We start from the raw sequence: 57,671 nt of genomic DNA on the forward strand, positions 1-57,671 counted from the left end.
CTTTCGCTGTTCAGTTTTCAAAGGGCATTTTTTGTCGAACGTTTCATATCTTATCACGTTCGTCATTTGCGAGTCAAGAACTTTTTTATCGAAAGTTGTTATCTTTTCTCGTTTTTTGTCGTCGTTCTTGGCGACAAGGAATAATCTATCACATATAAAAAATGAAATCAATAGTAAATTTCAAAGTTTTTTTCTTCCTGTGCAATCAATGCCCGCAATAGAGCCTTGCTAATCGCTGCATTCTCCAAACAAAAAAGAGCTGTTTCCGCTACATACAGCGGCTAACAGCTCCTTTGCACCTAATGGCTCAAAGCGAACTCTTCGCGTAAAATTCCCATCATAATCGTATCGTAATACTGCCCATTCACGTACTCGTTCTGGCGAAGCCGTCCTTCAACAACAAACCCGCATTTCTCATAAGCGCGAATCGCCCGGGTATTGCCGCTCCACGTATCGAGTTGCACACGATTCAGATTCAACCGCAAAAACAGAAAGCGAAGCAAAGTCTTCAACGTATCTGTCCCGTACCCTTTGCTCCAATACTCTTTTGCCAAAATCGCGATGCCAATCGTCGCTGTCCGCGTGACCGGATTGACATTGCGATAGTCACAATTGCCAATGTGAACACCTTCAAGCGTGTAAATCGAAAAAGCGAACCGATTCCATTTATCATCCAAACGAGACGTTCTCACGCTTTCCTCATACAAAGCCCGCAGCGTATCAAGCGAGACATTGCTGTACACCGCCATAGACGTTCCGGCGGCCAATGTTGCTGCCTCTTCGTCATTGCGCCACAGATACATTCTCTCCATATCCTCCGCCGCTACCGGGCGCAGTTCCACTACATTTCCTTTGATCAAATCGTTCCCTGCCTTTCAATCGGTGATTGTTTTCGTTACCAAGTCGTTCATGCTTGACGCTTGTTGTCTTCATAAGACATCACACCTTTCGAAAGTCAGATATTGGAATCATAACAAAAAACCACCCTACCGTACATAGAGTGGCTTCCAAACAAACTCAGGTGAGCGCCTGGAACGCTTAACGCCTGCCCCGCAACTCAGCAAGCACATCATCCAAAGGCAGCTTCTGTTCCCGCAACAAGACAAGCAAGTGAAAAAGCAGGTCGGAAGCTTCGTAGCGCAATTCCTCGTGGCTGCGATTTTTGGCCGCAATAATGACCTCCGCTGCCTCTTCCCCTACCTTTTTCAAGATTTTGTCGACGCCTTTTTCAAACAAGTAAGTCGTATACGAACCTTCCGGCCGCTCCGCTTCACGCTTCGCGATCAATTCCTCCAATTCGCCCAGAATCGCAAACCGCTCGCCTGCTTCTCCCTTTTCAAGCTCCTTTTCCCCTGCCAAAAGCTCTCCGAAAAAACAGCTGTAGGCCCCGGTATGACAAGCCGGACCATTCGGCACTACTTGCACGACGAGCGCGTCGCTGTCGCAATCCACCTGCATGGAAACAATCCGCTGGGTATTTCCCGACGTCGCTCCCTTATGCCACAGCTCTTGCCTGGATCGGCTCCAAAACCACGTTTCTTTCGTCTCCACCGACCGCAAAAACGACTCCTCATTCATATAGGCAAGCGTCAAAACAGCCTTGCTCTGTGCATCTTGAACAATGACAGGAATCAATCCGTTTTCGTCAAACCGCAACTTCTGCGCTGCAAGTGCAAGTTCTACTGTCATGGCCGCACGACAACTCCTTTTGTCTGGAGATACTCTTTCACCGATTGAATCGATGTCTCATCATAGTGGAAAATCGAAGCTGCCAAAGCAGCATCAGCCTTCCCCGCTGTCAGCACATCGTAAAAATGTTCCTTCGTTCCCGCTCCCCCAGAGGCAATCACCGGAATGTTTACCGCTTCCGACACTTGCTTGGTCAATTCAATCCCAAAGCCTTTCTTCTCGCCATCATCATCCATGCTGGTCAAAAGAATTTCGCCAGCTCCCAACTCTTCTGCTTCCTGCGCCCAGCTGATGACATCTTTTCCCGCAGAATTGCGCCCGCCGTGCGTATACACGTCCCAACGCCCTTCTCCCACCGCTCTGGCGTCGATCGCAACCACGATGCACTGGGAGCCGAACACACTCGCCCCTTCGCGAACCAGCTCCGGTCGAAGCACCGCAGCCGTATTCAACGAGATTTTATCCGCACCCGCCCGCAAAATCCGCTTCATGTCCTCCACGCTGTTGATCCCGCCGCCAACGGTAAAAGGAATCGTAATATTCGCTGCCGTCCGCTCGATGACGTCCACCATTGTCTTGCGCCCTTCGTGGGAAGCGGAAATATCGAGAAAAACAAGCTCGTCCGCCCGCTCCCCGCTGTATTTTTTTGCCAGTTCGACCGGATCTCCGGCGTCGCGCAGCCCTACAAACTGAACCCCTTTTACGACACGACCGTCTTTTACGTCGAGACAAGGGATGATTCGTTTAGCCAACATTGCTTTCACGTCCCTCCATCCGACCAAGCGCTTCTTCCAATGTAAAAGCGTCCGTGTAGAGCGCTTTTCCGACAATCGCCCCGGAAACACCGTCGGCTGCGTGCTGGGCCAACACCAGAAGATCGTCAAGCTGGCTTACTCCTCCCGATGCGATCACCGACTTGCCTGTCGCTTGCGCAAGTGCAGCAATTTCCGCGACATTCGGCCCTGTCATCGTACCGTCACGGGCGATATCTGTATAAATGAACGTTTCCGCGCCATACGTGACGAGCCGCTTGGCCAGCTCAGTCGCTGACACGTCAGTCGTCTCCAGCCACCCCCGCGTCGCCACCATGCCGTTGCGGCAGTCCAGCCCGATGGCGATTTGGTCGCCATAAACTTGCAAAATCCGCTTGGTAAAAGGCTCGTCTTCAATCGCCGCCGTACCGACGATCACCCTCGCCACACCTGCTTCAAGGTAGTCCTTGATCTGCTCTTCCGTGCGGATGCCGCCGCCGACTTGCACAGGTACGGAAATCGTGCGGGCAATTTCCTTGATGATCGCAACGTTGACCGGCTTCCCTTCCTTGGCGCCGTCCAGATCAACGAGATGTACCCAGGATGCTCCCTGTTCCACCCAACGCTTTGCCATGGCAAGCGGAGAATCGGCGTACACCGTTTCCTTTGCATAATCTCCTTGAAACAACCGCACGCATTTTCCACCGCGAATATCAATAGCTGGATAAATGATAAAACTCACGCCAAAACCCCCTCGCATTGAACGGCAAAATTGCGCAGCAGCCGCATTCCGGTCTCGCCGCTTTTTTCCGGGTGGAACTGCATCCCGTACACTTCGCCCTGCGCCACAATCGCTGTCACATCCTGATAGTAGTCGCTCGTCGAAAGCAGCGCCTCTGGTTTGCACTTCACATGATAAGAGTGGACAAAGTAGACATAATCGCCTTCTGCAACTCCCGCCAAAAGCGGATGCTCGCGGTGCAGACGCAACTGATTCCAGCCCATGTGCGGCACCTTGTAATCCCCTTGGAAGCGGACTGCTTCTCCGCCAATCAAGCCAAGCCCGGTATTTTCCCCATGCTCCTCGCTTTTGTCGAACAAGAGCTGCATCCCCAGACAGATGCCCAAAATCGGCCTGTTTGTAGCCGCGTACGAACGGATGGCTTGATCCAGCCCCAGCTCTCTGATGTTCGCAATAGCGTCGCCAAAAGCCCCTACTCCGGGCAAAATCAACCCGCTATACTCCTGCAACCGCTCAGGGGCGGACACAAATTCGTACGAATAACCGAGCCGCTCCAGAGCCTTGCTCAAGCTGTACAAGTTGCCCATGCCATAGTCGATGATGCCAATCATGCTACAAAACCCCTTTGGTAGACGGGACCCCTTTGACACGCGGATCAATCGTCGTCGCTTCGTCCAGAGCGCGGCCGAGCGCTTTGAAAATGGCTTCGATCATATGGTGCGTATTGTGGCCGTAATGCAAAATCACGTGCAAGTTGATCCGCGCTTCAAGCGCCAGCTTCCATAAAAACTCGTGCACAAGCTCAGTCGGAAATTGCCCAACCATGTTCGTCGGATAGGCAGCCCGATACTCCAGATGCGGCCGATTGCTAATGTCGATCACCACTTGGGCCAGCGCGTCATCCATCGGAACAAAAGCGTTGCCGTACCGTTTGATTCCTTTTTTGTCCCCCAACGCCTCGCGGATACAATGTCCGAGACAAATGCCGATATCCTCCACCGTGTGGTGATAGTCGATCTCGATATCCCCTTTTGCTTTTACCGCCAGATCGAAATGCCCGTGACGCGTGAACAAGTCAAGCATGTGATCCAAAAAGGGTACGCCTGAAGCCTGACTGCTTTCCCCGGAACCATCCACCCCAAAGGAAAGGGCGATTTGCGTCTCATTTGTGTTGCGCTCTATTTCTGCTGTACGCAGCGTACGTTCACTCATCGTTTGCCACACTCCTGCTCTTCGCGTTCAAAGTCGCGCAGCCTTTCCGCTATGGCGCGCCCATGTCCTGCCAACCCTTCCTGTTCAGCCAGGGTAACGATCTTTTGTCCGTTTTTTCGCAAATCATGCTTGCTGTAGGAAATGACACTGGACTTTTTAATAAAGTCATCCACTGACAGAGGAGAGGAAAAACGCGCAGTGCCATTGGTCGGAATGACGTGATTCGTTCCGGCAAAATAATCCCCGACAGGCTCCGAGCTGTACGGGCCGAGAAAAATAGCCCCGGCATTTTGTACCTTCCCAAGCTGTGCGAATGGCTCGGCAATCATGATCTCCAAATGTTCGGGAGCGATCTGGTTGATGACCGCAAACCCTTCGTCCAAATCCTTGACAAGCAAAATGGCTCCGTAGTCGCGAATGGCTGCCGCGGCGATCGCATGGCGGGGCAAATCCGCCAACTGCCGTTCTACCTCAACAGCTACCTGCTCGGCCAACTCCTGCGACGCAGTGACCAGGATGGCAGCAGACATCGGATCGTGCTCAGCCTGCGACAGCAAATCCGCAGCTACATAACGCGGATTGGCCGTTTCGTCAGCCAATACGGCAATCTCGCTCGGTCCTGCCACCATGTCGATACTGACCAGCCCAAACACTTCCCGCTTTGCCAGAGCGACAAAAATATTTCCCGGTCCGACGATCTTGTCTACCGCCCTGATTTGCTCCGTTCCATAGGTGAGTGCCGCAATGGCTTGCGCTCCGCCCACTTTGTATATCTCCGTTACCCCCGCAATTTGCGCTGCGACGAGAATCGCCGGGTTTACTTTGCCGTCCGCTCCGGGAGGCGTTGTAATCACTACTTCTGGAACGCCCGCAATTTTTGCCGGAATCGCATTCATCAACACACTAGAAGGATAGGCTGCCGTGCCCCCTGGCACATACAGTCCCGCCCGCTGCAAAGGACGAACCAGCTGCCCCAGCATCGTGCCGCTTTCTTTTGTCACAAACCACGACTGGCGCACCTGACGACTATGATAATCGCGGATGTTCTCTGCCGCTTCCTCCAGTGCAGCTTTGACCTGTGCAGATACTTGCCCGTTCGCCTCGGCAAATTCCGCCTCCGTCACCCGAAACTGCTCCAGTCGCACGCGGTCAAACCTCTCTGTATACTCCCGCAATGCTTCATCTTTGCGCTCCCGAACATCCGTCAAAATGGCTCTGACAGCTTCTTGCTGTTCTCTCGTACCCGACTCCACTGACCGCTTCCCGTCAAACTCGCTGGCTGCCATAATCCGCATGGTCGCTCTCCTCTCCCCGTCTCTATTTTCTGCCTGGAATGACCTCAAGAAATTTTCCGGCGATGTCATCGACCGCTTCGCTTTTCATCCGATAGCTCGCTCGATTGGCAATCAGCCGAGTCGTAATCTCGCAAATATGCTCCAGCTCCACCAAGCCATTTTCCTTGAGCGTCCGCCCCGTAGAGACAATATCCACGATGCGGTCAGCCAGTCCGATCATCGGAGCCAGCTCAACCGAGCCATTCAGCTTGATAACTTCGACCTGCTGCCCTTGCTCGCGAAAATAACGGGAAGCAATCTTCGGGTATTTCGTCGCTACTCGCGGCGAGTCGGTCGGCTTCCAATCGGGCAATCCTGCCACCATCATGCGGCAGTAGCCAATCTGCAAATCCAGCAGCTCGTACACATCCCGTTCTTCTTCGAGCAAAACATCCTTGCCGACTACACCCACATCAGCAACTCCGTACTCCACATATGTCGGGACATCGGCAGGCTTTGCCAGGATGAACTCAAGACTGGCATTTTCCACCGGAATGACCAGCTTGCGCGAGTCCTGCAACTCAGCCGTTACTTCCAGGCCAGCTTGCTGCAAAAAGTGCACAGCCTCTTCAAAAATCCGCCCCTTGGGCATGGCAATCGTCAGCTTTTGCTCATTTGCGAAAAACGCCATCTGCTAATCCTCCTGTTCCGTCATGCAAATCACCCTGCTGTATCCTTGACCATTTTCTGCCGCGATCTCTGCCCTGCCGCCAACGAGTCTCGTGATAACCACGACTCCCTCCGCCCTCAGCTGCTGTGCCTTTGCCAGCGCTTCCTGACGCCGTTTTTCCGTATACAGCAGCAAAATTCGTTCGGTAGTTTCCCCTTTTACAGAGGGAGTAACGGTCAAAAGCCGATCCATTTTAATCGCAAACCCGGTGGCAGGAGCGGAACGTCCGAATTGCGCCAAAAGCTGATCATAACGGCCGCCACCCAACAGCGGAGAGCCGAGATCGGCTGCGTATCCTTCAAACACGACACCCGTGTAGTAATTCAGATTGATAATCAAATTGAAGTCCAACAGCAAATCTTCGGTGACGCCGTAAGCTTCCAGTGAGTCCCACAGCGAAGCAATCGTTTCTACCGCCAGCCCCGCTTTTCCATCCCCTGCTAAGGCTCTCGCCTCGGCAATCTTGCCTTTTCCGCCGCGCAAACGAAGCAAGGCATCCAGCCGTTTCTTCGCTTCGAAATCGATCCCGATCGTCTCCAGCAATTGGCGAAAACCAACAAAATCGCGTTCGTACAAAAACTGGCGGAATTGCTGGCGCGTGTCCTCATCGGCAATCACATCCTCCAAAAGCCCGTCAACAAAATCAACGTGTCCGATGGCAATGCGGAACGTCTCTACCCCTGCCGCACGCAGACAAAATACAGCAAGCGCGATGGCCTCGGCATCCGCATCAACTGAGCCATCCCCGATCAGCTCAATTCCCGTTTGAAAAAACTCCGCATTCCGGCCAGCTTCCTTTTCCTGCGCCCGAAATACATTGGCCTGGTAAAACAGCCGGATCGGCAGCGGCACATCCTTATATAAAGAAGAAACAACGCGAGCGATTGGCGTAGTCATATCCGGCCGAAGCACAACGGTATGCCCCTGTTTATCCAAAAGCCGGAACATTCGGTCCGTCAATGTTGCGCTCGCCGTCCCGACCGTATCGTAATACTCCAGAGAAGGCGTGGAGATTTCCTCGTATCCCCAACGCTCGATACAATGTCGCAACGACCGCTCCAAATGCCGTTGTTTCGCCAGTGATTCCGGTAATATGTCCCGCATCCCCAGCGGTTTTTCAAATCCCAACGGCTTCGCCATCGTCATTCCCTCCACCCATTCGCTTTACTCTGCTAATATGGTAACAAACTAAAGTGTTATGAAGAAGATTACCACGAAGCTCCGTTTAAGGTCAACAGAGATAAGAATAGTCGAAAAATTCTTTACCATGATCTTGCGCTACATAAAATATAGAAAAGAAGCCCGCCAATCAACGGACTCCCTTTTCTACCTAATTCTTCTACTCGCTGACGAACAGCCCTACTCCCTAATGGTCCGCAAGCCCTCCGGCGCGGATCACTTGCATCGGATTGCCGCCGACAAAAGCCCCCGGCGCTACGTCTTTATGTACCACGGTTCCTGCTGCTACGATCGCTCCGTCCCCAATCGTCACGCCTGGCAAGATAGTCGTATTGGCTCCAATCAACACTCTGTCGCCGATGATTACTTCGCCCAAGCGGTATTCCTCGACCAGATACTCATGAGCGAGGATGGTCGTATTGTAGCCAATCACACTGTTCTTGCCGATTTTGATCAACTCCGGAAACATCGTATCCATCATGACCATCAACGCCACGGCAGTCTCATGCCCGACCTCCATGCGCAAAAAAGTACGGTACATCCAGTTTTTCCAGGCCGGAAAAGGCGTATAGCGGGCAAGCTGGATGACAATGAAGTTTTTCATGACTTTCCAAAAGCTGACCGTGCGATACATTTGCCAGAGAGGGTTCGCTCCCTGGACCGGATAACGTGTTGTCTTTCTCATGCGCTGCTCCTCGTCCTACAAGTCCGAATCGGCATCTTCCAAAATCGCGTTGGACTGCTTGCGCGAGAAGTGCATCGCCGCATTGTAGCCCATCCGCTTCAAGCGGAAGTTCATCGCCGCCACTTCGATAATGACAGCCAGATTTCGTCCTGGGCGCACTGGAACGGTAATGATCGGAATTTCCGTGTCCATGATCTTCAACGTTTCTTCGTCCAGCCCCAGACGTTCGTACATTTTGTGTGGCTCCCACAGCTCCAGTTGAACCACCATTTCAATATTTTTCACATTGCGGACCGCACCTGCTCCGAACATGGTCATCACGTTGATGATCCCCACCCCGCGAATTTCAAGCAGATGCTGAATCAGTTCGGGGGCGCTGCCGCTAAGCTGACCACCTTGCGTCTGGCGAATCTCGACAGCGTCGTCTGCAACCAGGCGATGCCCGCGCTTGACCAGCTCCAGAGCCGCTTCGCTTTTCCCGATTCCGCTCGATCCCATAATCAGAACCCCGACGCCGTAAATGTCTGTGAGCACCCCGTGAATCGTGGTAGTAGGCGCGAGGCGATTCTCCAGAAAGTTGGTCATTTTGCCGACAAGCGTAGTCGTAGCCAGAGGGGATTGAAGTACAGGCACGCCCCAGTTGTTCGACGCCTCGATCATTTCCTCAGGTACAGGCTGGTTGCGGGTGACGCAAAAACATGGCGTCTGCCCTTGCATCAAAAAGTTCATCCGCTCCAGTCGTTCATCTCGGTTCAACGTTTGGAAAAAGTTGATTTCCGTCAAGCCAAACAGCTGAATCCGCTCTTCCGCGTAATAGGAGTAGTAGCCAGCCAACTGCAATCCGGGACGGCTCAAATCCGTCACTGTAATCTCGCGTCCCAGCCCTTCCTCGCCACTCAAAATCGTCATATTGAAATGATCCACAATGTGGCTTACATTTGTCCTTCGCATCAAAGCTTCCCCCTTGTCTGGGATAACCGTCCCCGGTAGTTCTTCTATTGTATCGAAACCGTCTTGCCTCCGACAACCTTTGCCAGGCAAGTCCTCGTGTCTATCGGATCAATTTGTCGTATCATTTACATTTTTCTTGTTATTTCATAAGATAGAAAATGAGGTTGGTATCAGGCAAAATCCGAGTTACAGTTCATATATAGACTGTTTTTCCGAATGTCGGACAAAAAGAGGAGGCAACAACTTGGACTTTTTACTCCGTTTCTTACTCGTAGACCTACCCGAAGCCTTCTTGCTACTGACGATTAGTTTAGCTTTTTTCAACCTGTCGGTGTTTGAGAAGAAAAAACAAGCTATTCTCTTTAGCCTGTTGTTTGCCGTGACTGGTGAACTGCTCACTGTGTTGGAGGTATTGTATCAGCCGAAAGTGATGCTGATGTTTGTATGTACAGTTGTTCTCCTTGTTCTTTTCTACCACTTCAATCTTCTCAAAGCGGTTTTTATGGGAACAGTTGCAATCGGTATTATGCTTCTAACCGAGTCAATTATCATTGCCATTTTTAACAGTCAGCAATTATTTTTAGAGGAGATCATGTCCTCTACCACTCTGGCTGTCGTAGCACGTATTTTGTACCTCGGCGTCTTTCTGGCCGTTTGCATACTGTTACGAGCAAATAAGTTCGATATTCGCCAGATGTTCCAGTACAACAATTTGAATCGGTTAAATCGATATCTGTTCCTGCTGATCTTATTGGGCAGTATTGAATTTTTCCTTATCTTGTTCATGAACACATCGTTTTTTCTACGAGGAAACAATTCATCCATATTCGCTCTTTATACTCCACAGTTTCAATTGTTTTTTCAACTGGCCATTTTGGGGCTATTTATTGCCATTGTAATTTTGTTCCGTATTTATTTAAACCTGACTATCAATCGGGTAGAAGAAGAAACAGGCACACCTTATTTGAGCAGCATTCAAGATTTATATACGGCTGTTCGCTCTATCAAGCATGACTCCTTGAACCATTACACTGCCATCAACGGCCTTTTGAAAAAAGAATTGCATAGTCATGCGAAAGAATACGTGGAACAACTGCTGAAGGAAACCGTTTTGATCGAAAAATCTGCGGATTCAAGCTCGCAAATATTGGAGCAAATCAAAAATCCTGCAATCGCCTCTTTGTTGCAATCCAAAATGGTAGTCTGCCTGGCTGAGCGGATCTCGCTCACGATGGAAATAAAAGAAATCAGCCAGTTCTCACAATATAAGACATATGATCTGATCAAAATGTTAGGCAACTTACTCGACAACGCCATTCGCGCAACCTCCTTTGAACTGGAGGAAAATCGTTACATACGCTTGGAATGGGGCCAAACAGACAGCGAGCATTACCTCTATATCGAAAACAGTGGCCCAACAATTCCCGAGAACAAGCTGAATGGAATCTTCCAAATGGGCTATACCACCAAAAAGAATGGAGAAGGCGGACTTGGACTCGCGATTGTCAAAAACGTAATAGAACGACACAATGGCAAAATTCAGGTTAAATCTGCTGATGGCATCACCAGTTTTCGCATTTCGTTTGTAAATCGATAGCAGGGAGGCCCCCAATATGACCTGGACAGGGAAAATGTCAGGGAAAATTGCCCAACGCATCAAGACAGACGATACGCCGTATACTGTGGGACAACTCGCACACGGAATCGAACTTTTCTTGCTTAATGCTCTTAATCTTTTCATCATTCTGCTCGTATCTGCTGCATTAGGATTACTTGTGGAAGTTGTTCCTCTTCTATGCAGTCTCTTTATACTCCGAACGTTGACGGGCGGCGTTCATTTGAAAAACCCGTGGTCATGCCTGGGAGCAACACTCCTACTCCTGTTAGTCGGTGGCGCCATTATCAAATATGTTCCCATGCCTTCTCCCCCTGCCTTGTCACTCCTGACACTTATTACTGCAGGGGCAGGCGCTCTGATCAATTACTTATACGGTCCAGCAAAACATACGTACATGCCTGACAATCCTGCAATTCAAAAAAGACACCGGAAGATCGCAATATTACTAATCACAGTCGGTTGCATTCTTTCACTATTGTTGGTAGAATATTCCTATAAGCACTCTATGACTTACATCCTAGCAGTTTTCTATCAATCTTTATTTCTTACGCCTGCTTCGTTTCGGCTCGTATCTGTTCTGGAAAAAACTTTTTCGAGAGGATGATACTCATGAAGAAAGTGCTTTCGACTGTTTGCAAGTTCTTTGGCGGTCTGTCTAATTTGAATTCCTCAGGCGCTTTAAAAGCTGCCATATTCCATGAACCTCTTCCGCCACACATGAGAGAAGAAGAAAAATCAAAAGTTCAAGCATGATCCCCTATCACTAACAAACCCGCGCACTCCTCAACGAGCACGCGGGTTTTTTGATGCTTGCTACCTTTTCTCTTTTTTCATGCCGACGACCATTTCAATCAGCCAGCCGAAAATACTCATCAGCGCAGCGGCTACCATCACGATGCCGATGTTGTCTGGCCACGGTCCTACCTCGAAACCGTCGATGAAGTAGGCTGTCAAAGCAAACGTCAGGGCGTTGATGACGAACCAGAACAGCCCCATCGTCAAGATCGTCAGCGGCAAGGTGAAAAACGTCAAAACGGGGCGGATCAACGTGTTCACGACACCCAAAATCAGAATGGCCCACAAGGCCACGGTGAAATTGGCAACATAGATAGACGTAAACCATTTGCTGATCAGAAGCAAGGCCGCGCCGTTCAGCAGCATTTTGATTATCCAACGGATCATTCTCATTCCTCCTTTGGCTGGCGTCACCAGTGTCTACAAGAGCCCTTTTCCTTCCAAGTCCCAGCGCTCAAAAAATCGAACCATGAACTCGTGACGCTCCTCGGCAATTTGCCGGGCTGTTTGCGTATACAGCCTGTCTTTGATGCGTCTCAGCTTCCATTCGTATTCTTTTGCCGGAGTATGCTGCTCCTCGTCGTCGGATTGGATAGGACCTCCAATAACACCAGTATAAGCAAAAACTCTGGCGACTCCAATAGCGCCTATTGAATCGAGTTTATCTGCATCAAACAAAATTTTCTCCTCCAACGATGCCGGAGGACGGTCTTTGCGAAAGCGATGAGCCAATATAGCCGACTGCACTCGCTTGATCTCTGCTTGCTCCATTCCTCGCTCTTGCAGCCATGTTCCTGCTGCCCTCGCGCTGATCTCGGCATGGCATTCGCCGGTTGCGCGCTCTTGTGCCCTTCCGACATCGTGCAGCAACGCTGCCAGCCGCAATACCTGCATGTCCGCCCCTTCCTCGCAGCCAATCCGCTCGCACATCGCCATGACGCGCAGATTATGCTGCCAGTCATGAGCCGGGTCCTGCCCGTCAAAACAGCGCTCGGCCTCCTGAACCAAATCGGCCGGAAGCGCAGCTATCGCTTGCTTTGCGTAATCCATAGCTTCTCCTCCTCCGTCTCGCCCTTGCATTACCGCACGACCATGTGCCAGTTGCCAGTCACTCGTTTTCTTTGTTAAACAGCAAAAGACGCCCCCCTGAACAATCAGAGAGGCAGTCTTTGGTTTACTTCGACACCAGCTGTTCCAGCTTGGCAATCGTTCTCGCTTTGTCTCTTTCCAAAATCGGCTTGAGGTATGTTCCGGTATACGAGCCTTCCAGCTTCGCCACTTCTTCCGGAGTACCCGAGCCGACGATCTGACCGCCGCGCGTACCGCCCTCTGGCCCCAGATCGACGATGTAGTCAACTGTCTTGATGACGTCCAGGTTGTGCTCGATGACCAGTACCGTATCGCCATTTTCCACCAGACGCTGCAACACCTTCAACAGACGATCAATATCGTCTGTGTGCAACCCTGTCGTCGGTTCGTCCAAGATGTACAGCGTACGCCCTGTGCTGCGGCGATACAGCTCGGATGCGAGCTTGACACGCTGCGCTTCGCCGCCGGAGAGAGTCGTCGCAGGCTGTCCAAGCTTCATGTAGCCAAGACCTACATCCACGATCGTTTGCAGCTTGCGCTCGATCTTCGGCAGGTTGCGGAAAAACTCAACCGCATCCTCAATCGTCATCTCCAAGACGTCTGCGATGCTCTTGCCTTTGTATTTCACATCGAGAGTCTCCCGGTTGTAGCGCTTGCCATGGCACACTTCGCAAGGCACGTACACGTCCGGCAAAAAGTGCATCTCGATTTTGATAATCCCGTCACCGCTGCACGCCTCGCAACGGCCGCCTTTGACGTTGAAGCTGAAACGGCCCTTTTTGTAACCGCGCACCTTGGCTTCGTTCGTCGAGGCAAACAAATCGCGAATGTCATCAAAAACACCCGTATACGTCGCCGGATTGGAGCGCGGCGTCCGGCCAATCGGCGATTGATCGATGTCGATCACTTTGTCCAAATGCTCCAGCCCGACGATTCGGCGGTGTTCGCCCGGTTTTACTTTGGCGCCGTTCAGATCGCGCGACAGCACCTTTTGCAAAATCTCATTGATGAGCGTACTTTTCCCGGAGCCTGATACCCCTGTCACAGCAACGAACAGCCCCAGCGGAAATTTGGCCGTAACGTTTTTCAGGTTGTTTTCCTTCGCGCCTTCGATCTTCACCCATTTGTCAGATGGCTTTCTGCGCTCCAGCGGAACAGGAATGAACTTTCTGCCGCTCAAATAAGCGCCTGTCAGCGAGTTCTCATCTTTCATCACTTCTTCCGGTGTGCCGGCAGACACTACTTGACCGCCGTGGATGCCTGCTCCCGGACCGATATCGATAATATAATCGCAAGCCATCATCGTATCTTCGTCGTGCTCGACGACGATCAGCGTATTCCCCAACTTGGTCATATGCTCCAACGTTTTGATCAGGCGGGCGTTGTCCCGCTGATGCAGACCAATGCTCGGCTCATCGAGAATGTAGAGGACGCCCATCAAGCTGGAGCCGATCTGGGTAGCAAGCCTGATCCGCTGCGCCTCTCCCCCGGACAAAGTCCCTGCCGCCCGGCTCAAGGTGAGATAATCCAGTCCGACATCAATCAAAAAGTTAAGCCGTGCCTTGATTTCTTTGACGATCAGATTGGCGATCTTCGCTTCCCGCTCCGTCAGCTCCAGTCCGTCAACGAACTGATGGGCATCGAGAATAGACAAAGTCGTCAGCTCCGAAATGCTGCGCTCGCCGATCTTCACAGCGAGGCTCTCCTGGCGCAAACGATGCCCTTTGCAGACAGGACAAGGCTTTTGGCTCATGAAGCCTTCGATTTGCTCGCGAATGTAGTCGGAGCTGGTCTCCAGATGACGCCTTTGCAGGTTGGGCACGACGCCCTCGAATGGCACGACTGCTTCCCGCACTTGCCCGAACTCATTTTCATAACGGAACTGGATTTTCTCTCCTTCGCTGCCGTACATCAAAATCTGCACCTGCTCAGGAGTCAGCTCCTCGTACGGGATATCCATGCGAATATGGAAGTGGCGGCAAGCCGATTCCAACAACTGCTGGTAATACGTCGACGACTTCGGCTCCCATGCGCCGATCGCCCCTTCGTGCAACGTCTTGGTGGCATCTGGAACAACCATATCCGGGTCTACTTCCAGCTTTACTCCCAACCCGTCGCACTCCGAGCACGCACCGAACGGGCTGTTAAAGGAGAAAATCCGCGGCTCCAGCTCGCCAATGGAAAATCCGCAAATCGGGCAAGCGTGCTTCTCGCTGAACAACAGCTCCTCTTGTTCCATCACGTCGACGATGACCTTGCCATCTGCCAGACGCAAGGCCGTTTCCAGGGAATCCGCCAGGCGGGACTGCACATCCGGCTTCACGACAACGCGGTCCACCACAACCTCAATGTTGTGCTTCTTGTTTTTCTCCAGCTTGATGTCCTCGGACAAATCGGTAATCTCGCCATTTACGCGCACGCGAACAAAGCCTTGCTTGCGGATATCTTCCAACAGCTTGACGTGCTCGCCTTTGCGCCCCTGAACCATCGGAGCGAGAATTTGCATTTTGGTGCGCTCCGGATACTCCATCAGGCGATCGACCATCTGTTCAATCGTCTGGGATTGAATCTCGATGCCGTGTTCGGGACAAATCGCCCGGCCGACACGCGCATACAACAAGCGCAAGTAGTCGTAAATCTCCGTGACCGTACCAACCGTAGAGCGCGGGTTGCGGCTCGTTGTCTTCTGATCGATGGAGATCGCAGGAGACAGCCCTTCGATCGAATCGACATCCGGCTTGTCCATCTGCCCGAGAAACTGGCGGGCATAAGCAGACAGGGACTCGACATAACGGCGTTGTCCCTCTGCATAAATCGTGTCAAAAGCAAGCGAGGACTTCCCCGAACCGGACAAACCCGTCAAAACGACGAATTTGTCCCGCGGGATCACTACATCAATATTTTTCAGATTGTGGGCACGAGCGCCCTTGACGACAATATGTTCCAATGGCATGAAAATACCTCTCCTTAGAGTTCCGCCTTCAGTTCCAAAATCAAATCACGCAGTTCGGCCGCACGTTCGAACATCAAGTTGCGCGCCGCTTCCTTCATTTCTTCTTCCATACGCTCGATAACAGCCAGTCGATCCTTCTTCGGCATCTTCTTGAAGTCCGCATGTGGCAAATAGTCCGCTTTTTCCTCTGCCACCTTGGTCGCCTCGATCACTTCGCGCACGGCCTTTTTCACCGTCTGCGGCGTAATTCCGTGCTTCTCGTTGTAAGCGATCTGAATAGCTCGCCTGCGTTCTGTCTCGCGAATCGCGGAGTTCATCGAATCTGTCATTTTGTCGGCGTACATGATGACGCGCCCCTCAGCGTTACGGGCTGCCCGGCCGATCGTCTGAATCAGCGAACGCTCGTTGCGCAGGAAGCCTTCTTTATCGGCATCCAAAATCGCCACAAGCGATACTTCCGGCAAGTCCAAGCCTTCCCGCAGCAGGTTGATCCCGATCAGCACGTCAAATTCGCCCAAACGCAAGGAACGCAAAATTTGCATCCGTTCGATCGTCTTGATGTCGGAGTGCAGATAGCGTACCTTGATCCCGATTTCCTTGAGGTAGTCCGTCAAGTCCTCGGACATTTTTTTCGTCAGAGTCGTGACCAGTACGCGCTCGTTTTTGGCAATCGTCGCCTGGATTTCCCCGATGAGATCGTCAATCTGTCCTTTGATCGGGCGAACCGAGATCGTCGGATCGATCAGCCCTGTTGGACGGATGACTTGCTGCACCACTTCCGGGCAATGCTCCAGCTCGTACGGGCCGGGCGTTGCAGAAATGTAGATAGCCTGGTTGACCTTTTCCTCAAACTCCTGGAATTGCAGCGGTCGGTTGTCCTTCGCAGACGGCAGGCGGAATCCGTGCTCAACCAGGACGTTTTTGCGCGCCTGGTCGCCGTTGTACATCCCCCGCACTTGCGGCAAAGTCATGTGCGACTCGTCGATCAGCAAAAGGTAGTCCTCTGGAAAGTAGTCCATCAAAGTGTACGGAGCGTGCCCTGCTGGCAGCCCTGTCAAATGTCGCGAGTAGTTTTCAATCCCGGAGCAAAAGCCCATCTCCAGCATCATTTCGACATCGTAGCGCGTGCGCTGTTCCAGTCGCTGCGCTTCCAGCAGCTTTCCCGCCGCTTTAAGCTCGGCCAATCGCTCTTCCAGCTCCACTTCGATGCTTTGAACGGCCAGCTTCATTTTTTCTTCGCGGGTGACATAGTGAGAAGCAGGGAAAATGGCTACGTGGTCGCGCTGTCCCAAAATCTCTCCGGTCAACACATCGATAGAGGTAATCCGCTCAATTTCGTCCCCGAAAAACTCCACACGAATAGCCTGTTCGCTCTGCGACGCGGGAAAAATCTCCACGACGTCTCCACGAACCCGGAAGGTCCCGCGTGTGAAGTTGATATCATTGCGCGTGTACTGAATGTCGACCAGGCGATGCAAAATCTCGTCTCGGCCTTTTTCCATCCCCACTCGCAGCGACAGCAACAGTTCCTTGTACTCTTCAGGCGAACCCAAACCGTAAATACAAGAGACAGAAGCGACAATGATGACGTCCCTCCGCTCAAACAACGCACTGGTCGCCGAGTGACGCAGCTTGTCGATCTCGTCGTTGATGCTGGAGTCTTTTTCAATAAATGTATCCGATTGGGGAATGTATGCTTCTGGCTGATAGTAGTCGTAGTAGCTGACGAAGTATTCCACCGCGTTATTCGGGAAAAACTCCTTGAACTCTGCGCAAAGCTGGGCAGCCAGTGTCTTGTTGTGCGCCATCACCAGCGTCGGCTTGTTCACCTGGGCAATTACTTGGGCAGCCGTAAACGTCTTTCCCGTACCTGTTGCACCGAGCAGTGTCTGGTGCCGCTTGCCTGCCTGGATGCCTGCCACCAGTTCGGCGATAGCGGTCGGCTGGTCACCGGACGGTTGATACTCCGATACCAATTCAAAACGCTCCATTCCCTCGTTCATCTCCTCGTTGCAAGACTGTTCTATTTCCATTATAACACAATTTAAGCTCTGATAAGCCAGAAATTCGAACAAATGTTTGTCTTCATCCTTCGACAGATTATACCGATAATAAGTAGTAGTGCACAAGTATGTACGGTTAGACTCGCCACCTTCAGGGAGGATCGACATGTCAGATATCGGAACCACCGTTAAAAATAATCCTTATATACAGCCACACATGAGCTACCAGGGCAAAAAAGAGTTCTCGGCAGAGCTGGATAACAATGCGTTCATGAAGCTTTTGCTGGAACAGTTGAAGCACCAGGACCCTACATCCCCGATGGATAACTCGCAGTTCATTCAGCAAACGAGCATGATGACCATGGTGGAGCAAATGAAAAAGATGTCCACTTTGATGGAACAATCCAACAACAGCATGCTGACGCTGGAAAAATACGAAGCGCTGACGGGTCGCACCGCAACCTACTCCCTCACGACCAAAGACGAAGTGACGGGAGAAACTGCGACTCAAACAAAAGAAGGCGTGCTGGAAGCCGTCTACATGGACAAGGGCAAAATATACTTCCGCATTACCGGAGAGACTAACCCGATTCCGCTTGCAGACATCAAAGGACTGGAGTCGCAAGGCATGACGGGGAATGCGCTGGACAGCAGCCTCAAGTTCATGAATATGATCGGCAAAGACGTTTCGTACAAAACGACCAAAGAAATAGACAAAGACGGAAACCCGGCTACTACGGACGACATCACGAAAGTCGACGAAATCGCCAACGCCGTCATCACCGGATTCACAACAAAAGACGGAATCACTCAGTTCTCGCTGAACAACGGTCAGACGGTCAAGCTCGATCAGGTCGTCGGCATGAGCGTGAAGCCGGAAAACAATGCCATGAGCAACTCGTTGCAATATGCGCAAATGATCGGTTTCAACGTCACTTACACAGAAAGCCAAACCAACACGGACGGTTCAAGCTCAAACAACAGCCTGAATGGCGTCATCAAGGCTGTCAGCATGAAAAACGGCATCGTAGAGTTCGTCTTGGCTGATGACAAAAAAATTGCGCTGAATCAAATCACCGGATTTGAAGCGAGCGCCTAGTCTAGTTACACACAAAAGCCGCCTCTTCTGTAACGCAGAAAGAAGGCGGCTTCTTATTTTTGCTTATTCTTTGATAATGGTCTGCCCCGTCAAAGCATCAACATACACCGTCGTGTCAATCTTGGCATTTGCTCCGCAGAAGCAGTGCGAGCGAGTTTGCCGGAAAGACAGGTCGTAGCCCAGTTTAAAGGTAATCGCATTCGTCTGCGCATCCCGCTGGTGAATGTAGTTCAGTTCAAGCGGCAATACGCCGAGCAACCGATCCATGGCAGCCTGCTCCTTGATCGCCTTGGAGCTTGCAGGGTACACCACGTTTTCCGGACGGTTTATGCTGACTTCTTCGATTTTGCCCGTCCATGAATTTACTTTGACCGTATACATGCCAGCTTCTTCACTCTGTCCGATTCGGTAGACCGGGACATTTCCCAGCAGTGGATCAAGAGCCAGCGAGGTGTACTTCTCGTCGCCGATATCCGTCACTCGCAGCTGGTTGCTGCCGGAAAGAACAAGCCGCTTCAACAGCATTTCCACTGTTTTGCGATCGCGGTTTTTGTCGGTTTTGGCAGCAGCCCCTGGTTCATTCGCCTGTCTGTAAATAAACTGCTGCATCTGTCCCGTCTTGGCATCTGTTACGAGCATGATGTGCTGCCCCTCAGCCTTACTGACGCCCTCTGGGAACTGGCCGATTTGGTATTTCTTGTCCTGGTCAGTTGCGTCCTTTTGGAAGTGGCCCCAGATAAAATAGCGCACAGCCTCACCGTTGTCGTGTTTCTCCTCCAAAATGGTCATCGGCAATCTTGCCGTTTCCAGTTTGAACAGGATGCGCAGCAAGTTGCGTGCCTCTTTCTCTGTTTGGGCCGTCCATTTTTCTCCTGTACCGGTTACATTTAAAATTTGCGGCAATTTGTCAGGTGCGGCCAACTTTTTACCGCTCGTGGCATCCACTGCGCTTCCTGTATGTTCATTCGCAATGATGCCGCCTTTAACGATATAGGCAAGCTTCGCTTCCGTCCGGTTTGGCTGGTCCTGCTCCGGCAACAAATAGACCAGCTCCAGCGGTCGGCTCGCCTTCCATTGCGTCAGAGCTTGTGCAGGAGACAAGACGCGTTGCGCGGAAGGAAGCGTCGCAGGATTTATTTTTTCGTACAAGCGTCCATCAAATGTTTCAAACGCGATGATCCGTCCCGCTGCGTCAAAGCTGACAAAGTTGTCGTAGGCGTCGTCCAACGCTACATTGTTTACTTTGCGGACGAGTCTGACCGTGAGTTTGCCGCCTGCTTTCGTCACTTCTCTGGCCTGATACGTGCTGCCTGATGCAGCCAAGCCCGCGACAAACGCCTGCGCCCGAGCCTGCGCCTGCTGCTCGGTAGGAAAAGCCGGCTTCGTAGCCGCTTTGGGAGCAAGTTCGAGTTTGAGCAAATTACCTGTGGCCGAATCAAAAATGGCTCCGTCGACTGCCTTGTTTGCCTCAGCAGCGGAAAGCGCAAAAGAAACCTTTGCTCCACTGACTCCGGGACCATCCACATCCCCAACGTACACAACGTGCCGTGCAGACAGTTCAGGCAAAAGACGAACCAGTGTTTGAACCCCTTTTGTTACAGGAACAGGGACAGCAACAACTTCCTGGGCACGCGCTACTGCTCCTGACGCAGCCGCCTTGTCAGGGCTAGTGCTGGCTCCCGCAAGTGGCACCACGATCAGACTTGTCGCGGCTAATGCTCCAGTCAAGACACACAGGACCGTTTTTTTGATTTCGGACAAATGCCTCACTCCCCTTTTTTCCTCGTACATTAAGACGTTCCAGTTCCGCATAAGTTTCTGAATAGACAAACACATCAAGAAAAAATTTTTTATCGAATCCGTCCCTTTTATGAAAAAAAGGCGTGCAACATCTGTCGCACACCTTCTCTTCCCCTTTGCTCAAGCGCCTACATTCAGTTTTTCAAGCTTTTGCTTGATCAGCTCAACTACGCTGGAGCGTTTCAAATCGACAAATACGCGAGTGGTTGCATCCGGCACTACGATAATGCCCAACTGATGATGGTTGCCAGCGTAGACTGCACACTGCACGAACTTCAGCTCTCCATCGCGCGTGAGCACTTCCATTTTGCAAAAAGCCGAGTTGGCTTGCAAGGCCGGATACAAATCCGTCTTATCCCGCACTGGAATGCCGTTCACTTTGACGATGATCTCCCCTGGAGCAATCCCGATTTCTTCCGCCCGCGTGCCCGGAATGACTCCCATCACCTTGATGCCGCGCGAGGATTGGATGAAATACGGTGACCGCTGCCGCTCTTTTAGCTGACTCCAGAAAAACAACGCTTCGTGTCCGAATAACGCGAACAAAGCGGCGAGCAGAACAAGCGGCATGAACAACACCGACAAGGCACAAAGCGCCAAAAGCCCGATAGCGTACCAGATGAGGCTTTTGGAAATTTGCTTTGCCTTGCTGCGTGGTGTCATCGTTTGGGTCATATCGGAAAAACCGGTGACCGTAGGCAACAGCAACAAGCCAAAGGAAGCAAGCTCACCCGAAAAAAACGGCCAGCCCGGATACAAAGTGCCGCTGATCGTTCCCGGCTCGACCTGAACAAACAGGGCAAGCGGAGTCAGCCAGAAAGAATGCAACAAATACGCACCGACAATGCGCCCGCGCTGCCCTTCGACAAACAGCGGCGAAGCATCTCTGCCTCCGTTCCAGCGGACGAGCATCGCTTCAATCAAATGCATGATCGCCACCAAGGCAAGCAGCGGCACTGGCTTGGCTTGCAGCAACATTGTCCAGACAGGACCGATGACCTCGACGTCTTTCAGCCCCGGAGCTACTTGGGCAATTGTGTGCAAAATCGCGAGCAAGCCTGCGGCATACGCGAAGCAAAGAAAACGTAAACGAATCAGCGCCAACAGCAGAGCCAATCCCCATAAAATCCATAAATCTTGCGCCTGTACAACTACTCCCAGTCCTGCGGCGAGAAGAGAGATGCAAAGCCCCCCTACTACGCCCATGCCTGCCGCCCGGATTGTCGAAAGGAGCGGTGTTTGCATGCGTGCGGCAAACAGCTGCCTTTCCAGGTTCATTTGCCTGCGATAGTGCAAGTAAATGAAGCCGAGAAACAGGTAAAAGACGGGGTTGAGAAAAAACGCGGCAAAGCCATATGCAATGGAAAGCATATCTGCCTGAATCGCCAAATGCCTCACCTCAAATAGAAAAAAGAAAACCACGACATGTGATTTGCCGTGGTTATCATTTCTACGGAAACAAGGGGATTCCCTGCTTCCATATTCTTGTTATTTTCATTACTTGCCGCTGACAACGTCCAGAGCCTTTTGCAATTGCAGGTCATTCTCCGGTTTGCGCATGGTCTCGCGCAAGCTGTCTTCCAGTTGACTGCGCGTGGCAGCGTCCACTTTCCCGGTTACAGGAAGCTTCTTCGCGGTTTGGAACTGCTTGATTGCCTGCTCCGTCTTCTCATCGAAGTAGCCGTCATCACGACCTGGCGACAAATTCAGTCCGGTCAGGATCAGTTGCAGATTCTTCACGTCGTTGCCCGCCATATCCTTGGCAAGCTCCTTGTCCGCTGGCAGTTGCGTCGCATTGAAATACTCAGGCTGCGCGACTTTGAAGTCCGGTTCGATCCCTTTTTTGTGAATCCATTCGCCGCTTGGCGTAACCCATTTGGCGATAGTCAGCTTCAACTGGCTCTTGTCTGTCATTTCCATCGTGCTTTGGACAGTTCCTTTGCCGAAGCTCTTTTCACCGACCAGCTTGTAGTGTCCGCTGTCGCGCATCGCGCCCGCCAAAATCTCCGAGGCGCTTGCGCTGCCCCCGTTGATCAGGACGGTGATTGGATACGGTTTGGCCGCATCTGTCATAGAACGATACTCTTCTTTTTGCTGTCCGCCAGTACCGTACTCAATGGCGACGATGACTCCTTTTTTCGGCACGAGCACTTCGCCGATTTCCTTGACTGCGAGCAAGTAACCGCCCGGATTGCCGCGCACGTCGATGACGAGTCCGCCAATCCCCTTTTTCTCCAGGGAAGCCAATTGATCTTTGAAGTGTTTCGCTGTCTCCGTCGAGAATTGAGTAATGGCGATCACGCCAACCTTCACGCCGTTTTTCTCAAGGATTTGACTGTTCACTGTCTCGATCGGAATATCGTCACGGATGCACACGATGTTCAGCGGTTCCGCTACGCCTGCCCGAACGACTTTCAGTACAGCCTTCGTACCTTTTGGCCCGCGAATTTTCGTCACGGCCTGGTGCAAATCGAGACCTTCCAGCGATTCTCCGTTGACGCTCAAAATCTGGTCGTTTGGTCTGAGACCTGCCCGTTCAGCCGGGGAGCCTTTGAATGGCGAGACGACGGTAACCCGTCCATTTTGCATCGTTACCTCTGTCCCGATTCCCTGGAAGGTCGAATGCAGTGTAGAGGTAAACTCTTCTGCCGATTTCGGATCCATGTAATCGCTGTAAGGGTCTTCCAAAGCCCCAACCATGCCGCCGATTGCGCCTTCTACCAACTGATCGTTGGTAACGGTTTGAATGTAATCTTTTTTAATCGCTGTAAAAGCTTCGTACAGCTTTTTGAACTCCTGCGGATATTCCGAGCTTCCCGAAAACACTGTGCTGGTAGAAGCCGTCAAGGCGCCACTCTGTGTTGCGTTCGCGCTGGCTGAAGTCTTCATCAGCGCTATGGTCAAAAAGCTGCTGGCTACCATCGAAATGAGCACAAGCGCTAATACAGTACGTCCTTTCCATCTCACTACTCACGTCACCATCCTTTGTGCTACCGGCAAAAAGATATGCTGCTAGTGTATGCATTCCCCGTTAGCAATATTTGTCTGGCTGCCCGCTGCATGACTATTTCAGGTACGGCATTGGGTTGACAGCAACGTCATTTTTGTAGACGGTAAAATGAACGTGATTTCCGGTAGATCGGCCTGTGGAGCCGACTTCTGCGATCTTCTGGCCTCTCGATACAGACTGTCCCGTAGACACTTTGATTCCGCCCTCGCGAATGTGTCCGTAGAGAGTGACCAGATCAGCGCTGTGCCTGATCATGACCGTATTGCCAAAACCATTGTAATACCCGGCATAAATTACGACACCGTCAGCCGCAGCCATGATCGTCGTTCCTTTATGAGCTGCCATGTCTACACCATTATGCCCAGCTGAACGTCCTGTAAACGGGTCGGTTCGCACCCCGAAGCCCGAGCTGAAGCGAAATTGTCCGTCTGCAACCGGCAAGGCCAGCTTGCCGCCCTTGTAGCCTGTGCTCGACGCGCTCATCGCCCGCACCCGCTCCGCGTACTTGGCGGATTCTTGCTTCGTGAACTCGATCAACTGCTGTCCATACTGCTCCAGGTCTTCTTCCAGAGCAGCTTCTTTCTTCTTCAGTTCAGCCTTGACCACGAGACTGTGCTTGTACTGCTTGTCCAGTTCGGCTTTGAGTGCTTCCGCCTCGTCAAGCATCCCTGCATAAACAGTCAGCTGGTGCTCGATCTCTTTCTTTTTTGTCTCGACTGTTTCTTTGTCGCGAATATTGTCTTCTAGAATACGCGTATCCTGCTCAAGAATCAACTGCAAACCCTCCATGCGGGTCAGGAAGTCGCCGAAATCGGACGATCCGAGAAGAACGTCCAGATAGGAGACATTTCCGCGCTCGTACATGGATTTTACCCGGGTTTTCAACAAGGTTTCCCGTTTTGCCACCCGATCTTTTGCTTCATCCAGTTCATCTTGCGCATTGGCAGCCTTTTCCTTCGTTTCATTCATTTGCTGCTCCAGCTTGTCCAACTTGCTTTGTGTTTCATTGCGGCGCAAGTCGATCGTCATGAGCTGTGTTTGCAAATCTTGCTGCTCCTTTTGCACGGCACCGATTTGCTGCTCAGCTTGCTTCATTTGCTGTTGCTGCTGCTTTTTCTTCTTTTGTATTTCCTTCAACTCTCGATTGATCTTGTCCAAAGATGCTTTGCTGGCTGCCCAGCTCACGTTAGTCGGGATCGCTGAACCGGCCAAAAGGCCAGTGATCAAGAGTGTTGCTAGGATCATCCTCTTTCTCATGATACTCCTCCCACGTTTTCCAATGTTAAACTCGCAGGAAGCGGCGAACTGACACCAGGCTTCCCCAGATTCCGATAAACGCGCCAATCGCCAGCAAAGCGAGGGCTACCTGATACACCAATGGGAACAATGGCAATAGATTGAACAGTTGGGAAGCTTCAAAACTGGAATGAATGGCATCCAGCAGGTAGTAGTAGCCAACTGCCAACAAAATGATCGGGATTAATGCCCCGGTTACACCCATGAGCAATCCTTCTACAAAGAACGGCCAGCGAATAAACCAGTTCGTGGCGCCAACAAGCTTCATGATCTCGATTTCTCTGCGCCTTGCTACAATGGTCAGCTTGATCGTGTTGGCGATCAGGAACATGGCGGTGAAGCCCAGACCGATAATGAAGGCGATCCCTACGTTTCTTACCGTGTCAGTGGCAGCAAACAGCTTTTCGACTGTTCCTTCCCCGTAGTTCAAGCTTCTGACCGATTTCATTTGCTTGATTTGATTGGCGACAGCAGGCGTGTCCTGCGGCAGCTTCGTCTTGACGACAAACGAGTCGGGAAGCGGGTTCCCTTTTTCCAAGCCGTCAAAAAGGTACGCCTTGTCCCCCATACTCTCCTTGAACTGCTTCAAGCCTTCGTCCTTGGAAATAAACTCGACAGACTCCACTGTCGGCATGTTGCGCACGCTTTGTTCAAATTTTTGCAAGTCTTCCTTGGAGGTAAGATCCGCCATGAAGACCCTGATTTCCACTTGTTTTTCGACTGATTTCGCAAAATAGTTGACGTTCATCGCCAAAATCAGGAAGACGCCAAGAATGAACAGAGTAAACGTAACGGCACTGACTGACGCGAACGACATCCAGCCGTTCCGGTTGAGGTTTTTGACCCCTTCACGGACGTGGCGTCCCAGCGTTCTAATCTTCATAACCGTAATCCCCTCTCTGCTCATCACGGGCAATTTGTCCTGCTTCGATGGCAATGACCCGTTTTCTCATGGTGTTCACAATCTCCCGGTTGTGCGTAGCCATGACGACTGTTGTGCCGCGCTGATTGATTTCCTCAAACAGCTTCATGATCTCCCACGACGTCTCGGGATCGAGGTTCCCTGTCGGCTCGTCGGCAATGATGATGCCTGGGCTGTTCACCAGCGCCCGTGCCAGTGCCACCCGCTGCTGTTCGCCACCGGACAGCTCGCTTGGCAACATTTTCGCCTTGTGCTTCAATTTGACCAGACCCAGCACATCCATGACACGCGGCTTGATCTGTTTTGGATTGCTTTCAATTACTTCCATCGCAAATGCGACATTTTCGAATACAGTGAGTGTCGGCAACAGTTTGAAATCCTGGAAGACAACCCCGATGCTGCGGCGAACGAGCGGAATTTGCCGCTCCTTGATCCGGCTTACGTTGAAGCCGCCCAGAAAAATTTGGCCTTTGGTCGGTTTCTCTTCGCGGTACATGAGCTTGATGAACGTGGACTTCCCTGCTCCACTCGGCCCAACCACATACACAAATTCGCCTTTTTCAATCCGAATGTTGATACCCTTTAGTGCATTCGTGCCGTTCGGGTACGTTTTCCAAACATCAAACATCTCGATCAAGCAAATCACATCCTACATAGTCAGATCCTTCTATATTCTCTTGATCCTGATTTTTATTTCTCTGCCGAAATGCTGCTGATTCAGGCAAAATCGACAAAACCCCTCTTCCCTCTGGCAACCTCTGTTGTTCGATGTTGAAAAACAGCGAGATTACCCATCTTATTTATTATACCACCCTGTTTCGCGGATGGTATCCACTAAATCTCTTATTTCTTGTCGAAAGCGTCGCGTTTTCTCTTCCATCCGACACGATTTGTTACCGAAAAGTTTACGAAACGCCACCAAGCCAAACTTTTTTGGCGAAGCCTCAGCACATCGCTGGCTGGCATGCATCCGGGCAGTTCGTTAAAATGTAGCTATGCAAGACGATGAAGGAGCTGACATGATGGAAAACTTCGTTTACTATAACCCGACTCAACTCATTTTCGGCCGAGGCCAACTGGCCCAGCTGGAAGATAAAGCGAAGCAGCTTGGCAGCACGGTTCTGCTCGTGTACGGCGGTGGCAGCATCAAGCGCTCCGGCCTGTATGACAAGGTTGTCTCGCTGCTTCAAGCTGCTGGCAATCGCGTGCTGGAGCTTCCAGGCGTCGAGCCAAACCCGCGTCTTGGCACTGTGCAAAAAGGGATCGACCTGTGCCGCGCTGAAGGCGTCGACTGGATTTTGGCAGTGGGCGGCGGCAGCGTGATTGACGCAGCAAAAGCAGTTGCGGTCGGCGTTCCTTACGAAGGCAACGTGTGGGATTTCTATACGCGCAAAGCAGTAGCCGAAAAAGCTTTGCCGCTCGGCACCGTCCTGACGCTCGCTGCGACCGGCTCGGAAATGAATCGCGGCAGCGTCGTAACCAACTGGGACACACAAGAAAAGCACGGGGCTGGAACTACTTTCCCGACCTTCTCCATTCTCGATCCGGAAAATACGTTCAGCGTCCCGCGCGATCAGACCATTTACGGAATCAGCGATATTTTGTCACACGTTTTTGAGCAATACTTCACGCACACGAGCGAAATTCCGCTCCAAACCCGTTTTGCCGAGGCGATCATGAAAACCGTCATCGAAAACGCCGAGCGCGTTCTGGACAATCCGCAAGATTACGACGCGCGCGCCAACATCCTGTACAGTGGGACGATGGCTTTGAACGGAACGTTGCCTGTCGGCGTGACGACTGACTGGGCTACGCACTCCATCGAGCACGCCGTAAGTGCCGTGTACGATATTCCTCACGGTGGCGGCCTGGCGATCATTTTCCCGAAATGGATGCGGTATGTGTATAAGGAGAACGTGGCGCGATTCGTCCGTTTTGCCGTGGAAGTATGGAATGTCGATCCCGTCGGAAAAACGGATGAGGAAGTGGCGCTTGAGGGAATCGCTGCTGTAGAAGCGTTCTTTGCCCGAATCGGAGCCCCTACCCGTCTCGCTGACTATCAAATTACGGACGAGCATCTGGAACTTATGGCCCAGAAAGCAACTCCTTTTGGCCCGATTGGTCAGTTCAAAACATTAACCAGTGCAGACGTCCACGAAATTTTGCGCATGTCTCTGTAAAAAATCATAGCTGCCGACCAAAGAAAAACGCCGCGCTCTCGCAAGAGTCGCGGCGTTATTGTTTCGTGTCGTGGATTTGCGGCCCGGCCAATTTGCTCCTCCACTTGTACACGATCAGCATCAGCACGGGAAGCCCGATCGAATAGGTAAAGTCGTAATACGGCCAGTATTGCGAGATGATGCTGCCATACACAACCATGTTTGGCGTAAAAATATTTGCCATGACCAACAGCATGACCATGTACGGCAACGTAAGCACAGGCATATCTTGAATGCGGAAAACATGGCGAAGTCCCAGTTGAAAAAACACACTGTAAATCGTGATCTTGGCGTTCACAGCGATGAACCAGACCACGGCGAGAATGACTTCCAGCCGCTGAATGAACGTCCCGATCTTTATTTGCTTCGCCAGGACGTACGACGGGTACATATGGCGCGCTGTCTGGTCAGCGCCCAGTACGAGGATGCACATAAAAATAACGATCGCAAGCACCATCCCGCCCAAAAAAGCCCCTTTCAAAAAATGCCGCATTCGCTTTTGAATGGGTGAGACGTACGGCAGAATCGCCAAAAATATAACCAACTCTGAAAAAGGAAACGCAACGGAAGGGATGGCACCTGCCACAATCGGCTTCCAGCCATTTTCCATCACAGGCTGTAGCCGGGAAAGATCAGCTTGCGGAATCAGGGAAAGAATGAGCAGCACGAACAGGAAAAAGAAGGTGTAAAAATAAATTTGCGCAGAGTAGGCCACCGTTTGCAGCCCGAGCCGCACTCCGAACATGATGAGAATAACGAGCAACAGCTGAATCGCGATGCTCGGCGTGTCATTCAAAAGATACGTCCCGACAAAATCTCCTGTTTCCAAGACGTGAGCTGAGGCTGAAAAAAACGTGTACCAGACGAAGGAGAGCGTAATCATGGTGCCCAGGACACGCCCGAATAATCGATCGATAAACGAAAAAAAGCTTACATTCGGATAGCGCTTGCCCACTGCGATCAGCAGCAGCACATTGCCCAGTCCGATGACAAGCCCGATCATGACTGCAATCCAGGCGTCCTGTTTCGCGAGATCGGCTGAGATAGCCGGCAGGACAAGTACAGAATCTCCAATCGTTACGAGGGTAACCAGCATCATAAATTGTCGGGGACTGATTTTGTAATTGTCCAGCATGATGATTTTGCCCGCTTTCGACCTTATGACCTTTTCACAATTATTTCCCCATACGCCCCCCGCTAAACGCCAAGCCCCGCCTCCGCTCTCCTCAAATTCATTTTTGCATGAAAAAAACGGACAGGCTCGCTGCCTATCCGTCCTCATGCTTTAGTCAAACTGCTCGATTATGCGGGTGATCCGACATCGATCAACGATTCAATCATCACTTTTTGACTGTTTTTATCTACCCAGACGTGTGTCTCTTTCAGCTTGTTCTGGAACCAGGCAATCTGTGCTTCCACCTGATTGCGCGCCGTACCGCCCAGCACGTTGCGGGCATTTACGACCGTTTCTACTGCCAGCGCATCGTACACGTCTGCCCCGATCACGCCCGAGAAGCTTTGGAACTCCTCCAGAGTCAAGTCGAGCAAATATTTTTGCTGCTCGATGCAGTACAGAACGGTTCTGCCCACGACTTCATGCGCCTGGCGGAACGGCATGTTTTTGCGCACCAAGTAATCCGCCAAATCAGTCGCATTGGAGAAATCGTTGGTGACAGCCTGACGCATGCGTTCTGTTCTCACCTGCATGGTCTGGATCATCGGCGTGAGCAGAGCAAGAGCGCCATGAATCGTCGCCACGGTATCGAACATGCCTTCCTTGTCTTCCTGCATGTCTTTGTTGTACGCCAGCGGCAAGCCTTTGAGCACGGTCAACAAACCAAACAGATTGCCGTACACACGGCCCGTTTTTCCGCGCACAAGCTCGGCGACATCCGGATTTTTCTTCTGCGGCATGATGCTGGAACCTGTGCAAAAGGCATCATCCAGCTCGACAAACGAGAACTCCTGGCTGCTCCAGATGACGAGCTCTTCACACAGACGGGACAAATGCGTCATCAACAGCGAAGCGTCAGCCAAAAACTCGACGATGAAATCGCGATCGCTTACCGCGTCCATGCTATTTTGATAAATGCCGTCAAATTGCAGCATCTCAGCCACAAACGTACGGTCGATCGGGAACGTCGTGCCTGCCAGGGCACCGGCGCCAAGCGGCAGCACATTCACGCGATTCCATGTCTCGGTCATCCGCTCGATATCACGCTGAAGCATCGAAACATACGCCATCAGGTGGTAGCCGAACAGGACAGGCTGCGCACGTTGCAAATGCGTATAACCCGGCATGACGGTATCGAGGTGCTGACTGGCTTGCGCAAGCATCGCTTCCTGCAGGTACATCGCCAACTGGATGATCTCCATCAGCTTCTCTCTGAGGTACAGGTGCATATCCAGGGCAACCTGATCGTTGCGGCTGCGTCCGGTGTGAAGCTTGCCCCCCACCGGACCGATTTCCTCAATCAGCATTTTCTCGATATTCATATGAACATCTTCGTGCGCGACCAAAAACTCGGCCTGCCCACGCTCGATTTTGTCTTTTACTTTTTTCAAGCCCGCGATGATTTGACGTACTTCCTCCATCGGCAGGATGCCGCACTTGCCCAGCATGGCAACATGAGCCAGGCTGCCGACGATGTCCTGACGCCACATCTTCTGGTCAAAAGAGATAGAAGCTGTATACTCTTCTACGAGCTGATTCGTCGGCTTCGTGAAGCGTCCTCCCCACAGTTTCATTGCGTGATCGCATCCTTTTCATCCAAAATCTTGATCGCCGTATTTTTGTTCTCATGCAATACGCCTTCGTTCACTTGCGCGTATACTTTTGTCGGCAATCCCCACAGCTTGATGAAACCAAGCGCTGCTTTGTGATCGAACTGATCGCCTGCATTGTAAGTAGCCAGCTCGTGGCTGTAGAGTGTCGAAGCAGATTTGCGGCCCACTACAATCGCATGTCCTTTGTGCAGCTTCACGCGAACGACACCTGTTACGTGCTTTTGCGTTTCTTCGATGAACGCCTGAACGGCATTGCGGATTGGCGAATACCACAGACCTTCATAGATCACTTGCGCCATTTTTTGCTCCACAATCGGCTTGAATTGCGCTACTTCACGAGGCTGCGTCAAAAATTCCAGCTCGCGGTGCGCGAGAATCAGGGTAGTCGCAGCAGGTGTTTCGTACACCTCGCGGGATTTGATGCCCACCAGGCGGTTTTCTACGTGGTCGATGCGGCCTACGCCGTGGTTTCCGGCAATTTTGTTCAGCTTCAGGATCAGTTCGGACAATGGCAGTTCCTCGCCGTTCAGCGCAGTTGGCTTGCCCTGGACAAACGTGATCTCGATTTCTTCCGCTTCTTCTGGAGCGTCTGCGATTGATTTCGTCAGATCGTACGCACCTTCTGGCGGCGCTGCCCACGGATCTTCCAGAACGCCGCACTCGCAGCTTCTGCCCCACAGGTTTTGGTCAATGCTGTATGGATTGTCCAGATCAATCGGGATCGGGATATTGTTCTTTTTCGCATATTCAATCTCTTCGTCGCGAGTCCAGCCCCATTCGCGAACAGGCGCCACGATTTTGATATCAGGATTCAAGGCAGTGAAGGATACGTCGAAACGCACCTGGTCGTTTCCTTTTCCTGTGCAACCGTGCGCTACCGCTACAGCGCCTTCTTTTTCTGCGATCTCAACCAGCACGCGAGAAATAAGGTAACGCGACAAAGCCGACACGAGCGGGTATTTGCCTTCGTACATCGCATTTGCTTTCAGGGCAGGCAGGACAAATTCTTCTGCGAATGCTTCCTTCGCATCAACAACGATGGATTTGAGCGCTCCTACTTGAAGTGCTTTTTTCTGAACGAAATCGAGGTCTTTGCCTTCCCCTACATCCAAAGCAACCGCGATGACGTCAAAATTGTACGTGTCTTGCAACCATTTAATTGCTACCGATGTATCTAAACCGCCAGAGTAGGCCAAAACAATTTTATCTTTTGCCATTATTCTCTCTCCCCGTTTCAAGTGATCTCTTATGTGAGTAATTATACAAACGAGTTAATAAAAATACAACCACTTTTCGCATTTATTTGCGAGATTTTCACAGACAAAATTAGTCAGCCGTTTTTTACCCAAAAAAGCGGCAAGCTACCCGCTTTTTCCACATGTGCCATTCGCCAGTTCCCATCGCATAGGCGTTTTTCGCCATTTTATCGCGCTCTGATCCGATCCAGACTTGCCGCTTGTGCCTTTTGTATAGGCGAAAAATTCTGTTTATTCAAAACCGACTCTGTGCTGCCTCCCGCTCGCTTCTCGCCCGCTTTTTGGCGTGCATAAAACTGTATTTATGCATAGAAAAGTGTATTCATGCGAAATGAAGCTGCGGCGACGATAGGAATGACTCCCATTCAGGGAGAATCCATATAGTTATACGCTTTGGGATTTTCAAAGCCGGATGGGAGGAACAGATGAAGCAAATTTTTCTGGTGCGCCACTGCCAGGCTACAGGCCAAGAACCAGAAGCGGCGCTCACTGAACGTGGAGCGGCCCAAGCCGAGCAGTTGGCATCTTTTTTTGCCGCTTACCCGATCGACCGCATTATCTCCAGTCCGTATCGGCGGGCGCTGGCTACGATCGAGCCATTTGCTCGCAAGCAAGGCATCCTGATAGAAACGGACGAGCGCCTGGAAGAACGCGTGCTTTCCAGCGTGCCTCGCCCTGACTGGTATGAGCGGTTGCGCGATACGTTCGCTGACCTTTCTCTCAAGCTGGAGGGTGGCGAGTCCAGCCAGGAGGCAATGGATCGGGCCTGCGCAGTCATCCACGAACTGTTGCAAAGCGAAAGCGACCAGACTTTTGTGCTTGTCACACACGGCTGTCTGCTCGCCCTCGTCCTGAAAGCTTTCGACGAGCCGATTGGCTTTTCCGACTGGGAGCAGCTTCGCAATCCAGACGTATTTCACCTCACACAAAGCCGGGAAAAATGGCAGCTAACCAGGATTGAGCTGTAGCTGAGCGTGCGTCCAAACAAAAAACAGTTACAAGGGCCAGGTTCAAAACACTGTGCCTCTTGTAACTGTTTTTTTAGTTTGCCGCTTCTTCGGCAAGCGCAAATCATAAATTCACGGCCTGTTCGGCTTCATTACGCGTATCTCTACACGAGCGCTGCCAAAACGGCTTTTTGCGCGTGCAAGCGGTTTTCAGCCTGATCGAAAATAACCGAGCTTGCGCCGTCAATGACTCCCGCGCTCACTTCTTCGCCACGGTGCGCTGGCAAGCAGTGCAGGAACAAGTAATGGCGATCCGCGTGTGCTACCAGTTGCTCGTTCACCTGGTACTCGGCGAATGCTTTCAGGCGCACTTCGTTTTCTTCTTCAAAGCCCATACTGGTCCATACGTCTGTGTAAACAGCGTCTGCCCCCGCGACTGCCTCTACCGGGTCATGCGTCACGATCATTTTTCCGCCGCTCTTTTTCGCGTACTCGACCGCTTTTGCTACGATGGCAGCATCCATCTCATAGCCAACCGGCGTTGCCACGCGCACTTCGAGTCCGAGCAAAACGGCTGCCAGAACGAGCGAGTTGGCTACGTTGTTCCCGTCGCCCACATAGGCGAGCTTGACGCCTTTGAGCTTGCCTTTGTGCTCCCAGATCGTCAGCATGTCAGCCAGTGCCTGGCATGGATGGTACAAATCCGTCAAACCGTTGATGATCGGAATAGAGGCGTGTTCAGCCAACTCTTCCACGTAAGAGTGCGAGAACGTGCGAATCATGATCGCATCGACGTAGCGCGACAATACTTTTGCCGTATCGCTGATTGGCTCTCCGCGTCCCAGTTGCAATTCCTTGCCGCTCATGAACATTCCGAGCCCGCCAAGCTGGTGCATCCCCACTTCAAAGGAAACGCGCGTACGAGTCGAAGCCTTGTCAAAAATCATGCCCAACGTCTTGCCTTGCAAAGGCGTAAACGGCTGTCCCAGCTTTTGCAGCTGCTTGATGTGTGCCGCAAGATGGAGCAACTCCATCAATTCTTCACCGCTGAACTCATCGACACGCAAAAAGTCTTTTCCTTTATGCTTTTGCAGGGGCAAGTTTTGAAAGTGTTCCAATATCTTCACTGGCTGCATGAGAGCCACCTCTTTTCATCATAATGGACTTCACATATAACGAGAATGTATCTGTTGCACAGAACAGCGGAACTCCTTGCTGCACCATGCGGCTGCGCAAGGCAAATCCTCTTCTGCCCTGTTGGTTTCCTTTTGTAGCGGTAATCAGCGCAAAGGCTGCCTGCTCTTTTTGCAGCAATTGATTCCAGGCCGCTTCGTCTTCCACGACATGTTTGACCGAAACGCCCGACGCTGCCAGCCATTCGGCCGTACCAGCCGTTGCCGCTAGAGCCGCTCCTTCTGCTTGCAGCTGTCCGATCAGCTTGCCGACTTCTTCCTTTTTGTCTGCGTCAGTCAGCGAGACCATGACCAGCTTGCCTGTTTGCCAGTCGCCGTACAGATTGTCCTTGAAGGCAAACGCTTTTCCGGCCGCTTCCTCAAACGTCCGTCCCAGTCCCAACACCTCTCCGGTAGACTTCATCTCAGGACCGAGAACCGGGTCCACGCCATTCAGTTTGATCGTGGAAAAGACAGGTGCTTTGACGACGGCAAATGGGATGTCCGGCAGCAAGCCTGTTCCGTATCCCATATCCGCCAGCTTTTCACCCAATTGAGCCTTTACAGCCAACTGGACCATCGGGATGCCTGTCACCTTGCTCGTGATTGGCACGGTACGCGATGCACGCGGGTTTACCTCCAGCACATACACGGTATCCGTGTCGATGACGAACTGGATGTTGATCAGACCGACCGCTCCCATTTCGCGGGCGATCGCTTCTGTATAGCTGGCGATTTTGCTCTTGATTTCAGCAGATAGGGCCGGAGCCGGGAAAAGCGCCACACTGTCACCAGAGTGAATCCCCGCTTTCTCCACGTGTTGAAAAATTCCCGGGATCACGACAGACTGCCCATCGCAAACCGCATCAACTTCGGCTTCCCGACCTGGTACGTATTTATCGACCAAAAGCGGGAAAAACGCGCTGCTTTGCGGATGATTCAGCCATTCACTGATCGTCGCTTCCAGCTCTGCGATGTCGTGTACAACCACCATTCCTTGTCCGCCGATGACGTACGAAGGCCGCATCAAAACAGGGAAGCCAATCTCTTCTGCGATCGCGGTCGCATCTTCCAGAGACGACACCCCTTTGCCCGGGATGTGCGGAATGTCGAGCTTGCGCAGCATAGCGTAGAACAGCTCGCGATCCTCTGCCCGTTCAATGGCAGCAAGTGACGTGCCCATTACCTTCAACCCGGCCTGCTCCAGCTTTGCCGCCAGATTGATCGCCGTTTGCCCGCCAAACTGAACCATGACTCCTTCTACCTGTTCACGTTCGGCAACGTGCAGCACATCTTCCACATGCAGCGGCTCAAAGTAAAGGTGGTCAGCCGTCTCATAATCCGTACTCACAGTTTCCGGATTGTTGTTTACGACGACAGCGGAAATTCCGCTTGTTTGCAAAGCTTTTGCGGCGTGGACAGAGCAGTAGTCGAACTCGATGCCTTGCCCGATGCGGATCGGGCCGGAGCCGAGCACCAGAACTTTTCGTCCGGTCAATGTCTCGACTTCATCTACTCCTTGCCAATCCGAATAGTAGTACGGTGTCTGTGCGTCGAACTCTGCCGCGCACGTATCCACAATTTTATAAGTAGGCGTAATGTTCGCTGTCTCGCGCTGTTGTTTGATTTGCAAAGGCGTTGCTCCGGTCAGCGAAGCGATTGTTTCATCCGCAAAACCGAGACGTTTGGCAGCCAACAGCAGCTCTGTGGAGAGCGTGCTGCTGTCGTGAGCCGACAGCTCGACTTCCATGTCGACGATTTTGCGCAAGCTCCGCAGGAAAAACGGATCTACCCCTGTCAGGCCGTGCAACTGTTCTTCTGTGAACCCTTTGCGGATCGCTTCGGCGAAAACGAACAAACGGATATCAGTCGCATCCTGCAAAGCTTGAGCCAGCTCTTCATTCGTCCAGGAAGCAAGCTCCGGGCGAGACAGGTGTGTGCAGCCTTGCTCCAGCGAGCGAACGGCCTTCAACAAGCCAGCCTCCAGATTGCGGGCGATGGACATGACTTCGCCCGTTGCCTTCATCTGCGTACCCAGCTTGCGGTCAGCGTGCGGGAACTTGTCAAACGGAAAGCGCGGAATTTTTACCACGATGTAGTCCAAAGCAGGCTCAAAGCTGGCATACGTGTAACCCGTAATCGGGTTGATCACTTCGTCCAGCCCATAGCCCAATGCCAGCTTGGCAGCGATCCGCGCAATCGGATAGCCTGTCGCCTTGGAAGCCAACGCACTCGAACGGCTCACCCGCGGGTTGACTTCGATCAGCACGTAGCGGTCAGAATCGGGATCGAGGGCAAACTGGATATTGCAGCCGCCTACTACGCCCAGCGAGCGGATCACTTTTGTCGAAGCGCTGCGCAACATTTGATACTGGCGGTCTGTCAAAGTTTGCGATGGCGCCACGACGATGCTGTCTCCCGTGTGGATGCCCACCGGGTCCAAATTTTCCATATTGCAGACGATGATGCAGGTGTCGTTGGCATCCCGCATGACCTCGTATTCAATCTCTTTCCAGCCTTTTACGCTCCGCTCGATCAGCACTTGCCCGATCGGGCTGGCTGCGATGCCGCCCGCCGCAACTTTGCGCAGAGCAACTTCATCCTCGGCGATGCCGCCCCCTGCTCCACCCAATGTATAGGCAGGACGGACGATGACGGGATAGCCGATGGAGTTGGCAAATCGAATGGCCGCTTCTACGGATTCCACTGTGTCGCTCTCGGGAACCGGCTCTCCGATTTGTTGCATCAACTGCTTGAACAGTTCACGGTCTTCCCCGTTTTGAATGGCGGCAAGCGGCGTTCCCAGCAGCTGTACCTGATACTTTTTCAGGACTCCCGCTTCCGCCAGGGAAACGGCGAGATTCAGTCCGGTCTGTCCGCCCAGTGTAGGCAAAAGGCCGTCCGGGCGCTCCTTGGCGATAATCTCGGTCACCGATTCCACGGTGAGCGGCTCCAGATACACTTTGTCTGCTACTTGCTCATCTGTCATGATCGTCGCCGGGTTGTTGTTCACCAGCACGACCTGCACGCCCGCTTCTTTCAACGAAAGGCAGGCTTGTGCTCCGGCGTAATCAAATTCGGCCGCCTGACCGATAACGATCGGGCCAGAACCGATAACCAAAACTTTGTGAATGTGTGGCAATTTAGGCATATCTCTTCGCTCCTACTACACGCATCGATTGCAAGAATTGGTGGAATATATGGGAAGTATCGCTCGGTCCGGGATGCGCCTCCGGATGGTACTGCACGCTGAACACGGGCAGACTCACATGGCGCAGCCCTTCTACCGAGCCGTCATTTACATTTCGGTACGACACGGCCAACTGGCGTTTGTCCAAAGCTTCTTCCTTGACGACGTATCCGTGGTTTTGCGAGGTCATGTATACCTTGCCCGTCATCATGTCCTTCACCGGATGGTTGCTTCCGCGGTGGCCGTAAGCAAGCTTCTCTGTTTTGCCGCCGTACATCAGCGCCAGCACTTGATGGCCCAGACAGATGCCCAGTGTCGGATACTGCTCAACCGCTTTTCGCCATTCGCTGCAATACGCGAGCAGATGCTCCGGATCTCCAGGGCCGTTGGAAAACAGCAGCCCGTCTGGCGCAAGCGCGTTGATTTGGGCAAATGTCGTATCAAACGGCACCACGGTGACACGGCATCCCAGTTCCAGCAGCGAATCGAGAATCGATTTTTTCATTCCGAGATCGACCAGCACGACATGCTCGCCTGTACCCGGGTAACGCTCGATTTGATTCGTGGAAACGTTCGCTACCAATGATTTTTTCGCATGCTTGTAGCGCAGTGACGCCACTTCAGCCGCTTGCATAGGCTGACCGGAAATCACACCGAAGATCGGACCATTTTGCCGCACGCGCTTCGTAATGGTTCGGGTATCGATTCCGGCCAGGATCGGAAAGCCGAAGTCTTCCGCCGCCTGGGCCAGTGTCTTGGTCGACTCGTAATGGCTAGGCTCTGTGCACAGCTCGCTGACGATCATTCCCGTCAATGCCGGCTTGGCTGCTTCATAATCTTTTTCATTGATCCCGTAGTTCCCGATCAATGGATATGTGAAGGTGACGATCTGTCCCGCAAAGGAAGGGTCAGTCATGACTTCCTGATAGCCCGTCATCCCTGTATGAAAAACCACTTCTCCGAATCCGTTAATGGGAGCACCGTAAAGCTGTCCTGCGAATACCTCGCCGCTCTCCAACGTGAGGTATCCCGTTCCCAGTGATTGATTCTCTCTGTTCATCCGTGAAGCCACTCCTCTCCAATAGGCACGTCTAGACGCCAACTGGCGCATATGATCAGGTGAATAATTCATTCACTTGTATACCGTTCATACCGAGAATTTATGCAACTCTTTGTATTAATATACATTCAACATTATAAAAATGCAACGAGTTTTTTGACTTCCGCAACTCGTTGCATTTTGGCAGAACATGCACTCTTTGCTGTTAGGCTTGCTCCAAAGCCTCTCCGAATACAGCCATTGCCTGCTTTACTTCCTCGTCCGTCGTAACGAAGGAAGGGAGCAGACGCAAAACTTGCGGCCCTGCCGTCAGGAAGATGACTCCTTTTTCCCGTGCATACGTCACGATATCGCCCGCCGGGATAGTCAGCTCTACGCCCAAAAGCAGCCCTTTTCCACGCACGGTGACGATCTTGTCAGGATGCTCGGCCTTCAATTTTTCCAGCTCTTGCGTCAACACTTGATGGATATGCGCTACCTGATCGAGGATTTGTTCTTCTTCCATCGTCGCAAGCGTAGCGATTCCTGCTGTCGCTGCCAACGGGTTTCCGCCGAATGTCGTTCCGTGCGTCCCTGGCGAAAATGCTTCTGCCACTTCTTTTGTAGCAACGACTGCGCCGATCGGGAAGCCGCTGCCCAAGCCTTTTGCCAAAGAAATCGCATCCGGCTTGACTCCATATTGTTGAAAAGCGAACCATGTGCCAGTTCGGCCAATGCCCGTCTGAATTTCGTCGACCAAGAGCAACAATCCGTGCTCATCGCACAAGTCACGCAGTGATTTCACCCAGGCTTCCTCTGCCGGGTGCACGCCGCCTTCGCCCTGAACCAGTTCCAGCATGATCGCGCACGTCTTGTCGTTAATCGCGGATTGAACCGCCGCGAGATCGTTGTACGGTACTGTGACGAAGCCCGCAGGCAAAGGCAGGAAACCATCCTTGACCTTGTCCTGGCCTGTCGCTGTCAATGTCGCCAAGGTACGTCCGTGAAAAGACTGCGCAAACGTAATGACCTCGTAGCGATCCTCGCCTTTCACTTTTTGCGCATAGCGGCGAGCAAGCTTGATCAAGCCCTCATTCGCCTCGGCCCCGCTGTTGCAAAAAAACGCCTGATCCAGCCCTGACAGGCGGCTCAGCTTTTCCGCCAAAATTTGTTGCTGCGGAATGTGCACCAGATTAGAACAATGCCACAGCGTATCCAGCTGTTCGTGCAGCTTGGCTGTCACTTTTGGCGGGACGTGCCCCAAAGAGGTGACCGCGATGCCTGAGGTAAAATCGAGATAGGCTTTCCCCTGATCATCCCACACTTGATTTCCTTTGCCTTTTACCAGGCTGATTGGCCATCTTGCATAGTTATTCATAACATGCAATGGCGCTGTCACTGTACTCATGTCTTTGCCCTCCTTAATTGGCGTGATTTACATTCATTCTGACCGTTGTACCGACTGTCTCCCCTGTGCAGACGCCGAGCAAGTCTTCCGCTGTTCCCCTGCAAATGACGACCTGATTGACGCCTTGACCGAGTGCATCCAGTGCTGCCTGAACCTTCGGAATCATTCCGCCAGTAATGATTTGGGCCTCGATCATCGCTTGAATCTCTTCTGTGCTTGTTTGAGCGACAATTTCTTTGGTGCCATCTGCTTGCGGCCGCATGATCCCTGGAACATCTGTTACCATGATCAGCTTTTCCGCAGAAAGTGCTGCCGCGATTGCGCCCGCTGCTACATCCGCGTTGACGTTGTACGTATCCACCCCGTTATCGCTCACGGACAGCGGAGCAATGACCGGAACGTAGCCTTTTTCCAGAATCGCAGCCGGAATGGCCGTATCGGCTTTCGTAATCTCTCCTACCCAGCCCAGCGGTTTGGACGTTTTTTGCGCCACGAGTGTCTGTCCGTCGATTCCGCTCACGCCCCATGCCTTGGCGCCCGCTTGGGTCAAGCGCCGCACGAGTAGCTTGTTGATGCTTCCGCACAAAATCATTTCCACGACGCGCAATGTATCTTCGCAAGTCACGCGCAACCCGTCGACAAACTGCGGCGTGATTTGCACGCGGTCCAGCATGCTGTTAATCGCAGGCCCCCCGCCATGCACGATAACGATCTGCTTGCCTTCCTGTTGCAGCTTCGCAATCGCCTGAAAAAAAGAGTCCGGCAACTGATCCATCGTGCTGCCGCCGCATTTGATAACGACTATCCCCTGCATCGCTTTTCCTCCTCTACGGGAATACCGGAACGAGCGGCAAACCCGTTTTTTCTGGCATTCCGAACATGACGTTCATATTTTGCACCGCTTGGCCTGCTGCCCCCTTCATCATGTTGTCGATCACGGACAGCAAAACGACCCGACCCGTACGCTGATCTACATGAATGGCGATGTCGCAGTAATTGGAGCCGTACACTTCCTTCGTATGCGGATAGCTTCCCGCTGGACGTACACGGACAAACGGTTTGTCAGCATAAGTCGCTTCGTACAGCTCCTGTATTTGCGCCTGGCTTACCTCCTGGCTCAGTTGACCGTAAGCCGTGACCAAAATCCCGCGCGTCATCGGCACGAGGTGAGGAGTAAACTGCACGATCGTCTCCACGCCGCTCTGCTTGTGCAGCTCCTGCTCAATCTCTGGCGTATGCTGATGGCTGCCTACTTTGTAAGCATGGATGCTTTCGTTGATTTCGCTGTAGTGAACGCCGAGCGAAACACCTCGGCCTGCCCCGGAAACACCTGACTTGGCGTCAACGATCCAACTGTTCGGCTTGACCCACCCGCTTTTCATCAAAGGAATCAAAGCGAGGAGTGCCGCTGTCGGATAGCATCCCGGATTGGCAATGAGGCTGGCACCTGCGACCTGCTCCTGATTCCATTCCGTCAGTCCGTATGCCGCCTGCTCGACAAAGCTGGCTGGCGCTGGCTCTTTTTTATACCAGGCTTTGTATACATCGCCCTTCTCCAACCGAAAATCGCCGGACAGATCGATCACCTTCACGCCGCTCTCGACGAGTTGTGGAGACAATCCGGCGCTGACCCCCGCAGGCGTGGCCAGAAAAATCAAATCATTCGCTTTGCTCATGCTGTCCGCATCAATAGGCAAAAGCTTTGGCAACCCCAGCCCGCTTACATGCGGAAACGTTTTTTCCAGTCCCTCTCCATCCACCGAGCTTGAATATACATTTGCTATTTCAACTTGAGGGTGGCCAGCCAGCAGACGAATCAATTCCGCTCCGCCGTAACCAGTTGCCCCAACGATTCCGACCCGAACCATGAACCTCTCCCTTTCTTTATATCCGTTTTTGTATTTTTATACATGAATGATAATAAAAATTCAGATGAAATACAACTGGCAAATCTGTATGCGCTAATTTTTCTGCTGGTGCTCAGCCTTAATTGGTTCTTCGCCAGCATGAATTTTTATAAGTCCCTAGCAATAAAAAAACGCCCGGATATTCTCCGAGCGCTTCGTTCTTGCCGTTATTTACTTTTTGTCAGCAAGCCAAGCTGCGATGTTTTCCGCGTCTGTCCCTTTTACCAGTCCAGGCGGCATCGCGCCCTTGCCTTTGTTCAACACTTCCAAGATTTGATCTTTTGTCAGTTCCGAGCCAATCTTTTGCAGGTTGGGACCAACTGCGCCCTCCAGCGATTGGCCGTGGCACCCGGCACAGGTGTTTTTAAACAGCGTTTCTGCCGTTGCAGCATCGTAGCTGCCGGATGGAGCCGTGGTGGAAGGCGATTCAGTAGCCGGCTTCTCAGCAGGGGGTTGCGTCTGCTGATTGCCGCCGCCACAGGCGCCTAGCGAGAATGTGAGTACAGCCGCAAGCAGGGTGAACGGGATGCGTTTCAAGGCTGTTCCCTCCTTATTTAAGTAGAAATTCTTCGCTAAGTATGCCTCGACGACGACTTCTTCATTCCTCGCCCTGCCGAATTTAGGTCAAAGGCAGTTCAAGCGGGCTCCACTCGCGCAGCTCCAAAGTCCGCGCCCCTTCTACTACGACCGGATCGGCTTCGGCCAGTTTGCGCGCTTCGTCCAAGGACTCTGCCTTGTAGATGACCAGACCGCCCTGCTTGTCCGTGAATGGTCCTGCCATAAACACCTTGTCCTGACGGTACAGATCGTTAATATACTCCAAATGCGCTGGCCTGATTTTGGCATTCAATTCCTGATCAACAATCGGCAAAAAAGCGACATACAACATGCGTGAACCCTCTCCTTATCAGTTCGTGCGTTTGTTTGCAGTATACCATATTTGACAATCAGGACTTTAGCCCGGGTAGGATTTTTTCACTCTACAGCGAACGTTTTGAAATGGAGCAAGAAGCGACAGAAAGGCGGTCAGGTATGGGTACGCAGTTGCAGTTGTACAATTCGCTCTTCCATAACAATCCCGATGCTGTTTACATTATCGACATGCATGGCAACCTTACTGGCGTCAACGCCGCAGGAGAAGAACTGTTGGGCTACTCCGCTCCTGAACTGCTGCGGATGAAAATGTGGGAGCTGATTGCCCCTGTTCCTCAGCCGGACAAGGAAAGACTGGTTAGCCTGCTTAAAGAAGGCGTTCGCAAAAATATACCGTACCGTCTCCGACATCGGGACGGACGTTATTTGGAGATCAGCATCTCCAGCTTCCCAATCTTTCATAACGGAGAAATCGTTTGCCGCTATTCGATTGCCAAGGATGTCACACGCCAAAAGCAGACAGAAGAAGCGTTACTTTTCATGCAAGAAAATTTTCGGCTGATTTCGGAAAACATCATGGATCTGATTTTGATTGTCGACTTGAACGGGCACATTACATATGCATCGCCATCGATTCAATCCGTTCTTGGTCTGTCTGCCTCGCATATTTTGCTCCGGCACTTTTCCATTTTGATACAGCCTGAGCAGCGTCAAGCCGCCAGCCTTGATTTTCAAAAGATGATCGTGGACAAGATACCACTGGAAGCCGAGTATTCGTATCGTCATCCCGATGGCCGGATGCTTATTTTTGAGTTCAAAGGAACGCCGGACATCGGAGCAGACGGCCACGTGAAAAATACCGTAATCGTTGCCCGCGATATTACAGAGCGGCGGCATTCGGAGGAGCTGCTGCGTTACTCGGACAAGCTCTCCGCCCTCGGCGAGCTTGCCGCAGGCATCGCGCACGAAATCCGCAATCCGCTCACTTCATTGAAAGGATTCCTGCAATTGATGGAAAGCGAACCGGCAACAAACCATCAATATGTGCAAATCATGCTTTCCGAAATCGAGCGCATCTCTTCCATCACGAGCGAGCTTTTGCTGATGGCCAAGCCACAGACTCAGCGGTACGCGCCAAACGGTCTGCTGCCGCTGCTTCACTCTGTCATCAAGCTGCTTGCGCCACAAGCGCTGTTAAAAAACGTGAATATCGTGACACATTTTCCGTCAGCTACTTCGCTGATTCCTTGTGAGGAGTATCAAATCAAACAAGTGTTTATCAACATCATAAAAAACGGCATGGAAGCCATGCCGTCAGGAGGAATCCTCTCCATCGCAGTCGTCGAGGACGATCAGAACGTCCTGGTTCGGGTAACCGATCAAGGCCACGGCATACCCGAGGAGCTGCTTCCGCGATTGGGAGAGCTATTTTACAGTACAAAAGAAACCGGAACGGGTCTGGGGCTTCTCGTAAGCTCCAAAATCATTCGCGATCATGGTGGTACGCTTGAAATCACGAGCAAACTCGGCAAAGGAACCACCGTCATGATTACTTTGCCGAAAGTCGTGCAGTCATAAGCGACTCTCTATCGATTGATCTGCGCGCGCAGATACGCGTCGATAAAAGCGTCGATCTCGCCGTCCATGACAGCCTGAACGTTTCCTACCTCCATGTTCGTCCGGTGGTCTTTTACCAAGCTGTACGGATGGAAAACGTAGGAACGAATCTGGCTTCCCCAGGCGATATCCTTCTGCTCGCCCTGAATCGCAGCCAGCGTCTTTTCCTGCTCCTCCCTCTTTTTTTCAAACAGGCGAGCCGTCAGCATTTTCATCGCCCGCTCCCTGTTTTTGATTTGTGAGCGCTCGGTTTGGCACGTAACCACAATGCCTGACGGCAAGTGGGTAATCCGGACAGCGGAGTCAGTCGTGTTGATGTGCTGACCACCCGCACCACTGGAACGATAGGTGTCGATCTTGAGGTCTTCCGTGCGGATGTCGACTGCATTGTCGTCCTCAATTTCCGGGAGAACGTTGCAGGAAACAAATGATGTATGGCGACGCCCGGAGGCATCAAATGGGGAAATACGCACGAGACGGTGCACGCCTTTTTCCGATTTCAAATATCCATAAGCGTTGTACCCTTTGATCAGGAGGGTAACGCTTTTGACACCTGCTTCATCCCCTGGCAGATAGTCGAGTGTCTCGACCTTAAAGCCTTTGGCATCCCCCCAACGTGTATACATTCGCAAGAGCATGGATGCCCAATCTTGCGACTCCGTTCCCCCGGCACCAGGATGCAGCTCCAGGATCGCGTTGTTTTTGTCGTATTGATCGCTTAAAAGCAGCTCCAGCTCAAAGCTTTCAAACGACTTTCTCAGCTCCTGGGTACTGTCGTACAAATCCTGGATGAGGGAAGTTTCGCCTTCTTCGATGACGAGTTCCAGCATCAACTGGAGGTCTTCGTATTGGGAATCCAGCTTGCCCATCGTCTCGACAAGACTTTTGATAGCGTTCAGCTCGCTGATTGTTTTTTGCGCAGCCTCGTTGTCGTCCCAGAAGTCTGGAGCAAGCATGCGCTCTTCCAATTCGCCGATCCGCTCTTCCTTTACAGGGAGGTCAAAGAGACCCCCTGATATCCGCTAAACGCTTAGCCATACTGGACATCTCTTGTTTGATGTCCGCAATATCGATCAATGCCATTTTTGCGAGTCACCTTCTCTTTACGTAAGCTAAGTTTATTGTAACGTAATTCGCTAGATCCGCAAACCTGGCAACCTGCCGTGCGTAAAAAGTGTGATTCGCCTTTTGTCTGGCGTGTGCTCTGCTATGTGGCCATCGGCGGTGATGGCGAGGATCTCAAGTCTCGGATTTCATGTGGTTGTTTATTATCCGCCTGCGGCGCCACCACCAATGAGAGATGATCCTTGCGCACCTGTACCGCTCGTTTGCGTATCATTTGTTTGCTTCGTTCTACTCTGCGTTTTCTCTGCCCCGCAGCCACCGGACTTCGCTGGCGTTGATCCAGCATGCCTTTTGGCGGAATGAGCACTCCTTGCGTCCAGTTCGGCTCCGGGATCTCTGCTGTCAGCCGTTCTTCATAGAAGACAGGGTCTTCTGCGGTAAAGACGGCCGGCTCCTCCCCGCGCTCTTCCTTCGCGATCCATTTGACTTTTTTATGTTCTCCCGCTGTTTTCAATACCGCTTTGAGTGTAACCCCGATTCTCTCCATCATGTTTTTCGTCTGTATGCCCATCACGTTGACTGTCGCTTTCATGTCCCATTCCCCCGTCCCCGTGTATTTGGTAAAAGTGTTGTACTTATGATTCTATTGATTTTTCCGAACATTTCCACCTGAATCGTTCGATGACTTTTACCAGTGTTAGACAAATAGACCGACCATAACAGGCGGCGAGGAAAAGATCAGGACGAATAGTGTCTATGCGTCAGGAAACAATTTGCAAATTCGGCTTGTTCGAGCTTTTTGGCGACTACATGCTCTCATTGTGTCGAGATGCCACTTCTTTTGAGCAAAGAAATGAAAAAAGCACCCCTCTCGCAGCAAAATGCGGCTGCAAAGAGGAGTGCTCGATTGACCTACTGTTTTTTGTTTTGACGGCGGCGTTCCTGTTCCTGAGCACGGCGCTGTGCGCGGTTTTTCGGGTCCGCATCGTTGGACTCTTCCGCTTCCGGATTTTCCGAAGGGCCGGAAGTTTGCAGCTGGCTTGGATCAATGCCTTGGCCGCGGATGACGTCCTGGCGCTCCAGGTTTTGGCTCACTTCAGCCTTCATGATGTACATCGCCACCTCTTCCTGTACGGAAGCAAGCATGGCTTGATACATCTCGTAGCCTTCAAACTGGTATTCGCGCAACGGATCGTTTTGCGCATAGGCGCGCAGGTGAATCCCTTGGCGCAACTGATCCATCGCATCGATATGATCCATCCACTTGCTGTCGACAGCGCGCAGAATGACCACTTTTTCGAACTCGCGCATCATCTCGCCGATTTGAGCTTCGCGCTCTTTGTACTGTTTGTTGACTTCGGCTTTCAAAAGCTCAAGAATTTCTTCTGCTTCTTTGCCTTTCAGCATGGAAACGGTAATGTTCTCTTCGTGCAGGAAGCCGTTGTTCGCCGCATCTGCCAATGCTTGCAGATCCCAATCCTCTGGAACCTCTTCTTTTGGACAATGCTGTTCGACGGCACGCTCCAGCACGCTGTAGATCATATTCAACGCGACATCGCTCAAGTTAGCTTGCTCCAGGATGTCTTTGCGCTGCTTGTAAACAACGAGACGCTGCTGGTTCATCACGTCGTCGTACTGGAGTACGCCTTTACGTGCATCGAAGTTGGAGCCTTCGACACGTTTCTGGGCGGATTCAACCGCGCGAGTCACCAGACGGCTCTCGATCGGCATGTCTTCTTCCATGCCCAAGCGATCCATCATGTTCATGATGTTGTCCGCGCCAAAGCGACGCATCAGCTCATCCTGCATCGACAGGAAGAACTGGGAAGAACCCGGGTCCCCTTGACGTCCGGCACGTCCGCGCAGCTGGTTGTCGATCCGGCGGCTCTCGTGGCGCTCTGTACCGATGATGTGCAGACCGCCCAAGTCCGCTACGCCTTCACCCAACTGGATGTCGGTACCGCGACCGGCCATGTTGGTAGCAATCGTCACTGCCCCGTACTGACCGGCACGAGCGACGATTTCCGCCTCGCGCTCATGGTGCTTCGCATTCAATACGCTGTGCGGAACGCCTTTTTGCTTCAACATATGCGACAGGCGTTCAGAGTTCTCGATGGAAATCGTACCAACGAGAATCGGCTGGCCTTTTTTATGACGCTCGACGATATCGTTTACAACCGCACGATACTTGGCTGCTTCTGTCTTGAACACCAGGTCAGGCATGTCTTGACGAATGACTGGCTTGTTCGTCGGAATGACCACGACATCGAGGCCGTAAATCTTTTTGAACTCTTCTTCCTCGGTTTTGGCCGTACCCGTCATACCTGCCAGCTTCTCGTACATACGGAAGTAGTTTTGCAGCGTAATCGTCGCGAGTGTCATGCTCTCGCTTTGCACGCGCAGCCCTTCCTTGGCTTCGATCGCCTGGTGCAAGCCATCGCTGTAGCGGCGGCCGACCATCAGACGTCCTGTGAACTCGTCGACGATCACAACCTCGCCTTCCTGCACCACATAGTCCACGTCAAGCTTGAACAGCACTTGTGCTTTCAGCGCTGCGGTAATATGGTGGTTCAACGTGATGTGCGCCGTGTCGTACAGGTTGTCGATATTGAAAGCTTGCTCAACCTTGCCTACCCCTTCGTCCGTGAGGTTGACGATTTTCAGCTTTTCATCAATGGTAAAGTCTTTTTCCGGCTCCAGTCGCTTCACAAAATGCGAGCAGATGTAGTACAGCTCAGTCGATTTGTTGGCCGATCCGGAAATAATCAACGGAGTACGCGCCTCGTCGATCAGGATGCTGTCCACCTCGTCAATGATGGCAAAAAAGAGCGGACGTTGCACCATCTGTTCTTTGTACAGAACCATGTTGTCCCGCAAATAGTCAAAACCGAACTCGTTGTTCGTACCGTACGTAATATCACAAGCGTAAGCTTCCCGCTTTTCTTCCGGGCTCAGTCCGTTTTTGTTCAGACCGACTGTCAGCCCCAGGAAGTTGTAGAGCTGACCCATGATCCGCGAGTCGCGCTCTGCCAAGTATTCGTTCACAGTTACGACGTGAACGCCTTTGCCGAGCAAAGCATTGAGGTACGTTGCCAGGGTGGCAACCAATGTTTTCCCCTCACCGGTTTTCATCTCGGAGATACGGCCTTCTTGCAGCACCATACCACCAATCAGCTGAACATCGAAGTGACGCATGCCCAAAACCCGCTTGGATGCTTCGCGGACAACAGCAAATGCTTCATTCAAAATTTTGTCGAGCGGCTCTCCCTGAGCAAGTCTCGCTTTAAATTCCGCTGTTTTTTCCCGCAGCTGGTCATCGGAAAGCGCAGATACAGTTGATTCCAGCGCATTGATTGCTTCCACGCGCTTGAACATTTTTTTTACTTCACGTTCGTTGCTGTCGCCAAATATCTTTTTAACGAGTCCTAACATGAGGACACCCCTTCCATATGCTTCCGAACAAACATATCGTATGATTTGGCCTAAGCCTGAAATAAAATAAGATCGATTCTACGAAAATAAGACTTTCTAAAAAGCTATTTTAACAAATAGAAGCTCATATACACAAGTAAAGGGAGTTGCCAAAAGCAACTCCCTAGTCTTATACGAGTAACAAGGTGTAAAGTTTCGTTATTTCGGTTCAATTAATCCATAGCGCCCGTCGTTGCGGCGGTACACCACGCTGACATCGTTGGTGTCGCTATTTTGGAAAACGAAGAAGCTGTGTCCCAGCATATCCATCTGCATGACGGCTTCCTGCGCATCCATCGGTTTTAAGTCGAAACGTTTTGTTCTGACAATATCGATATCAACATCTTCCTCATCGACATCTGGTATTATCACAGCTACGGATTGACTGTCGCGCTGGCCTACTTTCGCAGCGGAATCAACTCGCAGCTTGCGCATCAATTTCGTTTTGTGCTTGCGAACTTGACGCTCGAGCTTTTCTGCCACCAGATCAATAGCGGCATACATATCCTCGTGTGTTTCTTCTGCTCGGATAATGACCCCGGCAAGCGGGATAGTTACCTCGATCGTGCCTTCTCCGCGATGTACATGCATGGTAACTTGTACATCGGCAGGCGTTGTTTCGAAATATTTTTCGAGACGGCCGACTTTCTTTTCCACATACTCTCTCAGTGCTGCGGTGACTTGAATGTTTTCTCCACGAATGTTAAATTTCATGGTTCCAACCTCCTTCCGTCTATATATAGGTATTCGGCACCCCTGTAAATAATCCTGCTCCAATCTCAAAAAAATCTTAGTGAAAATTTTACAATCCGGCAACAGTCGACAGAATTTTACCAATACTTACTAGATGCCCTATGCTATAATAGAAGGGTAATCACTCTATCCTATATATCGCGGTCGTCATCGCACTGGAGGAATCCTCATGGCAGAGGTGAAACCTTCTCATTCCATTATTGGCACAACGCTCGCGCAAGACGTCTACAATGAGTACGGCCTGCTTCTTTTGCCCGCCGGAGCTGTCCTTCACATGAGTGACATTCGCCTTTTGGAAGCGCATCAAATCCAGTCGGTGCATGTCGCTTCTGAACAGGAAACTCCTGAGGTGCCGTTGCCCATGCTGCATTGGAACGAGGCACAGGCTGCCCGTGAGTACATTGCAGCAGTCAAGCAAACCGAGCATTTATTCAAACAGATCGCTACAGGTTCTGTTCCTCCCTTGCAGCAGTTCAACAGCACGTTTTATCCGCTGCTGGATCAGGTTCTCCAGCAAATGGGCTTTCTTCGGTTCATCTACATCAAAGAAGGGACGGAAGACTACACGTACCGCCATTCTCTTCATGTAGGAATCGTGGCTGCCCTGATAGGAAAAATTTTAGGACGACCCCAGGAGGAAATCTATCGCCTGGGACAAGCAGGTCTTTTGCACGACGTCGGGAAAATGATGATCCCGGATGAGATTTTAGCCAAGCCAGACCGCTTGACCGATGAAGAGTATGAGATCATGAAACGCCACACCATCTACGGCAATGAGCTGCTCATGTCGATGGAAGACGCTGACGAATGGATTGCCAGATGCGCCTTGATGCACCACGAGCGTCTCGATGGCAGCGGCTATCCACTCGGCCGCAAAAAGAAAGACATCCCCTTTGAGTGCCAGATCATCAGCGTGGCAGACGTTTTTGATGCCATATGTACGGATCGCGTCTATCGTCGCGGCACCTCTCCTTTCCAGGCTGCCAACGTCCTGTGGGAACTGGCATGCCAGGGCAAGTTGAATCCGCTGATCGTCTCCCGCTTTATCCAGTACATCATTTTGCTGTATGTCGGCTCCCAGGCTTTGCTCAACAATGGCGACCACGTCGAAATCATCATGATTCATACGGATGAACCCATGCGTCCACTCGTTCGCAGAGGAGACGAATTTGTGGATTTGCGCGATTATCGGGAGCTATTCATTACGAGAATGATCAGCTGAACTACAGCTGCCTTACTAAAAATCCCCCTGAGCCGGTAGCGCGGCCAGGGGGATTTGCTGTCATCGATATGTTTTACAGTTTGACGACGTTCGCTGCCTGTGGCCCGCGGTCGCCCTCCACGATATCAAATTCCACAGCTTGTCCTTCTTCCAGTGTGCGAAATCCATCCGTTTGAATGGCCGAGAAGTGGACGAATACATCATCGCCATTTTCCCGCTCGATAAAACCGAATCCTTTTTCTGCGTTAAACCATTTAACTTTGCCTTGCATGAAACAGCACAACCCTTTCTTTTGTAAAAATTTGGATAAAAATCCTTTGTGTACAACCATAGTCTCCCCAATTCGAGGAAACGCATTCTTCTATCTCGTAGAATATTTTTTCTCCAGGCCGCGCACGACGACCCGTGACAAAAACAGTGTCAGCACCAGGTAGACGGCTGCCTCCGTCAAGTAAGGAGGGTAGCGCTCAAATGTGCTCTTCGCCACGTTCATGGCGGCGTAGTTCAACTCTGGTGTCGCGATTACCGCACAAAGGGACGAATCCTTCAAGAGGGCAATAAATTCGTTCCCGATCGCCGGCAGCATGCGCGTAAACGCCTGTGGCAATACAATCAGGCGCATCGCCAGCCCCTTTGTCATCCCCAGCGAGCGCGCCGCTTCCATCTGCCCTGGATCGATCGATTGAATCCCCGCCCGAAAAATCTCGGCGATGTACGCAGCAGCATTGAGCGACAACGCTACAAAACCGGAATAAATCGCTTCAGGACTGTTCTCTCCCGGAAAAAACACCGCCCATATCGACGGAATGACGGCGAAGTGGATTAGCAAAATTTGCACCAGCATCGGCGTTCCCCGAAACAACTCTACATAAATGGAGCATGTCCACCGCCAAAAGCGGTTGGTCGACATTTTGCCCAAGCTGATAAACAGCCCGAGGAAAGTCCCGCAAACGGTAGCTACTGCCGTCAGTAAAATCGTATTGATAATGCCGCGGATAAACAGTTCCCTGTACTCATAGATGACGCTCCAGTCCAATGGCAAGTCCTCCCTTCCTGTGTGTCAGCACTGGAGTTCACAAACACCGGGCGCGTCCTCGCGGCGCACCCGGCTTGTTGTCGCTGACTACTTGCTGCCGAAATACTGGGTATAAATTTCTTGGAGCTTGCCATTTTCCTTGATTTTCTTCAGGCCGTCGTTGATTTTGTTCAGAGCGTCTGTGTTTCCTTTTTTGACCATGATGCCGTAAAATTCTTTTTCAAAAGAGTCGTCCTTGATCAGTTTGAATTTCTTGTCTTTGATTTTATTTACGTAATATTGCAGTACGCCATTATCACCTACAACTGCATCGACACGGCCATTGAAGAAGTCGTCCACAGACGAAGGCATGTCGTCATAGCCTTTCAAGCCTTCATACGTATCGCCAAACGCCTTTTTGACCACCTCTTCCCCTGTAGTGGCAGCTTGTACCCCGATCTTTTTGCCTTTCAGATCAGCCAGCTTGCTGACAGGGGAGTCTTCTGCGACCAAAATCAATTGATTCGCCTCGAAGTACGAATCCGAGAAGTCGTATTTCTCCTTGCGCTTGTCCGTGATCGTGATGGACGATATCCCGATGTCCACCGTGCCTTTGTCCAGGCCGTCAAACAGCGGGTCCCAGCCTGTGTTTTTCCACTCGATCTTGAATCCTCCCGCTTCGGCAATCGCATTCATCACATCGATGTCATGCCCGCTGATTTTGTCAGCCTCAAGCATTTGGAATGGCGGGTAAGCCGCATCCGTTCCGACCACGTATACTTTGTCCTGGGAACCGCCCCCGCTCGTACCGCTTCCCGAAGACTGCTGGCCTCCCGAACCACAGGCAGAGACCAAAAGCCCCACACCTGCCACCAGCACAAGAGACTTGAACCACTTTTTCCCGAAACCCATTCGAAATCCCCCTTGTTTCTCTCTGTATAGCTTACTTTTCCCCAGCACTGTCCACATGGAAATCGTGTGTTTTTTGCGTTCTCCACAAAGTTATCCACATTATCCACATAGCGTTGTGCACAAGCTGGGTATAACTATTTTCCTGCTTGTTCTGCGGCCCTGGTACTATGGTTACGGAAGCGATAGGAGAGATAGAACCGGAGCTGGCAACAAATGGTCAAGACCGTTTGGTTGGCCGCAAAGCGACACATCCGCTTTCATGAAAACCGCCGAGACGTTTTTCACAAGAAAAAACAGGATTCGTATACACCGGATATACTTCTATCCTGTATATAAAAATCCTGCCTAAAAACATTAATTTATCAGAAAAATACGAATTATTCTTTTTCCGCTAAAATAATAATTTCCACTCGTCGGTTGCGTGCGCGGTTCTCATCGTTGGAATTGTCCACGAGCGGCTTGTATTCTCCCAATCCCGCGACCGTAAAGCGCGATGCTGGCAAGGAATATGCATCAACCATTTCCCGCATTACTGCAATGGCGCGGGCAGAGGACAGCTCCCAGTTAGATTTGAATGAACTGCGCGAGATCGGCACATCGTCTGTGTAGCCTTCAATCCGCACTTTGTGCTCATACCGCTGCAACACCCGCGCTACGGTGCCTACGACCTCTTTCCCCTGCTCCTGGAGATCAGCAGAGCCGCTGCCGAACAAAATTTTCTCCGGAAGCCGGATACGCAATCCCTCTTCGGTCTCCTCATAGTCCAGATTCAGTTCCGCCAGAGCAGAGGAAAGCTGGTTGTGCACCGTCTCCATATCGCGTTCACCCGAGTCCGGCATGCCAGCAGGCGGCTTCGGCAAATTCGCCATTTCTTGCTCCTGCGAGCCTTTCTCGTCAATCGTACCCGTGAGCACCTTCTTTTGCCCCTCCAGCTGATGAATCTCGCGCTCCAACTCCAGCTTTTGCAAATTCAACAGATCAAGGCTTTGATGCACCTGCTTGAGATTAGCCTCTTGCTCCACCTGCTCCTTTTTGGCAGCCTCGCGCTCGGTCTGAATCCTGGTCAACTGCGTCGCGGCGATGATGATTACAATGACAAACAACAGCGTAATCAAGTCACTGTAGCTGATCAGCCAGCTTTTCTCCAGCTCTTTCTCGTCGTACAACCGATCGTCATGCATAGCGATCCTGCCTTTCAATCGTGCCCTTCATGCTGCCAGGCTCCTTGACGAGCACCAGCTTCTGGTCGCCAGGCAAAAACGAATTGAGCTTCTCAAACAACAGGCGCGGCGTCTCCATCCGCTGCAATCCAACACAGCCTTCGATGTAGAGCCGTTTTTCAAACATTTCCCGGTCATACAAGTCCATCATCCGGTAGTAACACGGCAGAGCGAACAAATTCGCAAGGAGCGCGCCATAGAGCGTGGCGACCACCGCTGCGCTCAGACTGTGCCCAGTGAGCGCCATGTCTTCGAGCGACTTCAACACCCCTGTCATCCCGAGCAGCGTCCCTACCAGCCCCATCCCTGGCGCCAGCAAACTGATCAGCCGGAAGAAGCCAGCTGCCTGCTGATAGCGATACTGCTCGCCCTTCAGCTCGTTTTCCAGAATCATTCGCAGCTCTTCTTCTGGCACACCCTCTACCGCCAGCAGGCTGCCGCGCTGCACGAACGAATCTTTCTCCTGGTGCAGCTCGCGTTCGAGCGCGATATATCCCTGTTCTTTTTGAACGAGCGCGTAATAGTAGAAGCGCTTGATCGTTTCCTCTACGTTGCTGTCCCTTCCGTGAATCAAAAGGCGGACGATTTTTTTTACATCAAGATGCTTGCGCTTGATCGCGTACGACACAACCACGGAGAGCGCGACCAGTTCAATCGCGGTCACGTTCAGCAAATCACCGAGGTTGCCGTTCAAGTAAACCGCGTGTATGAAAATGAGGAGGACGGCTCCGATCAAGACGAGTGAGCGGCGTTTTGTGGACAATGGTGTCACCTTCCTAGTTTTAAAACAGATCACTTTAAATTATAGCAGATAGAGAATGCTCAAAAGACAGACAAATGATTGTAATGAAAGTAACGTTAAAAAATGTCGATAATTAAAAGGTAAGGAAATTTTTGAAAAGAGGTGACCATCTGTGAATGCTATCCAACTGCAACAAGCAGTTAGCATTAGTGTAACCAAACAAGTACAAGAGACGATGCAAGCACAAGCTTCTATCATGCTGGAGGGATTGGCCCAGACCCAGAACAACGTTCAAGTGGCTCAGGCAAGTCATCCTACTCTTGGGAAAGCCATCGATATTCGCGTATAAGATTCGGAAAAGAAAAAGGCCGGTTACCCGGCCTTTTTTTATTTTTTTCGATCGAAAAAAGCCCCGTAACCGTTTGGACCTGCCTCGTTGTAAGAATTCATGGCGAGCTTGCTGCGGTGAAGGTTGTTTAACTGTTGTTGTACGCCTTGTTTACAACCTTCTATCAAAGGAATCAGCCGTTGATTTACTTCATAGATTTGAGTCAATTGAACGCGTTGAGCTTCTGTCAGCACTGATCCAGCACTGAATCTCTCCTGCATTTGATGGATTAACTCTTCACGCTCATCCAAAATTGCCAGCCAATCATCCGGATTCGACTCCTTTACTGCCACAGCTTGCTCCAGACGTTGTGTCGCTTCATGCAAGCTTTCCAAGAGAGTAGCCATCATCTCGTCCATCATGTGCACCTTATCCTTGTTTCTTGGCCAATTGCATGGCTTCTTTCCACGTATCACGGAATTGAACAAACAATTCTTCTACTTCACTTAGAATCGCTATATCTTTGCGCATGTTTGCTTGAATAGTACGTTGGAGCATATACTCGTAAAGTTTGACAAATTCTTTGGAAATAGGATAATCGTTGTTCAAGGTGGACATAAGCTCATACAAGATGTTTTGCACTTTCAGAGAGGCCTCATGAGCCTTGGTTACATTTTTTTCTTCGATGGCATTTTTGGCTTGTTTAATGAACTTAAGCGCACCGTTGTATAACATCAATGTCAAATCTGCAGGAGTAGCGGTCGTTACCTGATTGGATTGGTATGTCTGAGCAGCGTTCTGCAACATCTGCATCACTCCTTTTTAGCTCTTGCCTAGCATTTGGGCGAACCAAGAGCCTTGAGATTGGGCTTGGGACATCGCTTTTTCCATTGCTGAAAATTGTTTCCAGTAACGATCTTCGATAACTTTCAGCCGATCTTCCCAGCGAGAAATATCATCATCTGTTTGCTGGATTTTCTTGCTCAAAACGCTATTATCCGCGATTGTGCCTGCTGCACCAGCTTCTTTCGTAATTTTGTCCATGACTTGATTCAATTGACTATACAGACGTTCTGCTACGCCACTTTCATTGTATTTCTTTCCGAGATCGGTTTTCTCATCGCTATAATTGGTGAAAAGCTTCAGAACATCATCGCCATTATTTCGAATCGCTTCACGAAGTTTAGTCTCGTCGAGGTATAGCTTACCATTTTCCAAATAGGCATTTTTACCGCTAGGAGCACCTGTAATTCCAATTTCGGAAAGAGTATCGAATGCTTTATTGATACCTGTTGCTTGCAAAGGCGTGCTTATGGCGCGGCGCAGTTCGTTCAATCCGCTCGACAGAATAGGATCCCTTAACAAAATTCCGCTCTTGGCCATAGCCTCCAGTTTCTCTGCGGTTTTTTCCGGGAGTTCTTCTTTTTCTTCGTCAAGCAACGGTTGGTAGCCTTTATTTTTCGGTTCAGAGATTTTCTTGTTGATCGTTTCAATGACCGCATTATATTTATCGACAAAATCTTTTACCATGTTGTAAACGGCATCTTCGTCAGTCTTGGTGCTAACGACTACTGGACCACCTGCGCTTGCCTGTTTTAACGTGATCTCCATACCGTCAAAAGAAATCGTGTTTGTAGGTGAGGTATATTCTACCCCGTTAATTTTAAATTTTGCCTCTTCTCCTGCTGTTCCGGCAGTGGAAGTCTTAACAGCGGTATCGATATCTAAGTTGTTGCTGGCAGAAGCCTGTACCTGGAATGTTTTTCCGTCCTCTGAGGTCATTACTAACTTATTGTTAAATACACTAGCTTTTACACCAGCATTTGCACTGTTAATTTTGTTCACAATCGCCTCTAAAGAATCATTGGCTCCTGCAACTGAAATTGTCACTCCTGTAGCGTCCGATCCATTAATGCTACCATCACCGTTCGTATCCTTGCTAATGGTAAAAGTAAAATCGGATCCCCCAACAGCAGCCTTTGAATCAGTCACCGAGGTATTGAACTCAGCAGTAGGTGGAGTCCCTGCTTTCGCCAACTTGGTAACCTCAACAGTGTAAGATGACAAGGAAGGCTTGCCTACCACTTTGGCAGAGGCAATGCTTTCGTTCTCTGAAGCAGCTATCTTTTTGTTAAAACTACTCGCCATGCGAAGACCCTTAATCGTGTTTTGCAAGTCAACCAGAATACTGTTCATATCCCGGTAAGCGTCGCGTTTCCACTCAGTGCTATACTTGTTCCGCTGCAAGCGATTAACAGGTTCACGCTGTGCTTTCATCAGATCCTTGATAATTTTCTCCGTGTCCATTCCAGAAGCCATACCACTAATTCGAATACCCATCTTTATACCTCCTATCTCTTCTCGTCAACAAGCAGTCCGATCATTTCGTGCATTTTGGCAGCCATATCCATCATTTTCTTTGAAGGTATTTCTCGTATGACTTCATTCGTCTGATCGTTAATAATCTGTACATAATACTCGTTTAGTTCTTCATGAAGGGTAAATTTCACATGCGAGCTGGTAGTTTGCAGCCACTTGTTGATGCCCGCTAACTCCTGCTCAATTTCTCGCTTCGTTTCTACTCGCTCTTGAAGTGGTGCCTGCTTTTCCACTGGCGGATTTTGACTCTGGTTTAACTCTGTGAATGGCTTTGCTTTTCCATAATTGTGAATTGAACCGACATCCATTCCTGATCCTCCTCAAGAATCATTTCTTATGTTAGTTATCGG

The 57,671-nt window shown here is 51.3% G+C and carries 54 protein-coding genes; 9 read left to right on the forward strand and 45 right to left on the reverse strand.

The features are described from left to right. Nucleotides 1–299 precede the first annotated feature (299 nt). The 11 genes from DEP07_RS15240 to hprK form a co-directional block, all read right to left on the reverse strand. Nucleotides 300–860, reverse strand: a complete 561-nt coding sequence (locus DEP07_RS15240) for a GNAT family N-acetyltransferase (RefSeq protein WP_242774050.1) — start codon at nucleotides 858–860, stop codon at nucleotides 300–302. 178 nt (nucleotides 861–1,038) lie between these two features. After that, nucleotides 1,039–1,689 (reverse strand): bifunctional phosphoribosyl-AMP cyclohydrolase/phosphoribosyl-ATP diphosphatase HisIE, encoded by a 651-nt coding sequence (gene hisIE, locus DEP07_RS15245; protein ID WP_281868873.1) that lies wholly within the window; start codon nucleotides 1,687–1,689, stop codon nucleotides 1,039–1,041. Next, entirely contained in the window at nucleotides 1,686–2,444 is a 759-nt protein-coding gene (gene hisF / locus DEP07_RS15250) for an imidazole glycerol phosphate synthase subunit HisF (protein WP_281868874.1), read from the reverse strand. The genes hisIE and hisF overlap by 4 nt, the downstream gene beginning before the upstream one ends. Further along, on the reverse strand, nucleotides 2,434–3,183 hold the full coding sequence (gene hisA, locus DEP07_RS15255) for a 1-(5-phosphoribosyl)-5-[(5-phosphoribosylamino)methylideneamino]imidazole-4-carboxamide isomerase (protein ID WP_281868875.1): 750 nt from the start codon (nucleotides 3,181–3,183) through the stop codon (nucleotides 2,434–2,436). The genes hisF and hisA overlap by 11 nt, the downstream gene beginning before the upstream one ends. Next, on the reverse strand, nucleotides 3,180–3,794 hold the full coding sequence (gene hisH / locus DEP07_RS15260) for an imidazole glycerol phosphate synthase subunit HisH (RefSeq protein WP_122966115.1): 615 nt from the start codon (nucleotides 3,792–3,794) through the stop codon (nucleotides 3,180–3,182). The genes hisA and hisH overlap by 4 nt, the downstream gene beginning before the upstream one ends. A 1-nt stretch (nucleotide 3,795) precedes the next feature. Next, nucleotides 3,796–4,395: an imidazoleglycerol-phosphate dehydratase HisB gene (gene hisB / locus DEP07_RS15265; protein ID WP_122966114.1), complete on the reverse strand. Its 600-nt coding sequence runs from the start codon at nucleotides 4,393–4,395 to the stop codon at nucleotides 3,796–3,798. Continuing rightward, on the reverse strand, nucleotides 4,392–5,690 hold the full coding sequence (gene hisD / locus DEP07_RS15270) for a histidinol dehydrogenase (RefSeq protein WP_122966113.1): 1,299 nt from the start codon (nucleotides 5,688–5,690) through the stop codon (nucleotides 4,392–4,394). Before hisD ends, hisB begins: the two co-directional genes overlap by 4 nt. A 22-nt stretch (nucleotides 5,691–5,712) precedes the next feature. Next, nucleotides 5,713–6,360: an ATP phosphoribosyltransferase gene (gene hisG, locus DEP07_RS15275; RefSeq protein ID WP_063229311.1), complete on the reverse strand. Its 648-nt coding sequence runs from the start codon at nucleotides 6,358–6,360 to the stop codon at nucleotides 5,713–5,715. Between the two features lie 3 nt (nucleotides 6,361–6,363). Further along, nucleotides 6,364–7,539, reverse strand: a complete 1,176-nt coding sequence (locus tag DEP07_RS15280) for an ATP phosphoribosyltransferase regulatory subunit (protein ID WP_287102692.1) — start codon at nucleotides 7,537–7,539, stop codon at nucleotides 6,364–6,366. 226 nt (nucleotides 7,540–7,765) lie between these two features. Then, on the reverse strand, nucleotides 7,766–8,263 hold the full coding sequence (locus tag DEP07_RS15285) for an acyltransferase (protein WP_122966111.1): 498 nt from the start codon (nucleotides 8,261–8,263) through the stop codon (nucleotides 7,766–7,768). Nucleotides 8,264–8,278: 15 nt separating this feature from the next. Then, nucleotides 8,279–9,214: an HPr(Ser) kinase/phosphatase gene (hprK, locus tag DEP07_RS15290; protein WP_063229308.1), complete on the reverse strand. Its 936-nt coding sequence runs from the start codon at nucleotides 9,212–9,214 to the stop codon at nucleotides 8,279–8,281. Nucleotides 9,215–9,458: 244 nt separating this feature from the next. Between hprK and DEP07_RS15295 the strand changes: the two genes are divergently transcribed. From DEP07_RS15295 to DEP07_RS15305, 3 genes are read left to right on the forward strand one after another with little or no spacing between them, the layout of a single operon-like run. Next, the gene (locus DEP07_RS15295; RefSeq protein WP_173596441.1) at nucleotides 9,459–10,811 is read left to right on the forward strand and encodes a sensor histidine kinase; all 1,353 of its coding nucleotides are present in this window, start codon (nucleotides 9,459–9,461) and stop codon (nucleotides 10,809–10,811) included. A 16-nt stretch (nucleotides 10,812–10,827) separates the two neighbouring features. Next, entirely contained in the window at nucleotides 10,828–11,436 is a 609-nt protein-coding gene (locus DEP07_RS15300) for an accessory gene regulator ArgB-like protein (RefSeq protein ID WP_173596440.1), read from the forward strand. Nucleotides 11,437–11,441: 5 nt separating this feature from the next. Then, nucleotides 11,442–11,585, forward strand: coding sequence for a hypothetical protein (locus tag DEP07_RS15305; protein ID WP_173596439.1), 144 nt, complete (start codon nucleotides 11,442–11,444; stop codon nucleotides 11,583–11,585). A 60-nt stretch (nucleotides 11,586–11,645) separates the two neighbouring features. On the opposite strand, the gene DEP07_RS15310 is transcribed toward DEP07_RS15305, so the two are convergent. The 4 genes from DEP07_RS15310 to uvrB all read right to left on the reverse strand — a co-directional run bounded on the left by DEP07_RS15310 (nucleotide 11,646) and on the right by uvrB (nucleotide 17,660). Next, nucleotides 11,646–12,014, reverse strand: coding sequence for a phage holin family protein (locus DEP07_RS15310; RefSeq protein WP_063229305.1), 369 nt, complete (start codon nucleotides 12,012–12,014; stop codon nucleotides 11,646–11,648). A 33-nt stretch (nucleotides 12,015–12,047) separates the two neighbouring features. Continuing rightward, nucleotides 12,048–12,677, reverse strand: a complete 630-nt coding sequence (locus DEP07_RS15315; RefSeq protein WP_122966108.1) for an HD domain-containing protein — start codon at nucleotides 12,675–12,677, stop codon at nucleotides 12,048–12,050. Nucleotides 12,678–12,801: 124 nt separating this feature from the next. Beyond that, complete coding sequence (uvrA, locus tag DEP07_RS15320) at nucleotides 12,802–15,669, reverse strand: excinuclease ABC subunit UvrA (protein ID WP_063229303.1); 2,868 nt, start codon at nucleotides 15,667–15,669, stop codon at nucleotides 12,802–12,804. 14 nt (nucleotides 15,670–15,683) lie between these two features. Further along, the gene (gene uvrB / locus DEP07_RS15325) at nucleotides 15,684–17,660 is read right to left on the reverse strand and encodes an excinuclease ABC subunit UvrB (protein WP_122966107.1); all 1,977 of its coding nucleotides are present in this window, start codon (nucleotides 17,658–17,660) and stop codon (nucleotides 15,684–15,686) included. 178 nt (nucleotides 17,661–17,838) lie between these two features. On the opposite strand from uvrB, the gene DEP07_RS15330 reads away from it, so the two are divergent. Then, nucleotides 17,839–18,771 (forward strand): flagellar hook assembly protein FlgD, encoded by a 933-nt coding sequence (locus tag DEP07_RS15330; protein ID WP_122966106.1) that lies wholly within the window; start codon nucleotides 17,839–17,841, stop codon nucleotides 18,769–18,771. Between the two features lie 63 nt (nucleotides 18,772–18,834). Here the strand turns inward: DEP07_RS15330 and DEP07_RS15335 are convergent, their stop codons facing one another. From DEP07_RS15335 to ftsE, 6 genes are all read right to left on the reverse strand, one after another. Further along, complete coding sequence (locus tag DEP07_RS15335) at nucleotides 18,835–20,541, reverse strand: hypothetical protein (protein WP_287102693.1); 1,707 nt, start codon at nucleotides 20,539–20,541, stop codon at nucleotides 18,835–18,837. 150 nt (nucleotides 20,542–20,691) lie between these two features. Next, on the reverse strand, nucleotides 20,692–21,960 hold the full coding sequence (locus tag DEP07_RS15340) for a PDZ domain-containing protein (RefSeq protein WP_122966104.1): 1,269 nt from the start codon (nucleotides 21,958–21,960) through the stop codon (nucleotides 20,692–20,694). A 108-nt stretch (nucleotides 21,961–22,068) separates the two neighbouring features. Beyond that, nucleotides 22,069–23,538 carry a S41 family peptidase gene (locus DEP07_RS15345; RefSeq protein WP_122966103.1) on the reverse strand — a complete coding sequence of 490 codons (1,470 nt, stop codon included), beginning with the start codon at nucleotides 23,536–23,538 and terminating at the stop codon, nucleotides 22,069–22,071. A gap of 97 nt (nucleotides 23,539–23,635) precedes the next feature. Next, nucleotides 23,636–24,838 (reverse strand): murein hydrolase activator EnvC family protein, encoded by a 1,203-nt coding sequence (locus tag DEP07_RS15350; protein ID WP_122966102.1) that lies wholly within the window; start codon nucleotides 24,836–24,838, stop codon nucleotides 23,636–23,638. Between the two features lie 25 nt (nucleotides 24,839–24,863). Continuing rightward, nucleotides 24,864–25,760, reverse strand: a complete 897-nt coding sequence (gene ftsX, locus DEP07_RS15355) for a permease-like cell division protein FtsX (RefSeq protein ID WP_122966101.1) — start codon at nucleotides 25,758–25,760, stop codon at nucleotides 24,864–24,866. Further along, nucleotides 25,750–26,436 (reverse strand): cell division ATP-binding protein FtsE, encoded by a 687-nt coding sequence (gene ftsE, locus DEP07_RS15360; protein ID WP_063229295.1) that lies wholly within the window; start codon nucleotides 26,434–26,436, stop codon nucleotides 25,750–25,752. Before ftsE ends, ftsX begins: the two co-directional genes overlap by 11 nt. A 385-nt stretch (nucleotides 26,437–26,821) precedes the next feature. On the opposite strand from ftsE, the gene DEP07_RS15365 reads away from it, so the two are divergent. Continuing rightward, nucleotides 26,822–27,979 (forward strand): iron-containing alcohol dehydrogenase, encoded by a 1,158-nt coding sequence (locus DEP07_RS15365; protein ID WP_217022149.1) that lies wholly within the window; start codon nucleotides 26,822–26,824, stop codon nucleotides 27,977–27,979. A 55-nt stretch (nucleotides 27,980–28,034) separates the two neighbouring features. Here DEP07_RS15365 and DEP07_RS15370 read toward each other — a convergent pair whose 3' ends face one another. From DEP07_RS15370 to DEP07_RS15380, 3 genes are all read right to left on the reverse strand, one after another. Next, nucleotides 28,035–29,153 (reverse strand): GerAB/ArcD/ProY family transporter, encoded by a 1,119-nt coding sequence (locus DEP07_RS15370; RefSeq protein ID WP_122966099.1) that lies wholly within the window; start codon nucleotides 29,151–29,153, stop codon nucleotides 28,035–28,037. A 167-nt stretch (nucleotides 29,154–29,320) separates the two neighbouring features. After that, entirely contained in the window at nucleotides 29,321–30,766 is a 1,446-nt protein-coding gene (gene argH / locus DEP07_RS15375; RefSeq protein WP_122966098.1) for an argininosuccinate lyase, read from the reverse strand. Next, entirely contained in the window at nucleotides 30,763–32,022 is a 1,260-nt protein-coding gene (locus DEP07_RS15380) for an argininosuccinate synthase (RefSeq protein ID WP_063229292.1), read from the reverse strand. Before DEP07_RS15380 ends, argH begins: the two co-directional genes overlap by 4 nt. 464 nt (nucleotides 32,023–32,486) lie before the next feature. On the opposite strand from DEP07_RS15380, the gene DEP07_RS15385 reads away from it, so the two are divergent. Then, entirely contained in the window at nucleotides 32,487–33,029 is a 543-nt protein-coding gene (locus tag DEP07_RS15385) for a histidine phosphatase family protein (RefSeq protein WP_274874458.1), read from the forward strand. Between the two features lie 143 nt (nucleotides 33,030–33,172). Here the strand turns inward: DEP07_RS15385 and argF are convergent, their stop codons facing one another. The 8 genes from argF to DEP07_RS15425 form a co-directional block, all read right to left on the reverse strand. Then, nucleotides 33,173–34,144, reverse strand: a complete 972-nt coding sequence (argF, locus tag DEP07_RS15390) for an ornithine carbamoyltransferase (protein ID WP_122966120.1) — start codon at nucleotides 34,142–34,144, stop codon at nucleotides 33,173–33,175. Next, complete coding sequence (gene carB / locus DEP07_RS15395) at nucleotides 34,089–37,331, reverse strand: carbamoyl-phosphate synthase (glutamine-hydrolyzing) large subunit (protein ID WP_217022147.1); 3,243 nt, start codon at nucleotides 37,329–37,331, stop codon at nucleotides 34,089–34,091. The genes argF and carB overlap by 56 nt, the downstream gene beginning before the upstream one ends. After that, on the reverse strand, nucleotides 37,324–38,430 hold the full coding sequence (locus DEP07_RS15400) for a carbamoyl phosphate synthase small subunit (RefSeq protein ID WP_217022146.1): 1,107 nt from the start codon (nucleotides 38,428–38,430) through the stop codon (nucleotides 37,324–37,326). The genes carB and DEP07_RS15400 overlap by 8 nt, the downstream gene beginning before the upstream one ends. Nucleotides 38,431–38,635: 205 nt before the next feature. Continuing rightward, a complete protein-coding gene (locus DEP07_RS15405; protein ID WP_122966094.1) occupies nucleotides 38,636–39,817 on the reverse strand; it encodes an aspartate aminotransferase family protein in 1,182 nt (393 codons plus the stop codon). A 13-nt stretch (nucleotides 39,818–39,830) separates the two neighbouring features. Continuing rightward, complete coding sequence (gene argB, locus DEP07_RS15410; protein WP_122966093.1) at nucleotides 39,831–40,631, reverse strand: acetylglutamate kinase; 801 nt, start codon at nucleotides 40,629–40,631, stop codon at nucleotides 39,831–39,833. 13 nt (nucleotides 40,632–40,644) lie between these two features. After that, complete coding sequence (argC, locus tag DEP07_RS15415) at nucleotides 40,645–41,685, reverse strand: N-acetyl-gamma-glutamyl-phosphate reductase (protein WP_287102694.1); 1,041 nt, start codon at nucleotides 41,683–41,685, stop codon at nucleotides 40,645–40,647. 210 nt (nucleotides 41,686–41,895) lie between these two features. Further along, a complete protein-coding gene (gene cccB, locus DEP07_RS15420) occupies nucleotides 41,896–42,261 on the reverse strand; it encodes a cytochrome c551 (protein WP_063229284.1) in 366 nt (121 codons plus the stop codon). Nucleotides 42,262–42,343: 82 nt separating this feature from the next. After that, complete coding sequence (locus tag DEP07_RS15425) at nucleotides 42,344–42,613, reverse strand: YciI family protein (protein ID WP_217022145.1); 270 nt, start codon at nucleotides 42,611–42,613, stop codon at nucleotides 42,344–42,346. A gap of 143 nt (nucleotides 42,614–42,756) precedes the next feature. Between DEP07_RS15425 and DEP07_RS15430 the strand changes: the two genes are divergently transcribed. After that, nucleotides 42,757–44,175: a PAS domain-containing sensor histidine kinase gene (locus DEP07_RS15430; RefSeq protein WP_217022144.1), complete on the forward strand. Its 1,419-nt coding sequence runs from the start codon at nucleotides 42,757–42,759 to the stop codon at nucleotides 44,173–44,175. 8 nt (nucleotides 44,176–44,183) lie between these two features. Here DEP07_RS15430 and prfB read toward each other — a convergent pair. From prfB to hpf, 4 genes are all read right to left on the reverse strand, one after another. Continuing rightward, a protein-coding gene (gene prfB / locus DEP07_RS15435; RefSeq protein WP_122966089.1) for a peptide chain release factor 2 occupies nucleotides 44,184–45,297 on the reverse strand; the annotation gives its coding sequence in 2 pieces (ribosomal slippage) (nucleotides 44,184–45,215 and nucleotides 45,217–45,297; 1,113 coding nt in all). A 124-nt stretch (nucleotides 45,298–45,421) separates the two neighbouring features. Beyond that, nucleotides 45,422–45,871: a hypothetical protein gene (locus DEP07_RS15440; protein WP_063229281.1), complete on the reverse strand. Its 450-nt coding sequence runs from the start codon at nucleotides 45,869–45,871 to the stop codon at nucleotides 45,422–45,424. 320 nt (nucleotides 45,872–46,191) lie between these two features. Continuing rightward, a complete protein-coding gene (gene secA, locus DEP07_RS15445) occupies nucleotides 46,192–48,711 on the reverse strand; it encodes a preprotein translocase subunit SecA (RefSeq protein ID WP_122966088.1) in 2,520 nt (839 codons plus the stop codon). A 198-nt stretch (nucleotides 48,712–48,909) separates the two neighbouring features. Continuing rightward, entirely contained in the window at nucleotides 48,910–49,464 is a 555-nt protein-coding gene (hpf, locus tag DEP07_RS15450) for a ribosome hibernation-promoting factor, HPF/YfiA family (protein WP_122966087.1), read from the reverse strand. 208 nt (nucleotides 49,465–49,672) lie between these two features. Here hpf and DEP07_RS15455 point away from each other — a divergent pair, with 208 nt between their 5' ends. Beyond that, the gene (locus DEP07_RS15455; RefSeq protein WP_280648632.1) at nucleotides 49,673–50,725 is read left to right on the forward strand and encodes an HD-GYP domain-containing protein; all 1,053 of its coding nucleotides are present in this window, start codon (nucleotides 49,673–49,675) and stop codon (nucleotides 50,723–50,725) included. A gap of 73 nt (nucleotides 50,726–50,798) precedes the next feature. Here DEP07_RS15455 and DEP07_RS15460 read toward each other — a convergent pair whose 3' ends face one another. The 5 genes from DEP07_RS15460 to DEP07_RS15480 all read right to left on the reverse strand — a co-directional run bounded on the left by DEP07_RS15460 (nucleotide 50,799) and on the right by DEP07_RS15480 (nucleotide 54,635). Then, nucleotides 50,799–50,996: a cold shock domain-containing protein gene (locus tag DEP07_RS15460; RefSeq protein ID WP_063229318.1), complete on the reverse strand. Its 198-nt coding sequence runs from the start codon at nucleotides 50,994–50,996 to the stop codon at nucleotides 50,799–50,801. A gap of 90 nt (nucleotides 50,997–51,086) precedes the next feature. Continuing rightward, nucleotides 51,087–51,761, reverse strand: coding sequence for an amino acid ABC transporter permease (locus DEP07_RS15465; RefSeq protein ID WP_287102695.1), 675 nt, complete (start codon nucleotides 51,759–51,761; stop codon nucleotides 51,087–51,089). 87 nt (nucleotides 51,762–51,848) lie between these two features. After that, nucleotides 51,849–52,652 (reverse strand): basic amino acid ABC transporter substrate-binding protein, encoded by an 804-nt coding sequence (locus DEP07_RS15470; RefSeq protein WP_063229276.1) that lies wholly within the window; start codon nucleotides 52,650–52,652, stop codon nucleotides 51,849–51,851. A 377-nt stretch (nucleotides 52,653–53,029) separates the two neighbouring features. Next, nucleotides 53,030–53,833 (reverse strand): OmpA family protein, encoded by an 804-nt coding sequence (locus tag DEP07_RS15475; RefSeq protein ID WP_287102696.1) that lies wholly within the window; start codon nucleotides 53,831–53,833, stop codon nucleotides 53,030–53,032. Further along, nucleotides 53,826–54,635 (reverse strand): motility protein A, encoded by an 810-nt coding sequence (locus DEP07_RS15480; protein ID WP_122966083.1) that lies wholly within the window; start codon nucleotides 54,633–54,635, stop codon nucleotides 53,826–53,828. The genes DEP07_RS15475 and DEP07_RS15480 overlap by 8 nt, the downstream gene beginning before the upstream one ends. A gap of 151 nt (nucleotides 54,636–54,786) precedes the next feature. Here DEP07_RS15480 and DEP07_RS15485 point away from each other — a divergent pair, with 151 nt between their 5' ends. Then, nucleotides 54,787–54,963, forward strand: coding sequence for a putative motility protein (locus DEP07_RS15485; RefSeq protein WP_173596422.1), 177 nt, complete (start codon nucleotides 54,787–54,789; stop codon nucleotides 54,961–54,963). A 38-nt stretch (nucleotides 54,964–55,001) separates the two neighbouring features. Here the strand turns inward: DEP07_RS15485 and DEP07_RS15490 are convergent, their stop codons facing one another. From DEP07_RS15490 to flaG, 4 genes are read right to left on the reverse strand one after another with little or no spacing between them, the layout of a single operon-like run. Then, a complete protein-coding gene (locus tag DEP07_RS15490; protein ID WP_254456801.1) occupies nucleotides 55,002–55,364 on the reverse strand; it encodes a flagellar protein FliT in 363 nt (120 codons plus the stop codon). 7 nt (nucleotides 55,365–55,371) lie between these two features. Continuing rightward, nucleotides 55,372–55,749, reverse strand: coding sequence for a flagellar export chaperone FliS (gene fliS, locus DEP07_RS15495; RefSeq protein ID WP_242774003.1), 378 nt, complete (start codon nucleotides 55,747–55,749; stop codon nucleotides 55,372–55,374). Nucleotides 55,750–55,764: 15 nt separating this feature from the next. Then, nucleotides 55,765–57,282: a flagellar filament capping protein FliD gene (gene fliD, locus DEP07_RS15500; RefSeq protein WP_173596420.1), complete on the reverse strand. Its 1,518-nt coding sequence runs from the start codon at nucleotides 57,280–57,282 to the stop codon at nucleotides 55,765–55,767. Between the two features lie 11 nt (nucleotides 57,283–57,293). Then, nucleotides 57,294–57,629 carry a flagellar protein FlaG gene (flaG, locus tag DEP07_RS15505; RefSeq protein WP_173596419.1) on the reverse strand — a complete coding sequence of 112 codons (336 nt, stop codon included), beginning with the start codon at nucleotides 57,627–57,629 and terminating at the stop codon, nucleotides 57,294–57,296. Nucleotides 57,630–57,671 lie beyond the last annotated feature (42 nt).

The sequence above is a fragment of the Brevibacillus sp. genome (assembly GCF_003521185.1).
Lineage (GTDB): Bacteria > Bacillota > Bacilli > Brevibacillales > Brevibacillaceae > Brevibacillus > Brevibacillus parabrevis.

Coding starts and splice junctions, on each gene's coding strand:
- DEP07_RS15310 (WP_063229305.1), bottom strand. CDS start 12,014: ATGATCCGTTGGATAATCAAAATGCTGCTGAACGGCGCGGCCTTGCTT.
- hprK (WP_063229308.1), bottom strand. CDS start 9,214: ATGCGAAGGACAAATGTAAGCCACATTGTGGATCATTTCAATATGACG.
- DEP07_RS15300 (WP_173596440.1), top strand. CDS start 10,828: ATGACCTGGACAGGGAAAATGTCAGGGAAAATTGCCCAACGCATCAAG.
- DEP07_RS15315 (WP_122966108.1), bottom strand. CDS start 12,677: ATGGATTACGCAAAGCAAGCGATAGCTGCGCTTCCGGCCGATTTGGTT.
- hisH (WP_122966115.1), bottom strand. CDS start 3,794: ATGATTGGCATCATCGACTATGGCATGGGCAACTTGTACAGCTTGAGC.
- argF (WP_122966120.1), bottom strand. CDS start 34,144: ATGCAGCCAGTGAAGATATTGGAACACTTTCAAAACTTGCCCCTGCAA.
- uvrA (WP_063229303.1), bottom strand. CDS start 15,669: ATGCCATTGGAACATATTGTCGTCAAGGGCGCTCGTGCCCACAATCTG.
- secA (WP_122966088.1), bottom strand. CDS start 48,711: ATGTTAGGACTCGTTAAAAAGATATTTGGCGACAGCAACGAACGTGAA.
- flaG (WP_173596419.1), bottom strand. CDS start 57,629: ATGGATGTCGGTTCAATTCACAATTATGGAAAAGCAAAGCCATTCACA.
- DEP07_RS15385 (WP_274874458.1), top strand. CDS start 32,487: ATGAAGCAAATTTTTCTGGTGCGCCACTGCCAGGCTACAGGCCAAGAA.
- DEP07_RS15330 (WP_122966106.1), top strand. CDS start 17,839: ATGTCAGATATCGGAACCACCGTTAAAAATAATCCTTATATACAGCCA.
- hisIE (WP_281868873.1), bottom strand. CDS start 1,689: ATGACAGTAGAACTTGCACTTGCAGCGCAGAAGTTGCGGTTTGACGAA.
- DEP07_RS15370 (WP_122966099.1), bottom strand. CDS start 29,153: ATGCTGGACAATTACAAAATCAGTCCCCGACAATTTATGATGCTGGTT.
- DEP07_RS15380 (WP_063229292.1), bottom strand. CDS start 32,022: ATGGCAAAAGATAAAATTGTTTTGGCCTACTCTGGCGGTTTAGATACA.
- uvrB (WP_122966107.1), bottom strand. CDS start 17,660: ATGGAGCGTTTTGAATTGGTATCGGAGTATCAACCGTCCGGTGACCAG.
- argH (WP_122966098.1), bottom strand. CDS start 30,766: ATGAAACTGTGGGGAGGACGCTTCACGAAGCCGACGAATCAGCTCGTA.
- DEP07_RS15470 (WP_063229276.1), bottom strand. CDS start 52,652: ATGGGTTTCGGGAAAAAGTGGTTCAAGTCTCTTGTGCTGGTGGCAGGT.
- hisG (WP_063229311.1), bottom strand. CDS start 6,360: ATGGCGTTTTTCGCAAATGAGCAAAAGCTGACGATTGCCATGCCCAAG.
- hpf (WP_122966087.1), bottom strand. CDS start 49,464: ATGAAATTTAACATTCGTGGAGAAAACATTCAAGTCACCGCAGCACTG.
- argC (WP_287102694.1), bottom strand. CDS start 41,685: ATGGTTCGGGTCGGAATCGTTGGGGCAACTGGTTACGGCGGAGCGGAA.
- DEP07_RS15285 (WP_122966111.1), bottom strand. CDS start 8,263: ATGAGAAAGACAACACGTTATCCGGTCCAGGGAGCGAACCCTCTCTGG.
- hisF (WP_281868874.1), bottom strand. CDS start 2,444: ATGTTGGCTAAACGAATCATCCCTTGTCTCGACGTAAAAGACGGTCGT.
- DEP07_RS15460 (WP_063229318.1), bottom strand. CDS start 50,996: ATGCAAGGCAAAGTTAAATGGTTTAACGCAGAAAAAGGATTCGGTTTT.
- DEP07_RS15425 (WP_217022145.1), bottom strand. CDS start 42,613: ATGTTGTATGTCGCTTTTTTGCCGATTGTTGATCAGGAATTGAATGCC.
- DEP07_RS15365 (WP_217022149.1), top strand. CDS start 26,822: ATGGAAAACTTCGTTTACTATAACCCGACTCAACTCATTTTCGGCCGA.
- hisB (WP_122966114.1), bottom strand. CDS start 4,395: ATGAGTGAACGTACGCTGCGTACAGCAGAAATAGAGCGCAACACAAAT.
- fliS (WP_242774003.1), bottom strand. CDS start 55,749: ATGTTGCAGAACGCTGCTCAGACATACCAATCCAATCAGGTAACGACC.
- DEP07_RS15400 (WP_217022146.1), bottom strand. CDS start 38,430: ATGAACAGAGAGAATCAATCACTGGGAACGGGATACCTCACGTTGGAG.
- DEP07_RS15430 (WP_217022144.1), top strand. CDS start 42,757: ATGGGTACGCAGTTGCAGTTGTACAATTCGCTCTTCCATAACAATCCC.
- fliD (WP_173596420.1), bottom strand. CDS start 57,282: ATGGGTATTCGAATTAGTGGTATGGCTTCTGGAATGGACACGGAGAAA.
- DEP07_RS15490 (WP_254456801.1), bottom strand. CDS start 55,364: ATGATGGACGAGATGATGGCTACTCTCTTGGAAAGCTTGCATGAAGCG.
- DEP07_RS15280 (WP_287102692.1), bottom strand. CDS start 7,539: ATGGCGAAGCCGTTGGGATTTGAAAAACCGCTGGGGATGCGGGACATA.
- DEP07_RS15305 (WP_173596439.1), top strand. CDS start 11,442: ATGAAGAAAGTGCTTTCGACTGTTTGCAAGTTCTTTGGCGGTCTGTCT.
- ftsX (WP_122966101.1), bottom strand. CDS start 25,760: ATGAAGATTAGAACGCTGGGACGCCACGTCCGTGAAGGGGTCAAAAAC.
- hisD (WP_122966113.1), bottom strand. CDS start 5,690: ATGCGGATTATGGCAGCCAGCGAGTTTGACGGGAAGCGGTCAGTGGAG.
- DEP07_RS15455 (WP_280648632.1), top strand. CDS start 49,673: ATGGCAGAGGTGAAACCTTCTCATTCCATTATTGGCACAACGCTCGCG.
- DEP07_RS15350 (WP_122966102.1), bottom strand. CDS start 24,838: ATGAGAAAGAGGATGATCCTAGCAACACTCTTGATCACTGGCCTTTTG.
- carB (WP_217022147.1), bottom strand. CDS start 37,331: ATGCCTAAATTGCCACACATTCACAAAGTTTTGGTTATCGGTTCTGGC.
- argB (WP_122966093.1), bottom strand. CDS start 40,631: ATGCAGGGGATAGTCGTTATCAAATGCGGCGGCAGCACGATGGATCAG.
- DEP07_RS15440 (WP_063229281.1), bottom strand. CDS start 45,871: ATGAAAGCGACAGTCAACGTGATGGGCATACAGACGAAAAACATGATG.
- DEP07_RS15405 (WP_122966094.1), bottom strand. CDS start 39,817: ATGAGTACAGTGACAGCGCCATTGCATGTTATGAATAACTATGCAAGA.
- DEP07_RS15475 (WP_287102696.1), bottom strand. CDS start 53,833: ATGCATGACGATCGGTTGTACGACGAGAAAGAGCTGGAGAAAAGCTGG.